Source organism: Streptomyces venezuelae (genome assembly GCF_008642315.1).
In the GTDB taxonomy this organism is placed as follows: Bacteria; Actinomycetota; Actinomycetes; order Streptomycetales; family Streptomycetaceae; genus Streptomyces; species Streptomyces venezuelae_D.
This window is the reverse complement of sequence record NZ_CP029192.1, coordinates 7,046,300-7,102,512: the sequence shown is the minus strand read 5'-3', so window position 1 is coordinate 7,102,512 and position 56,213 is coordinate 7,046,300. Positions and strand designations below refer to the sequence as shown.

The following is a 56,213-nucleotide window of genomic DNA, read 5'->3' as shown; positions in this document are numbered from 1 at the left end:
CATGCCGGCGCGGCCCGCGATGTCCCGGGTCGTCGTCGCGTGGTACCCGCGCTCGGCGAAGGCCTCGACGGCGGCGACCAGCAGCCGCCTGGCCGCGTCGGGGCTGACCTCGCCCCACGGCTGCTCCTCGCCGGGCGTCTCCTCCGCCGTACCCATGTCCACTCCTTCACCGTTCGGGAGGGACACCATACCCCTGACGGTGAGCAAGCGCTTAGCGCGCCGGGCGGCTCAGGGGGCCTCCTGCCGGTCCCTGATCACCTTGGCGAGGGTGAACGCGGAGGTCGTCAGGTAGAGCACGGCGATGGCGAGGAAGCCCCGCACCCACGCCGAGGCGTCCAGGTAGCCGATGCCGACGGCGACGGCGCCGAGGGAGACCGCGAAGGAGGCCACGGCCTGGCCGTAGAAGGCGTTGGTGTTCTGCGGTTTGACGAGGGACTGGGTCATGCCGACAGCTTCGGCGAGGGGCGGCGGGGCCGGTATCCGCTCACGTACTCAGGCGGGTACTCAGAAGGCCGAAACCCCCGTCAGCGCACGGCCGATGACCAGCTTCTGTATCTGGCTGGTGCCTTCGTAGAGGGTCATCACGCGGGCGTCGCGCAGCAGCTTGCCCGCCGGGTACTCGTCGATGTAGCCGTAACCGCCGAAGACCTGAAGGGCGTTGTTCGCGGCGCGCACGGCGGCCTCGGAGGCGAACAGCTTGGCCTTGGAGGACTCCGTGGCGAACGGCTGCCCCCGGTCGATGAGGTCGGCGACCCGCCAGGTCAGCAGGCGCGCGGCGTCCACGTCGACCGCGATGTCGCTGATCAGCTCCTGCACCAGCTGGTGATGGGCGATGGTCTTGCCGAACTGCTCGCGCTCGGTGGCGTACCGCACCGCCGCGTCCAGGGCGGCCCGCGCGATGCCCACGCAGCCCGCCGCCACCGACATGCGCCCCTTCGCGAGGGCCGACATGGCGACGGAGAAGCCCTTGCCCTCGGGCGCCATCATGGCCGACGCGGGGACGCGCACGTCCTCCAGGACGAGTTCGGCGGTGGCCTGGCCGCGCAGGCCGAGCTTGCCGTGGAGGGTACGGCGAGTGAGACCGGGGGTGTCGGTGGGGACCAGGAAGGCGGAGACGCCCTTGTGGCCGGGCGCGTCGCCGGTGCGGGCGAAGAGGAGCACGACGTCGGCCCAGGTGCCGTTCGTGATGAACATCTTGGTGCCGTTGATGACGTACGAGTCGCCGTCGCGCACCGCCCTGGTGGTGAGGCTGCCCGCGTCGGAGCCGGTGCCCGGTTCGGTGAGCCCGAAGCATCCGACGTACTCGCCGGAGGTGAGCCCCGGCAGCCACTGCCGCTTCTGCTCCTCGCTGCCCCAGTGCGCGATGGTCTTGGCGACCAGGCCGAGCGAGACGGAGACGATGCCGCGCACGGAGGAGTCCCCGCGCCCGAGCTCCTCGGTCACCAGGCAGTACGCGAGGTGGTCGCCGCCCGAGCCGCCGTACTCCTCGTCGATGGTGAGCCCCAGGAAGCCGACCTCGCCGAGCTTCTTCACGAGGGCGCGGTCGACGCTCTCCGCGCGGTCCCACTCGATGACGTGCGGTGCGATCTCGCGCGCGACGAAGTCCTCGGCCAGCTCCCGGACGGCGGTCTGCTCGTCGCTGAGCTCCAGGTTCATCGGGGCACCTCTTCGGAGTTTGAAGTCGAGATTTAAATTAGCACTGCTAGTTTGTTCCGGCAGCCCTACTATGTGCCGCATGGCCCGACCGCGCAAGCCCCTCCTCAGCCGAGAACGCATCGTCGACACGGCGCGCGCTCTCGTGGACGCCGAGGGGCTCGCGGCCGTCTCGACGCGCCGCCTCGCCGCCGAACTCGGCGTCAGCGGGCCCTCTCTCTACAACCACTTCCGCACCAAGGACCAGATCCTGGAGGCGGTCGCGGACTCGGTGAGCGCACAGGTCGACTTGTCGATGTTCGACGCCGACGACGCGCGGGACTGGCGCACGGCGCTGCACGACTGGGCGGTCTCCTACCGGGCGGCCCTCACCCTGCACCCGAACATCGTGCCGGTGCTCGCGCGCGGCCCCGGGCGCAGGCCGGCCGGGCTGCGGCTCGCGGACGCGGTGTTCGGGGCGATGGTCGACGCGGGCTGGCCCGCCGCACAGGCCACGTCGATCGGCGCCCTGATGCGGTACTTCGTCATGGGCTCCGCGATCGGCTCGTTCGCCGGGGGCTTCGTCGACGACGAGGCGGCGTACGACCCCGCCGACTACCCCCACCTCGGCCAGGCCCACCTCCTCGCCGACCGCCAGCAGGTCATCGACGAGCGGGCCTTCGATGCGGGCCTGCGGGCCCTGCTCGACGGGCTCGCGCTGCAGTACGAGCAGGTGGCGGCGCGGGCGTGAGCTTTGCGCGGGTGCAGGTGCAGGTGCAGGTGTGAGCTTGACATGGTTCGGTGCGGGCCGAACTGTCCATGGCGCACCCTGGAGGCATGAAGCCGGGCCCCACGAAGAACGCCACCGCCTCCGCCACCACGTCCGCCACGGCCCCCGCCCTCGCCTCCCTCGCCGGGCTGTTCGCGGACGAGACACGGGCGGCCTGTCTGCTCGCGCTGCTCGACGGGCGGGCCTGGACGGCCGGTGAGCTGGCCCGGCACGCGGGCGTCGCGCCCTCGACCGCCAGCGAACACCTGGGCCGGCTCGTCGCCGGGGGCCTGCTCACCGAGGCCCGCCAGGGCAGGCACCGCTACGTACGCCTCGCCGACGCACGGGTCGCCCAGCTCGTCGAGGACCTCGCCGCCCACGCGGCGCCCGGCGCCGACATCCGGCCCCGCACGCTGCGCGAGGCGGGCGCCGCCGGAGCGATGGCGCGGGGCCGCACCTGCTACGACCACCTCGCGGGGCGGCTCGGGATCATCGTCACCGGAGCGATGACGGAGCGCGGGCTGCTGCGACAGGACACCGGGTTCGCCCTGACCGACCGGGGCGTGGCCTGGTTCGGGGAGTTGGGGATCGACCTCGCGCGCGGCGGACGCCGTCCGCTGGCCCGGGCCTGCGTGGACTGGACGGAGCGCAAGCCGCACCTCGCCGGGGTCGCGGGCGCGGCGCTGTGCGGGCACGCGCTGGCCGTGGGCTGGTGCGAGCGGATCGGTTCGGAGCGGGCCGTGCGGGTCACCCCCGCCGGGGCGCGGGCCTTCGCCGCGCACCTCGGCATCGACGACTTCGGGGACCGCGTCACTCCGTGACGACGCGCTCCACGGCGGCCGCGACGAGGGCGTCGCGCTCGGCGTCCGAGAGGAAGTCCGGCAGCGTGAGCTGTTCGACGATGAGCCAGTTGAAGGCCAGGTACAGCAGTTTGACGGCCGTGGCGTCACCGGGGAGCCCCGACGCCTCGTGGTACGAGAGGTTCGCCTCCAGGTCGGCCCGGACGCGCTCGGTCAGCACGGCCCGCAGCTCCGGGCGCCGGGTGGCCTCGAGACGCAGTTCGAGCAGCGCCAGATAGCCCGTACGGAAGCCGCTGACGCGGCCCACGACCTCGCGCATCAACTGGACGTACGTCTCCTTGTCCGGCGTGGCCGTGCGCTGCCGCTCGACCTCCGCCTGGTCCGGCGTCAGCCGTTCGTAGACGCGGGCGCCCGCCTGGGTGAGCAGGTCGTCGCGGTTGCCGAAGTAGTTGGACGCGGTGCCGGTGGGCACGCCCGCCTCGGTGTCCACGGCCCGGAAGGTCAGCCCCCGGGCACCCTCCCTGGCCAGCACCTCGATGGCGGCGTCGACCAGGGCCGCCCGCCGCCCGTCATTCCTGCGCACCATTGACACCACTCCATTCGCAGTACTACGTTCCGACCACTACAACATGAGTACTACAGGGGGAGTGACCATATGCGCAAGCTGGTCTACTACATCGGCGTCTCCATCGACGGGTACATCGCGGGCCCCGAGGGCGAGTTCGACTTCTACCCCGTGGGCGATGTGGACCAGGCCGCCGACTACGCCGCCCGGGTCAACGCCCGCTACCCGGAGACCGTCCCCACGGCCCTGCGCCCGCACGCAGGCCTCACGGACGCCCCCGCCCTCCGCTTCGACACGGTCCTGATGGGCCACGGAACCTACCGGCAGGCGCTGGACCACGGCACCCCGAGCCCGTACGCGCACCTGCGCCAGTTCGTCCTGTCGAACTCGCTCGACACCTCCCCCGGCCCGGCGACGACCGACCCGGCGGTGACCGTCGCCTCCGGTGATCCGCTCACCCTGGTCCGCGACCTCAAGCGGCAACCGGGGCAGGACATCTGGCTGTGCGGCGGCGGCCGGGTCGCGGCCGCGCTGCTCCCCGAGCTCGACGAGCTGATCATCAAGAGCTACCCCGTCGTCGCGGGCGCCGGAATCCCCGTCTTCGGCGGCAAGTTCGACCCCACGCGGTTCCGCGTCACAGCCCGCGAGGCGTTCGACAACGACGTCCTGATGACGTGGTTCGAAGCGGTCCGGTAGATGTAATCTGCACCCGTCTCGTCGGACGGTATGAGTCGGACGGTTGAGGGACGTGGGGGCGGCCGTGGGGCACGCGATGGATGCGGTGGATGCGGGTGGGTCGGTCGGGGGGCCGGAGGACTCGGCCGGCGGGAGCGGGCGGAGGGCCGACGTGTCGGCCCGCGTCAGGGTGTTCGCCGTGCAGGTGCTGCGCGGCCAGGGCCAGGTCACCTTCCTGCCGAACGCCGCGACGGGCGCCCTCTTCACCGTGGCGCTCTTCGCCGCGGGCTGGGAGTACGGGGTGTACGGCCTGGCCGGCACCGCCGTCGGGACGGCCACCGCACGGCTCCTCGGCGTGGACCACGACCGCGTCTCGGCCGGCCTCGAAGGCTTCAACGCCTGCCTGACGGCCCTCTGTTTCGCGGTCTTCCTCGGCGCGGGCCACCTGTCGACGGCGCTGCTCGCGGTCGCGGGCTGCGTGGTCGTCACGGTCGTGACCGCGGCCGTGGTCCGGGTACTCGGCGTCTGGGGCCTGCCCTCGCTCACGCTCCCGTACTGCCTGCTCGCCACCGCGGTCACCATCGCCGCGCCCGGCTTCGGACGGCTCTGGCACACGGGGCAGGGCGTGGCCGCGCTTCCGCTGCCCGCGTCGGGCACGACCGCCGTCGAACCGGGCGAGCTCGCCCGGGGGTTCCTCGCCGGTTTCGCCCAGATCTTCTTCATGCCCCAGTGGTACGTGGGCGCCCTGCTGCTGCTCGGCCTCCTCGTCGCGGGACCCCGCACGGCCGCCGTCGCCTGCCTCGGCAACGCCGTGGGCGTCGCGACGGCGTGGGCACTCGGCGCCCCCGCGGCGCGGATCGCCGACGGCACGATGGGCTACAACGCCGTGCTCGTGGCCCTCGCCCTGTGCGGCGTCTTCCTGCCGTTCCGGGCGGCCACCCTCGCGTACGCTCTCGTGGCGGCCGCCGCCGCGACGGCACTCGGCCCCGCGGTCTCGGCCCTCTTCGCCCCGTCCGGCGGCCACGCCTTCACCTGGCCGTTCGTCCTGACGACGTTCGTGTTCCTGGCGGGCGCCAAGTCCTTCCCGCGGCTTACGGGTTCGGGGGACGAGGACGAGGACGACAACGACAACGACAACGACAACGACAAGTCATGAACGGGCACTGATCAGAACACCACCAGCGCCCGTCCCCCCTTTCCCGCCAGCATGTTCTCGAACGCCGCCGGGATGCCGTCGAGGCCGATCCGGTCGGTCACCAGGACGTCCAGGTCCAGGCGGCCCGCCCTGATGTGTTCCGCGAGGACCGGCAGGTCCACCGTCGGGTCGCAGTTGCCGTACACGCAGCCGGACAGGGTCCTGCCCCAGTGGAAGAGCTCCAGGGCGTTGAAGGTGACCTGCTGGTCCTTGCCGCCGATGCCGACGACCGTCGTGCGTCCGCCGCGCCGCGTCGACTCCCAGGCCGTACGGATCGTCACCGCGCGGCCCACGCACTCCACCGCCACGTCGACGCCCTGGCCGCCGGTGAGCTTGCGGATGTCGCGGGCCGTCGTCTCCGAGGCGACCACGTAGTCCGTGGCGCCGGCCGAGCGGGCCAGCGCCTCCTTCTCCGGTGAGACGTCGACGGCGACGATCCGCCCGGCGCCCGCGATGCGCGCCGCCTGCAGCGTGGCGAGGCCCACCCCGCCGACGCCGAAGACCGCGACGCTCTCGCCCGCGCGGACCCGCGCCGAGTGGTGCACGGCGCCGTATCCGGTCAGGACGGCGCAGCCGAGCAGCGCCGCGTCGGTGAGCGGGACGCCGTCCGGCACCGGCAGGACGGCGTTGGCGGCGACCACCGTCTCCTCGGCGAACGCGGCCACGTTCAGGCCGGGGTGGAGGTCGCTGCCGTCCGGGCGCCGGGCGTAGACGTCCGCGGCGCCCGCGAGGGCGTTGACGCAGAGCCACACCTCGCCGAGGGAACAGGCATGGCAACTCCCGCAGGAAGGAGCCCAGTTCAGGACGACCCCGTCGCCGGGCGCGACGTGCGTGACGCCCTCGCCGACGGAGACGACGGTGCCCGCCCCCTCGTGGCCGAGGACCGCGGGCACCGGCACGCGCATCGTGCCGTTGGACAGGGACAGGTCGGAGTGGCAGACCCCGGCGGCTGCGAGACGCACCCGGACCTGGCCGGGGCCCGGCTCCGGGAGGTCTATCTCCGCGATCTCCAGCGGGGAGCCGACGGCGGGCAGGATGGCGGCGCGGACCACGTTCACGTACTCCTTGGGTCGGAAAGGGTGGGCAGGACGGAAGGGGCAGGAAGGGACGGGTGGGAAGGACGCGTCGAGCGGGTCAGAACTGCAGGGACTTCGTCTGGAGGTACTCGGTCAGGCCGTGCGCGCCCAGTTCGCGGCCGACGCCCGACTGCTTGTACCCACCGAAGGGCGCGAGCGGGTTGAAGCTGCCGCCGTTGATGTCGACCTGGCCGGTGTCCATGCGGCGGGCGAACGCCACGGCCTCCGCGTCGTCGGCCGCCCAGACCGCGCCCGCGAGCCCGTACACGGTGCCGTTGGCGATGCGCAGGGCGTCGTCCTCGTCCTCGTACCGGATGATCGAGACCACCGGCCCGAAGATCTCCTCTTGGGCGATGGTCATCCCGGGCGTGACGTCGGCGAAGACGGTCGGCCGGACGAAGTAGCCCTTGTCCTTGCCCTCGGGCGCTTCGGGGCCGCCCGCGACGATCCGGGCACCCTCCTCGACACCCTTCTCGATGTAACCGCGCACGCGCGCCTGCTGCTTGGCGTTGACGACGGGGCCGATGCGGTCGCCGTACTTGGCGGCCGCGGCCGCGGCGAGCTCCACCGCCTCGTCGTACCGGTCGGTGTGCACCAGCATGCGGGTCCACGCGCTGCACGTCTGGCCGGAGTTGGACATGACGTTGGCGACGCCCACGTTGACGGCCTTGGCGAGGTCGGCGCTCGGCAGGATGACGTTGGCGGACTTGCCGCCGAGCTCCAGGGCCACGCGCTTGACGGCCGCGCCCGCGGTGGCGCCGATCTGCTTGCCGACCGCCGTCGACCCGGTGAACGAGACGAGGTCGACGCCCTCGTGCTCGGCGAGGGCCTGCCCCGCGACCGGGCCGAGGCCGGTGACGAGGTTGAACACGCCCGCGGGCACGCCCGCTTCGTCCACCGCCTCGGCGAAGAGCTGGGCGGTGAGGGGCGTGTCCTCGGCGGGCTTGAGGACGACGGTGCAGCCCGCGGCGAGCGCGGGGGCCACCTTGTTCACGATCTGGTGGAGCGGATAGTTCCACGGGGTGATCGCGCCGACCACGCCGACCGGCTCCAGATAGACGGTGGAGTTGCCGACCCTCTCCTCGAAGGGGTGCGCCGCGGCGAGTTCGGCGTACGAACCGGAGACCAGGATCGGTACGCCCGCGTGCACGGCCTGCGAGAAGGGCAGCGGCGCGCCCAGCTCGGCGGTGACGGTCTCGGCGACCTCGTCCTTGCGGGCGACGAGACGGTCGCGGAGCGCGCCGATCAGGGCGGCGCGCTCGGCGGGCGGGGTGGCGGCCCAGCCGGGCAGGGCGGCGCGGGCGGCCCGGACCGCGGCGTCGACGTCCTCCGCGGTGCCGGCCGGGACCCGGCCGACGGGCTGCTCGTCGGCCGGGTTCAGGACCGTGATGGTGTCGGCGCCGACGGCCGCCCGCCAGGCGCCGTCGATGTACATCCCGTCATGGGCCTTCATGGCATTCCTCCAGGTGGACGACCGGTAGACGACCCATACAAACTAGCGCTGATAGTTTTCGGGCACCAGGGGTGTTCGAGGGCGGCCGGGGGGACGACCAGGGGCGTCCGGTGGCGACCCGAGGAAGGCGTGGAGGAATCACGCTCGGGGCGGTCTACATTGTCACTTGGTCGGTGAACACTTGATCGTCCAGGAGGCCCCGTGCCAGACAGTGACCCCCAGCGCGGCTCAGCCGCCGACATACGCGCGCGCATCGACACCAGTACGCCGCACTCCGCGCGTTTCTGGAACTACTTCGTGGGCGGCAAGGACAACTACGAGAAGGACCGGGAGCTCGGCGACCACATCAAGGAGATCTTCCCCGGCCTGGTCGACGTGGCGCGCACGAGCCGCCTCTTCCTGGGCCGCGCGGTGAGCCACCTGGCCACGGAGCAGGGCGTGCGGCAGTTCCTGGACATCGGCACGGGGCTGCCGACGGCGGACAACACGCATGAGGTGGCGCAGCGGGCCGCTCCGGACTCGCGCATCGTCTACGTCGACAACGACCCGCTGGTCCTCGCCCACGCGCGGGCCCTGCTGAGCAGTACGCCCGAGGGTGAGACGGCGTACATCGACGCGAACCTCTACGAGCCCGAGGCGATCCTGGCCGAGGCGGCCAAGACCCTCGACCTGTCCCGCCCGGTCGCCCTGATCATCCTGAACACGCTCGGCCACGTCGCCGACCTCGACCACGCCCGGGACCTGGTGTCCCGCCTCATGGCGGGCCTGCCGTCCGGGAGTTACCTGGTCATCAGCGACTCCACGGCCACCAGCGAGGGAATGATCGCGGCGTCGAACGAGTACAACAAGAGCGGCGCGATCCCCTACTACGTACGCAGCGTCGGGGAGGTCGGCAGCTTCTTCGAGGGCCTCGACCTGCTGACCCCGGGCGTCACCCAGGTCACCCGCTGGCGCCCGGACACAGAGGACACGACGACCGTCGACGCGTACGGGGCGGTGGGGCGCAAGCCGTAGCGGCCACGAGGTGAAAGGGCGTCAGCGTTCCAGGTCGGCGATCTGGCGGGCATACGCCCCCGGGGCGTTGCGTGTGCGTCCGCATGCTCTTGGGCGTGGGTGTTCCGCTGGTCCTACGTGCCTTGGCCGTTCAGAACCACACAGTACGACTTCATCGTCCCGGGGACCCTGCGCTCAGGAGCGGCCGTCACCGACGAGCGCCTCGTGCCACCTCTCGACCTTGGCAAGATGCGGGCCGCTCACTTCGGCGGCGCCCGCGACGTAGGCGAGCCAGCGCAGTTCGTCACAGGCGAAGAATGACTCGCCCCAGGTGTCGACCCAGATCTGGGCGGTGCCGTCCGCCGAGCGCGTCAGGTCCCACCACGCCCAGCCCCGGGTCTCCGACTCGGGGTCGAATTCGTAAAGCCATCCCTGAAGTCTCCAGGGCCCTCCCTGAATTGCGGCGGCGTACGATTCCCTGCCCCTCCGCGCGAAATCCGGCGCATCCGCGGACAGGGGTTCGCACACGGCGGCGAACCATTCGGGGATGGAGTCCTCGGGCAGCGTGTCGTCGAACTCCTCGGTGAGGGCAAGACCCAGCGCCGCGTCGAGCAGGGACCGCATGCGGTCCGCGTACGCGCCGAGGGGCACCGTGGGTGTGACGTCGAACCAGCACAGCACGGGCGGCGCGTCCTGGGCGGAGGGCCGCCGGGCGACGCGGAGCCTCTCCTGCTCGATGTCCTCGATCTCATGCATCATGTCGCCGGTCTCCTCGTCAGCCCTCCTGCACAACCCGTCCAGGATACTTGGAAACTTCTCTCCTGAACTCGTCGAGCATGCCGCTGGGGATGCCGTAGAGATCCGGCCCCTTGGTCGGATCCGAGATCTCGGGGTAGAACTTCTTGAGCTGTTTCCATTCCGCATCCGTGAAGCCGAGACCCTCCGGCTGTTTCTGCGGAACTGCCAGCTTCCTGATTTTGTCGCGGAATTCCTCCGAGATCTTGAACTGGACGATCTGGCCGCCTTCCCCGCGGAATTCGACGGTGTGCCGGATGTCTCCGCTCAGGTTCACGTAGAGCGATCCCTTGCCGGTGATGGTCACTTGTCCGCCCTCGCCGATGTGGATGCGCCGGCTCAGCGGATGGTCGGTCTGCTTGCGGTAGCCGTCGACCGTGCACTCCGGGGCGAGACCCAGCGGGTCGGCCCAGCGGTGCGGATTGTGGACGTAGGCCGATGGATCGGGGGCGGCGGCGAGCCCCAGGGGGTCCGGGCTCACATAGCGGGCCGCCTCGGGGTCGTAGTACCGCTGGTTGTTGTAGTGGAGGCCGGTCTCCGGGTCGCAGTACTGGCCGGGAAATCGCAGCGGCGTGTAGGCCGTGGCATCGTCTGTCCAGGCGGTGCTGCCCCAGAGCGTGGAGCGGGCGCGCCAGGCGACCGAACCCGTCTCGTCGACGAGTTCCGCCGGGGCGCCGACCAGGTCGGTGACGATGGCGAAGAACCGTGCGTCGACGCTGTCCTGGGGTACGTCGGCCGTCGCCCTGCGCTCGGACTGAGTGAGCGGCCGCAGCCCGTCGTGGTCCCAGGTCAGTGTGACCGGGAGGCGCCCGTCACAAGCGTGGGTGGTCTGTTCGCAGAGAGTCGAACCGTCCCAGGTGAAACGGGTCTCCTCGACGGGGGTCGTGCCGTCCGGGCCCATCCGCTGCTTGGCGATGCGGCGTCCCAGGGCGTCGTACCGATAGCGCCACCGTTGCCCGCCCGGTGTGACGACACAGGAGAGACGGTCCTCGGCGTCCCACGTGTAGTGCCAGGTGTCCGGCTTGTGGGACAGCCTGGTGCGCTGCCGCAGTGTGATGCGGCCCAGGGCATCGTATGCGTAGCGGACACGTCCGGCGCGGGTGAGGCGCGTACCGGTGTAGACGCGCTCCCCGGTTGCCTCTTGGCCGAGGTGGGTGGAGGACCACGAGGCGTCGGTCTGGTTGCCCGCCGTGTCATACGCATAGCGCTCGGTCCAGCCCTGAGCATCGACGGACGTGACACGGCCCGCCCGGTCGAATGTGAAGAGCGCGGCGCCGTTCAACTGATCGTCGAGAGCGGTCAGGTGGCCGTCCGGCCGATACGTGAAATCGCGTCGCTGGACGCTGCGCCCGCTGCCGTCGAGAACGGACTGCGACGTGAGGCGGCCAAGTTGGTCGAAGGTGTGGTGCAGAGTCGTGAAGGCGTCGATGGCACGGGTCAGTTCCTGTCCCGCCGCATCACGTGTGAAGGTGATGGTGTGGCCGCCGCTGTCCAACTGTGCGGCGTGTCCCGCCGCATCATGGCTCCACCTGCTGTGGGCGCCGGACGGGGTGGTGCGGTGCGTGCGCTGCCCGAGCACGTCGTACTGGTAGCGGGTGGTGAGGCCGTTGACCGTCTCGGAAAGGACGCGGCCCAGCGCGTCGTGCTCGAGGCGGAGCGACGCTCCGGGGCTCTCGGCCATGACCAGTCGCCCGGTCGCGGTATGGGTGAAAGTGGTGACTCCGTCGTCGGTCGTCTTCCGGACGGTCTGGCCCGCGGCGTCACGCTCGAAGCGGACGGTCCGGCCGAGCGCGTCGGTGCGGGCGATGAGGCGACCCGCCGCGTCCAGGGTGTAGGAGAGGGTACGGCCGTCGAAGTCCGTCTCGGCGACCAGGCGTCCCGCCGCGTCGTGATGGTATTTCCACGTCAGGTTCCGCGGGTCGACGACTTCAGTCAGACGCAGTTCCGTGTCGTAGCGGAAGGCGTGCCGGGCGCCGTCCGGGTCCGTGCGGGCCGAGATCAGATCGAAGTGCGTGTATTCGTACCGGGTAACGGAACCGTGGGCGTCGCTGTGCGTGAGGCAGTTGCCCTCGCTGTCGTATACCCACATCTCCTCGGTGCCGTCCGGCGCGGTCCGCCGTGTCGGCTTCCCCTCGACGGTCCACTCCAGGCGGGTCGTGTGGTCCAGGGGGTCCGTGATGGTCACGGGGAGCCCGAAGGAGTCACGGACGTACCGCGTGCGCGCACCGAGCGGATCGGTGATGACGAGCGGAAGGCCCGCGGCGTCGCAGCGGATACGCGTGACGTTGCCAAGCGCGTCGACCACGGTGTCCGGGAAGCCCGCTGATGTGTAGGTGAATCGGGTGGTGGCGCCGGCCGGATCGGTCACAGCGACACGGTTCCCGCGTTCGTCGTACTCCTGACTCCAGACATCACCGGCCGGCCCGGTGATGGTGGTGGGCAGTCCCAGTTCGTTGTACTCAGAGGTGAGCTCGTGGCCGTCCGGGCGCGTGACGCCGATGATCCGGCCGTCCCGGTCGTAGCGGTAGCGGGTGACGTGGCCGAGGCCATCGGTCACCGAGCGGATCTGGTGGTCCTCATCCCACTCGCGGTGGCTGACGTGACCCAACGGATCCGTCTCCCTGATCAGCCGGAACGCGTCGTTGTGCTCGTAGACGCGGACATGGCCCAGTGAGTCCGTCACGCGTGTGGTGCGTGTCGCGGTCTCGTAGGTGAGTGTGGAGGCGAGGGCGTTGCCTGTGCCGCCGGTGGCGGTCACACGGCCGTGGGTGTCGTACTCGTACCAGTACGTGGTGTCGTTGCGGTCGGTCCAGGAGGTGATGCGGCCCTCGGGGTCGTAGGTGTAACGCATCGGGAGGCCTGACGAGTTGGTCTCCTCGGTGAGGTGGCCGGACTCGTCGTAGCCGAAGGTGAGGAGGGTCGTGCCGGGGGCGGACGGCTCCGCGGGATCGAGGAGGCGCAGGGACGTGATGCGGGAGTCGCTCTCATCACGGTCGAGGGCGATGCGGTAGCCGCCGGAGTGGGACACCGCCACGGGGATGTCGCCCTCGTCGTACTCGATGGTGATCCGGTTGCCGTTGCGGTCCTGGACGTACTGGAGCGGGACGTCGACCGCTTCGCCCGCGGCGGCGGGGACCGGGCTGTGGAAGACCTGGACGAGGCCGCTGTCGGGATCGGTGACGCATATCGCGCCGTCGAATCCGTCCGCCCAGGACAGGGTCAGGCGTGAGCCCGGCGTCTCGGGGCGCACCGCCTCGCCGGTGTCCGCGTCGGGCACGGGGAAACAGAGTCGGGCGCCGTCGGCGGCGGCATAGACGAAACCGTCCTCATCCGCCTGGATCCGCTGGTCCAGGGTGGAGGCCCAGGACGGGCCGAACCAGCCGCCGTAGCGGTAGGAGGAGACGTGGGTGCGCTCCAGGAGGAGGGGGAGGACACCGGGAAGGCGGACGTCGGTGCGGGTCAGCGCCATGTCGCCGGTCGCCACGTCGATCGGGTCGCGGACGAACTTCTTGAGCGCGTTGCGCACCGAGGCGGGCAGCTTGTCGAAGCCGGGGCGGAGGGAAAGCCGTTCGAAGGAGGCGCAGTTGAGCTTCATGGCACTGCGCAGTTTCGACAGGTCCTTGGGCTTGAGTTTGCCGAGGCCCTTGCCGAGCAGCGTGCCGAGGCTGCCCAGACCGACACCGAGTGCCGCGCCCAGCGCGAGGGTCTCCGCCAGTTTCCCGGGGTCCTTGAAGGTGGACGGATCCTGCAGCAGCGTGTCCAGCGCGGCGAACTTCGCGCCCTCGCCCGCCATCTTGCCGATCCGCGCGATCGTCTTGATCTCCTTGAGGGCCTTCAGGGCCCGGCGCAGGCCGCGGATGACCTCCAGGACCGCGCGGATGGTGCGGGCCATCGCGGTGCCGGCGTGTTCGATACGGCCGATGAGGGCCATGACCTTCGCGAAGCGCGCGCCCGCCGCGAGGCTCCCGACGACCGCGGAGGCGCCTCCGGTGAGGACGGAGAGCGCCAGGCCCGCCATCTCCACTTCGATGATCTCGACGATGATGACGTTGAGTTCGGTGAGCAGTTCGTGTGCTTCGTCGGCGTACTTGTCCAGGGCATCGGCGCCGTCGCGCAGCGAGTCCGCCATCCTCGTCGCTTGCGAACGGGTTTTCCTGGCCCGCTTGTTGAAGGCGGTGGCGGTTTTGCCTTCCCAGGTCACGTCCCGCAGCGCGGCTTCCGCGTCCTTGACGGAGGCGTCCACGGCCTTGGCCAGGGAGCGCCACTTCTTGGCGATCTCCCGGACCCCGTCAGGGTCCACGGCCGGGTCGGAGATCCCGAGGAACTCCATCATGCTGGCCATGTTGTCGCCGGCCATGTGGTTGAACTTGTTGATGTAGTGCAGAGGGTTGAGGTCGACCACGGGCTCAGCCCTGCTTCTTGCCGCGGGCGGCGGCTTCGAGCAGCACGTCGAGGACGTCGAACGCCTCGGAGAGGTCGGTCATCAGCTTCGCCTCGCCGTGCCACTCGTCGACGAGGTCCTCCGCCACCTCGGCGAGTGTCTCCATGCCCTCGCGCACGTCGTCGGTCGCGCTCATGAGCGCGCCGAGCGCGCCCAGCGCCGACAGGTCGTGCGAGGCCGCCTTGAAATCACGCAGCGGCTTTGCGATGTGATGCGGCGCCTTGCGCAGCAGCGGCGCCGCCTTCGCTATCGACTCCGAGTCCTTGCCCAGGTCCCCCACGGTCGCGTGTCCCCCGATACGTCCCGATACTGCGCGTTGCGATGTGCATAAGCCAACGGCAAACAGTAGCCGTCACGGGTAAGCGGAATCCATTCACTCAGTCATGAGCACGCAAAGGGCGTCCTGGTGACCGCGGAACGCTGAAAGCGGCAGCGACCCTCGGCAGGCCGAACTCCCTCAGTACCCCGGTATCGAATACCGACCCAGGGCCGACGCCGTCATCCTCTGCCCGCCCCTGTGAAGACGGCAGGCGCGCAGCCAACTCCTGCCGGTCCCGGGACACCGGTCGCCGCGCTGTGCTGAGGTGTACAGGGTCGACATGCCTGGCCGGTACACCCGAACCGGCGCAGTCGGCCCGGCACAGTCGACCCATCACCGTCGGTCCGGCACCCCCCGGGCCGCCACCTCCAGCCCATCCGGCCCGACCCGCCCCACCCCCGGAGAGTGACCTTGCGCAATCTGACCTTCGTCATCGGCACCGGCCGCAGCGGCTCCACCGCGCTGTCCCGCATCCTCAACAGCCACCCCGACGTGCTCAGCCTCAACGAGTACATGGCCTCCGTCGGCGACGCGGCCTTTCCCGAAGGCGTGCTGTCGGGCGCGGAGTTCTGGGAGACCCTCTTCCGCCCCACCTCGTACTTCGCGGGCATGCTCCGCAGCGGCGTGCCGATGCCGGAGTTCCTCTACACCCGCACGCCCGGCGGCCGGTACGCCCCCGATACCACCGGCATCCCCGCCCTCTCCCTCATGGTGCTGCCCCACCTCACGGACGACCCCGACGGCCTGCTCGACGAGGTCCGCGCGGCGGTCGTCGAGTGGCCGGTCCGCGCCGCCGCCGCGCACCACGAGGCGCTGTTCGACCTCCTCGCCGCCCGGTTCGGCCGCTCCGCCGTCGTGGAGCGCTCCGGGTACTCGACGGGGTGGGCGCCCCGGCTGCGCACCGCCTTCCCGTACGCGAAGTTCGTGCACCTCTTCCGGGACGGGCCGGACTGCGCGCTCTCCATGAGCCGCCACTCCGGGTACCGCGTGATCACCCTGCTGCGGGAGATCGCGGAGCGGACGGGCGTCGAGAGCCTCGGCGACCTCACGGAGGAGCAGGTGCGCTCCCTGCCGCCGGAGCTCGCGCCGCTGCTCGGCGAGCGCTTCGACCCCGCTCTCGTGCGGGACCGCGCCTTCCCCGTGCGTCCGTTCGGCGACCTGTGGTCCGAACTCGTCGTCCAGGGCGTACGTTTCCTCGACGGCGTGCCGCCGGGTCAGCGCATGACGCTCGGCTACGAGGATCTGCTCGACGCCCCGCACGACGAACTCGCCCGGCTAGCCGCGTTCGTCGGGATCGAGCCGGACCCGGGCTGGCTGAAGAGCGCGTGCGACGGACTCGACCACAGCCGCCGCGGCTCCGCACGGACGCAGCTGACGCCCGCGGAGTACGACGCCCTGCGGGAGGCCTGTACGGAGGGCACCCGAGCCCTTCTTCGGACGACGCCCCACCAAGCCGAAGCCGACACCGAAGCCGACTCAACCACGCCGTGCACCACGCCGCGTGAGGCCCCGCACCATTCCGCTTGATCCCCTCCCCCGGCGCCCCGCGCCATTCCGCTTGCCCCGCACCCGCGCCCCCGCCCGACGCCCGCCCCGCGACGCACTCAAGCCCACCCCGACCCCGGCTCCAGTCCGCCTCAAGAACCGCGCAAGGCCTCCCACCAGCGCTTTGTCCGCTCAGCGGACATGACGGGGTGCGTGCGCGGCACACGCACCCCGCGCCGCCGCGATCTGTTTTCCGGACACACCCCACCCATTCAGCCCGTATTCGATTTCAGAAACATGAAAGTGGCATGACAAGGCGTCAACTCTCTTGCTCCGTACGGGTGGAGCGGCCACGCTACTGCTCGCGACGGGAGCGGCACACACCGCTCCCATCTGTGTGTGCGATCCCCGCGCGCACCCCCCACAGTCGCGTAGCCCCACCCCGGGCACGCCGCCTATGAGGAGGACTCCCTCGTAATGGCCATGCTTCGCAGCAAGAAGACCGTGATCGCCGCCGCGATCTCGACCGCCACCGCCGCCGCCGTCCTCGGTGCGGTCACCACCCTGCCCGCCCAGGCCGCGCCCGCCGAGGGCCACGTGATCGCGGCGGGTTCCGCCGACGCGGTCAAGGGCAGCTACCTCGTCACGCTGAAGGAGGGCTCCGGCCTCAAGGCCGCCACGAGCCAGGGCAAGGACCTCATAGCCGAGTACGGCGGCTCGGTGCAGAAGACCTTCAAGTCCGCGCTGAACGGCTACTCCGCGAAGCTGAGCGCGGCGGAGGCGAGGAGACTCGCCGCCGACCCCGCGGTCGCCTCGGTCGAGCAGAACCAGAGACTCCGCGTCGACGCGACCCAGTCCAACGCCCCCTGGGGCCTGGACCGCATCGACCAGGCGAAGCTGCCGCTGTCCGGCACCTACACCTACCCGGACAGCGCCGGGTCCGGCGTCACCGCGTACGTCATCGACACCGGCGTGCGCATCACGCACTCCGAGATCAGCGGCCGCGCGGTGAACGGCTACGACGCCGTCGACGGCGACAACACCGCCCAGGACGGCAACGGTCACGGCACGCACGTCGCCACGACCATCGCGGGCAAGACGTACGGCGTCGCGAAGAAGGCCAAGATCGTGGCCGTCCGCGTCCTCGACAACAACGGCTCGGGCACCACCGCCGGTGTCGTCGCGGGCATCGACTGGGTGACGAGCAACCACGCCGCGGGTGCCCCCGCCGTGGCCAACATGTCGCTCGGCGGCGGCGCGTCCACCACGCTCGACAACGCGGTGCAGAAGTCCATCGCCGACGGCGTCTCCTACGCGGTCGCGGCGGGCAACGCCAACACCAACGCCGCCAACACCTCGCCCGCCCGTGTCCCGGCGGCGATCACGGTCGGCGCCACCAGCAACACGGACGCCCGCGCCAGCTTCTCCAACTACGGCTCGGTCCTGGACATCTTCGCGCCCGGCGTGAACATCAAGGCGGGCTGGAACACCGGCGACACGGCGACCAACACCATCTCCGGTACGTCGATGGCCACCCCGCACGTCGCGGGCGCCGCGGCCGTCTACCTGGCCGGCCACACCTCGGCCACGCCCGCGCAGGTCTCCTCGGCGCTGGTGAACGGTGCCACGCCGAACGTGGTGACCAGCCCCGGCTCGGGTTCGCCGAACAAGCTGCTCAAGATCGTCCAGTAAGTCTGCGCTCAGTACGGTCAGCAGTGCCCCGGGGGCATTCGGCGCCGCCTCCGGGGCGCTTCCGTACGCCCAGCGCCGCCGCCGCGAACAGCAGCCCGCCCAGCATCACGAACGGGGCCGCCACCCCCGCGACCCCCGCGATCAGGCCCGCCGCCGCGGGCGCCGCGACCTGCCCGAGCCGGTTGCCGGTGAGCCGCAGCGCGAGCGCCGTGGAGCGCGCGCCGTCCGGTGCCGCCTGGACGACGGTCGTCATGGAGAGCGGCTGACCGACGCCGAGACAGAAGCCGAGCACCGCGAGCACCAGCGCGAGGCCCCACACCGGCAGGGGCAGCGCGATGCCCGCGCAGAGCAGCCCGGCAAGGAGACAGGTGACGGTCAGCAGGGCCGTCCTGCCCAGGAGCCGGATGAGCGGCGTCATCACCAGGCGGCAGGCGATGGTCGCCGCCGCCCGCAGGGACAGGAGCAGCCCCACCGTGGCGGGCGCGATGCCCCGGTGTTCGCCGACCACCGGCAGGTAGGCCGTGAGGATGTCCGTCGCGGAGAGCACGGCGAGGCTGATGAAGATGCCCGCGGGCACGCCCCGGGTGCGCAGGATGCCGAGGACCGGCACGCGGCCGGCACGTGCCGGGGCGGCGGACCGCGGCCGCTTGTGCTCGATGCGCCACAGCGAGCCGAGGGAGACCGCGGCGACCGCCGCCGAGACGAGGAGGGCGAGCGCGCTGGTGCGGTCCATGTCGCCACCGATCAGCGCTCCGGCGGCGATCGGTCCGATCAGCTGGCCGAGGGAGGCGCCGATGGTGAAGTGTCCGAAGTTGCGGTCCTGTTCGGCGGGCGCGGACTGCCGGGCGACGATCGACTGCGCGCCGATCACGAAGCAGAGATGGCCGAGCCCCATCACGCCGCTCCAGGCCGCCATCGCGGCGAGCGAGTCCGCGACGCCGCTGAGGGCGCAGCCCCCGGAGATGAGCACGACACCGACGGGCAGCAGCGGCGCGCACCGGCCGTGGTCCGTCCTGCGCCCGAGCGGTACGGCCGCGAAGAGCGGCAGCAGGGCGTAGACGCCCGCGATGACGCCGATGGCGCGCTCGTCGGCGCCAAGGGCGAGGGCCCGGTAGGAGACGGCGGGCCGCGCCATCGACACCGCCCCCTGCGCGAAGCTGAAGGCGATGACGAGACGGAGCAGCCAGCCCCTGCCACCGGGCCAGGACCCCGACGATGCGGCATTCGACATCAGATGATGCCGAAGAGGATTCCGGCGCCGAGCACGACCAGCGAGGTGAGCACGGCCCACTTGACGGTGAACTTGGTGTGGTCGCCGAACTCGACCTTGGCCATGCCGACGAGGACGTACACGGCGGGCACGAGCGGGCTCGACATGTGCAGGGCCTGGCCCGCGATGGAGGCGCGGGCGATCTCCAGGGTGCCGACGCCGTGCGCCTGGCCTGCCTCGGCGAGGACCGGCAGGACGCCGAAGTAGAAGCCGTCGTTGGACATGAAGTAGGTGAGCGGGATGGAGAGCAGCCCGGTGACGAGGCCCATCTGCGGTCCCATGCCCTCGGGGATGGCGTCGACGAGCCAGTCGGCCATGTGGTCGACCATGCCGGTGCCCTGGAGCACCCCGGTGAACACGGCGGCGGCGAAGACCATGCCGGTGACGTTGAGGACGTTCTCGGCGTGGGCGCCGATGCGCGCCTTCTGGTCGGGCATGTGCGGGAAGTTGACGGTGAGGGCGAGCGCGGCGCCGAGCAGGAAGAGGACCGGGATCGGCAGCCACTCCATGATCATGGCGGTGAGCAGCAGGATGGTGAGGGCCGCGTTGAACCAGTAGAGCTTGGGGCGCAGGGTGGGCCGGTTCGGGTCGAGCCCCTGGAACCCGTCGTCGTCGCCTCCGGTCGCCCCCTCGCTCTCGGGTGCGTCCGCGTCCGTGCCGTCGCCCGCGCCCCCGGTGGCCTTCTTCGTGAGCGACGTACGGCTGTCGCCGTCGCCCCCGGCGCCGACGAGAACGGTCTCGTCGGCCGTCTCCCTCTCCAGGACCTCGTCCAGCGACAGCACGCCGAGCCGCTTGCGCTCGCGCAGACCCAGTGCGTACGCGAGGACGAAGACGGCGACGAGCCCCATGCCGAGCGCCGGGATCATCGGCACGAAGATGTCGGAGGCGTCGACCTTGAGCGCGGTCGCGGCGCGGGCCGTCGGGCCGCCCCAGGGCAGCGTGTTCATGACGCCGTTGGCGGTCGCGGCGACGCCCGTCATCACGACGAGGCTCATCTTGAGGCGCTTGTACAGCGGATACATCGCCGAGACCGTGATCATGAAGGTCGTCGAGCCGTCGCCGTCGAGCGAGACGATCGCGGCGAGCACGGCGGTGCCGACGACGATGCGCACCGGGTCCGCCTTGCAGAAGCGCAGGATGCCCCGGACGATCGGGTCGAAGAGGCCGACGTCGATCATGACGCCGAAGTACACGATGGCGAACATGAGCATGGCCGCCGTGGGCGCCAGATTGCCGACGCCTTCGAGGACGTAGTCCCCGAGATGGGCTCCCTTTCCTACGAACACGCAGAAGAGCGCGGGGATCAGCACCAGTGCCGCGATCGGCGACATCTTCTTCATCATGATCAGCACCAGGAAGGTGGCGATCATGACGAATCCGAGGATTGTCAGCATGGGGGCTACCTAACGTTCACCATCGAACTCCCACCAGGTCTGGCGGTCCGGACGACGTTAGGACTCGCTATCCAGCGTTAACAAGATGTTGACGCGCGAGCAATAAGCGCAAAACTCCTGGTCACGGGCGTGGGCCGGGACCCCCTCTCAGTCCAGGGACCGCGCGAAGTAGGCGTGCAGCAGGATCCGCGCCTCGTCGACGAGTGCCGGGTCACCCGTCGGGTCGGCGCGGAAGGCCAGTTGGAGGACCGCGTCGACCGCCTCGACGCCGACGAGGATGGTGCGGCGCAGGGCCGCGTCCAGGGGGCGGTTCAGGTGGAGGGCGAGGAGGGCGGCCACCCGGTCGGCGACCTGGGAGTTGGCGTCCGGCATGGCGTCCGGTGCGGAGGGGACGCCGAAGTCGACCAGGCCGAAGCCGGGGACGGTGCGCATCATCACCAGGTACTCGTCGAACGCCGCGTCGACGGCGCCGCGCCAGTCGCCGTGCTCGATGCCGGTGACGCGGGCCGCCACCCGTTCCGCGTACGCGTCCAGGTTGCGGTGGGCCAGCGCGTCCGTGAGCGCTCGCTTGTTGCCGAAGAAGCGGTAGACCGAGCCGATGGGGACGCCGGCGCGCTGGGCGACGGCGCGGGTGGTGAGGCCGTCGTAGCCGGTCTCGTCCAGGACGGCGGCGCAGGCGTCGAGGATCCGTGTCAGGCGCTCCGCGCTGCGCTCCTGCACGGGGAGGCGGCGCATGGAGGACGGGGGGCGGGGGCCGGGGCGCGGGTCCTGGGGCGGGTCCGGGTGGCCTTCGGGCGAGTTCCGGTGGGGCATTCCGGGAGAGTAGAGCATCGCTCACATTCCCGCTTCCTCTTGCGGAAGGAAAAAGCGAATCCTACGGTGTCCCATAGGAATCACTGATGAGGGAGCGGTGTGATGAGTGGGGACCACGCAGGCGACGCGGACCGCGCGGATGCGAACGGAACGGGCGCGTACGACGCACGCAAGACCGCCGAGGGGCTCACCTACCTCTCCGGCTTCGGCAACGAACACAGCTCCGAAGCCGTGCCCGGCGCCCTGCCGCACGGCCGCAACTCCCCGCAGCGCGCTCCCCTCGGCCTCTACGCCGAGCAGCTGAGCGGCAGCGCCTTCACCGAGCCCCGCGCGCACAACCGCCGCTCGTGGCTGTACCGCATCCGCCCCTCGGCCGCGCACCCGCGGTTCACCCGCGCCGACAACGGCGCGCTCCGCACGGCCCCCTTCACCGAGTCGGTGCCCGACCCGAACCGGCTGCGCTGGAACCCGCTCCCCGATCCCGCGCCCGGCACGGACTTCCTGGCGGGCCTGTGGACGCTGGGCGGCAACGGCGACGCGACCCAGCGCACCGGCATGGGCATCCACCTCTACCACGCCAACTCCTCGATGCGGCAGAGGGTGTTCAGCGACGCGGACGGTGAACTGCTCATCGTGCCCGAGCGCGGCGGGCTGCTCCTGCGCACCGAGTTCGGGCTGCTGCACGCCGAGCCCGGCGAGGTCGCGCTGATCCCGCGCGGCGTCCGCTTCCGCGTGGAGCTCCTCGACGAGACCGCCCGCGGGTACGTGTGCGAGAACTACGGCGCCCCGTTCCAGCTCCCCGACCTCGGCCCGATCGGCGCCAACGGCCTCGCCAACGCGCGCGACTTCCGGGCGCCCGTGGCCGCGTACGAGGACGTCGAGGGCCCGGTCGAGGTGGTGAACAAGTTCTGCGGCAACCTGTGGCGCGCCACCTACGACCACTCGCCGCTCGACGTGGTCGCCTGGCACGGCAACCACGTCCCGTACGTCTACGACCTGCACCGCTTCAACGTGATCGGCTCGATCAGCTACGACCACCCGGACCCGTCGATCTTCACCGTGCTCACCTCGCCGTCCGACACCCCGGGCCTCGCGGGCGTCGACTTCGTGGTGTTCGCGCCGCGCTGGCTGGTGGGCGAGGACACCTTCCGTCCGCCCTACTTCCACCGGAACGTGATGAGCGAGTACATGGGCCTGATCGAGGGCGCGTACGACGCGAAGGCGGAAGGTTTCGTCCCCGGCGGCGGCTCGCTGCACAACATGATGTCGGCGCACGGCCCGGACCGCGGGACGTTCGAGAAGGCGTCCGCCGCCGAGCTGAAGCCGCAGAAGATCGACGACGGCCTCGCCTTCATGTTCGAGACGCGGTGGCCGGTGACGGCGACGGAACAGGCGGCCGGGGCGTCCCACCTGCAGCGCGGCTACGACGACGTGTGGCAGGGTCTGGAGCGTCACTTCCGCAACTGACGCGACACCACCTGATTCGGAGAGATTGTGACCGCTTTCGCCCCGGACTCGATCGTCCTGAATCGGAAGCTTCCGCTCTGGTATCAGGTGTCGCAGTCCCTGCGTGCCTCGATACTGGGCCGCTCCCCCGATGCCCCGCTCCGGCTGCCCACCGAGGAGCAGCTGGCGGGGCATTACGGGGTGAGCGTGCTGACCATGCGACAGGCGCTCAAGGAGCTGGAGGACGAGGGGCTGATCACCCGCCACCGGCGGCGCGGCACCTTCATCGAGCCGAGCGCGCGGCGCGGCGCCCCCGTCCGCCTGCTCGGCTCGGTCGACGCGATCGTGGCCCAGCAGTCGGGCATGACCACCCGCCTCCTCGACCACGGTGCCGCCCCGCCCCCCGCCGACCTCGTCGGGCACTTCCCGGATTCCTCGGAGGTCGCGACGTACCATCGGCTGCGCTGCGACGAGAAGACGGGCGAGCCCACCAACCACGCCCGCAACTACGTCCGGCCCGAACTGGCGTCCCGCATCGACCTGGACGACCTCGTGCGCTGGCCCATGACGAAGGTCCTGCGCGACGTGGTGGGCGTCCGCATCAGCCGCATCACGGACACCGTCGAGGCCACGCTCGCCGACCCGGAGACCGCGCGGCTCCTCGAAGTGCCGCTGCTCAGCCCGATCCTGCACTACACCGGCGTCACCTACGACGAGGAGGGCCGCACGCTGGACGTGGCCCGCATCCACTACCGCGGCGACCGCTTCTCGTTCTCGGTCACGCTCGACGCGACGTGACGGGACCGGGCGGCCACGTCGTACGATGCCGGGCGTGACGCACGACGAAGCGCCGCTGCTCGCGGACCTCATGCCGTGGTCCGTCGCACCGCTCCGGCCGGGCCGGGGGTGGCCGATGGGCCCGGATCCGGCTTCCCTGCGGGCCCGTTGGACCGCCTTCGTCCGCGCCGAGGGGCCGGACCGCGAGGCCCTGTTCCGCCCCACCCGTGCCCGCACCCTGCACACCGCGGTCGCCCAGCTGCCCGGCCACGGCGGCGCGACGGGCCGCCTGGCCAGGGAGACAGGGCCCTGCCCCGAACCCGTGCGCGTCCTGCACGGCCCGTTCGACGAGCAGTGGCTGATCCCCGACCACCGCCTCATCGACGTCGCCCGCCCCGAGCTGTGGCGGGTGGCGGGCGAGGGCCAGCTGTTCGCCGTCGAGCAAGGGTACGTTCCCGGGGCCCCGGGACCCGCCGTCCTCGCGTCCGGCGTCCTCCCGGACGGCCGCTCCCCCGCGGGGCGCCCGGGGCGGATACGGCCGCTGTTCCGGCGCCCCGGCGGCCACGAGCCCAACGTGGCGCCGGGCCTGCTCGCCCACCTCTCGGACGTCCTCGGCGGCCAGGAGGTCGGCGCACGCGACCTGCTGGCATGGGTCCTCGCCGTCGGCACCGGTTCCGCTGCGGGCTGCCGGGTGCCGCTCACCCGCGACGCCGACGTCTGGACGCGGGGCGTGGCGCTCGGCAGGCGGCTCCTCCGGCTTCACCTGCGCGGCAACGGCGAGCGTCCGAAGCTGCCCGGCGGCCGCAGGCCGTACGTCCGGGCACCGCTGCCCGCCCGGCCGGCCGCCCTGTCGTACGACGTGGAGGAGGAGATCCTCCACGTCGGTGACGAGGGCGTCATCTCGCCGGTGCCGAGGGAGGCGTGGGAGTACGGGGTGAGCGGGGTGCGCGTCGTCGAGCGCTGGTTCGCGCTGCGCACGGAGGCGGCCGAGGCGGGCACGCTGGAGGCGATCCGCCCCACGACGTGGCCCCAGACGTGGACGTCCGAACTCCTCGAACTCATCACGGTGCTCGCCCTGCTCGCGGAACTCTCCCCCGAGCAGGAGGAGTTGGCGTCGTTCTTGGGGGACGAGGCCATCGGGGCCGCCGCGCTGCACGACGCGGGCATCCTGCCCGTACCCGACGCCGCACGGCGGCCCGCATCCGTCCTCGACCACCACGAAGAGGGCCCGGACGGCCAGTTCGCCCTGCTCTGACCTCCGGGCTCCCGGAGTCAGGCTCCCGGAATCGTTCCCGGAATCAGGCTCCCGGGCGGAAAGAGTCGAGGAGCCTGCGCAGCGCCCGCTCGAAGCTCTCGTCCGCGTCGCCGGGCGGCGGCGCCTGCGCCACCATCCCCGCGAGTCGCGGATACGCGCCGCCCGCGAGCTGCCCGGCCAGGTAGGCGGACCGGACCTGCTGCTCCTGCTCCGGCGACCAGGGCAGACCCCGCGCGCGCTCGGCGGCCGCGATCTCGTTGGCCACGGTCGTCATGGCCGTGCCGTTGACCAGGGCGATGAGCTCCATCTTCGTGCCGTAGGGCGCGTCGAGGCGCTCCAGGACGCCGAGGCAGTGCTCCAGGTAGCGCAGCGCGTTCGGGCTGAGGCCGTAGACCGTCGACATCACGCGCACGAGCCAGGGGTGCCGGTGCAGGATCGCCCGGGTCTGCCGGCCGATGGCGAGCATCCCCGCGTGCCAGTCGCCGCCCACGGCGTCCTCGGCCAGTTCGTACTCCCCGCTGACCGCGTCGACCATCAGCTCGTACAGGTCCTCCTTGCGGGGCACGTAGTTGTACAGCGACATCGTGCCGCAGCCCAGCGCACCCGCCACCCGCCGCATGGACACCGCGTCGATGCCGTCCGCGTCGGCGATGCGGACGGCCGCCGCCGCGATGTCGGCCCTGTTGTACGCGGGCTTGGGGCCGCGGCCCGCACGCTCGGGGCGCGCCCAGATCACTTCGGGAGTGGCCGCTCGGCCCGCCATTGATCATCACCTCGACCACCATGTTAGTTACGTACGGCGTACGTAGTGAGGTACCGTGCGGCACATGACTTCTACGTACGCTGTACTTAGTGAAGGTCTGGAGAAGCGCTTCGGATCCGGCGACACCGCCGTCAGCGCGCTGCGCGGCCTGGACCTGGCCATCCCCGAGGGCTCCGTCTGCGGGCTCCTCGGGCCCAACGGCGCGGGCAAGACCACGGCGGTCCGGGTCCTGACGACCCTGCAGACACCGGATGCCGGGACCGCACGGGTGGCGGGGTACGACGTGGTGCGGGACGCGGCGGCCGTCCGCGGGCACATCGGCGTCATCGGCCAGTACGCGTCGGTCGACGGCGATCTGACGGGCCGCGAGAACCTGCGCCTCTTCGCCCGCCTGCTGCGGGCGCCGCGCGGCCGCGCCGACGAGCTCCTGGAGCGGTTCGGGCTCACCGGGGCGGCGGAGCGGGCCGCCCGCACGTACTCGGGCGGCATGCGGCGCCGCCTGGACCTCGCGGTCGGACTGATCACCCGGCCCGCCGTGCTCTTCCTCGACGAGCCCACCACGGGCCTGGACCCGCACAGCAGGAACGCCATCTGGGAGTCCGTGCGGAAGCTGGCCGGCGAGGGCACGACGGTCCTCCTCACGACCCAGTACCTGGAGGAGGCCGATCGGCTGGCCGACGACATCGTGCTGATCGACGGGGGCCGCGCAGCCCACCGCGGCACGCCCGCGGAGCTCAAGGCGCGCATCGGGAGCTACGCGGAGGTCGTCGTCGCCGAGGACGCGGCGCTGCCCGCGGCGGCGGTGGTCCTCGACCAGTTGACGGGAGCGGAGTCCGTGCTCGACGCGGAGACCCGTACCGCCGGAGTGGTCGCCCTCGATCCCGCGCTCACGCTCCCGCGGCTCGTCCGCGAACTGGACGCGGCAGGGGTGCCCGTCGTCGACGTGAGCCTGCGGCGGCCCTCTCTGGACGACGTCTTCCTGCGCCTCACCGCGTGAACCGGCCTTCCGGCCGCCCCCGAAACCCGGCACGACACCCGGCACGAAACCCGGCTCCCGACCCCCGGAGGCCTCCCCCATGAGCGCCATCCTCCTCGACGGCACCACCATGCTCGGCCGTCACCTGCAACGCGTCCGGCACGCCCCCGCGATCCTCGTCATGACCCAGACCATGCCCATCGTCTTCCTGCTCTTCTTCGGCTACGTCTTCGGCAGCGCCCTCGCGATGCCGGGCTCCGACTACCGGGCCTTCCTGGTGCCCGGGATGCTCGTCGCGACTGCCGCCAACGGCATCATGACCGGCATGTTCACCGCCGCCCAGGACACCCACCGGGGTGTGATGGACCGGCTGCGGACGCTGCCGATGAGCAGGGCGGCCGTGCCGCTCGGGCAGGCGCTCGCCGATCTGGTGACGACAGCGGCGGGGCTCGTGCCGCTGGTGCTCGTCGGGCTCGCCATGGGGTGGCGGATCGAGGGCGGGCCGTTCGCCGCCGCGGGCGCGTTCGGGCTTCTGCTGCTCTTCCGGTGCGCGACCACCTGGGTCGGCATCCTGCTCGGGCTCGCGTCGCGGAGCGAGGAGGCGGCGGGCCAGCTGGGGAGCGCGACGTTCATGCTGCCGCTGCTCTCGAACGCGTACCTCCCGACCGACGGGCTGCCGTCCTGGCTGCGTGTCGTCGCCGAGTGGAATCCGATCAGCGCGGTGGCGACGGCGGTGCGCGACCTGTTCGGCAACGCCCCGGTCCCGGCGGACGCGGCATGGCCGGTCGCACACCCGGTGGCGGGGGCGGTCCTGTGGTCGCTCGCGCTGCTAGCGGTGTGCGTCCCGCTCGCCGTCCGGCGCTACGCGCGCGGCCCACGCTGAACCACCGACAGGGGAGCAAGTACAGCAAAACCGCACCGACCGGGGGAGTTTGGGCGATTCGGCCCGGCGGTCGATGCGGTTCTGGCTGAAACCTTGCGGTGTGACGGGTGCACACGGCACGGGTGATGCGTGCGGGGGGCGATGGGTGACTACGGAGCGGAGCGGAGTGGGGGGAAAGATCCGCCGCGGAGCGGCGGTTCAGTCCCGGGGACCACCCGCGGTCAGCGTCCGCCGAACAGCGAACGCCGCAACCGGCGCAGCGGCGCGAAGAGCGAGACACGGCTCACTCGGGCACCCCTGCTGCTGCGGGCGTGCGCGGCGTCACGTGAGGTCAGCTCACGCATCAGCAACGTCGCCTCGTGCGCCTCACGCTGCGGGACGGCGGGGCCGCCCAGCACCGAGAGGTGACGATCGAGACGCGAGCTGCTCGCGCTGCTGCCACAAGTGATCGCAGGGACACGCGCCCTGCTGCGCACTGTTATCTGTTCCATGTCACTCCCCACCCGTACGAGGGCACCCGGCCCAGGGCAGGTTAACCCTATCGCCCCATCGGTACACGCGTGTATCCCGGTCACAGGATTCACCTACCCCGTAAGGAGGTTGACGATTACTCTCCGAATCCAACTGATTCCAGGGCGAGTTGGACAAAGGGTTCGACAGTGGGTCGGAGGGAGCCCGATCGCCCTGCCGGTGCGGGCCCGGCCCGGCCGTCCCGCGCCTGCGGGAGGACCCGGACGTGGGCTATCTCACGTGCGGTTTCCGCCCCTTGTGGCGCGTCGACGGTGACAGAGACGGGGATAAGGGACCGACTCGGGCACGTACGCCCGACGGCCCCCGCCCGGGGCGTTCGGCGTACGGCAGCCCGCCCCCGTCCCCGCGCGGCGGGCGGCGCCGGGGCGGAGGCCGCGCACGCCAGGCGTACGGCGGGCCTCCCACCCCCTCGGCCCCCACGCCCTCCGTCACGGGGCGGCCTCACAGGACGGCCTCCAGGCAGTCCCGCAGCCGCAGCAGCCCGTCCCGCATGCGGGTCTTGACCGTGCCCAGCGGCACGCAGAGGTGCCGGGCCACCTCGCGGTAGGTGCGGCCGTCGTAATAGGCGAGCACGACCGCCTGGCGCTGGAGCTCGGTGAGGCTGCCGAGACAGCCGCGCACCGACTCGCGCTCAAGACCCGCCTCGACCGCCTCGGCGACCTGGTCGAAGGCGGGGCCCTCGCCGTGCCGCGCCGCACGCGCCTCCCGGTCGGCCGCCGCCCGCACGCTGCGCACCCGGTCCACCGCCCTGCGGTGCGCCAGCGTGAGGATCCACGGCAGGGCGCGGCCGCGCGCCGGGTCGAAGCGGGGAGCGGAGCGCCAGAGTTCGACGAGCACCTCCTGCGCCACCTCCTCGGACTGCGCGTGGTCGCGCAGGACTCTGCGCACCAGGCCGAACACCTGCCCCGACACCAGTCCGTACAGCTCCTCGAACGCCTCCTGGTCTCCCTTCGCCACCCTCGGCAGCAGTTCGTCCGCTTCCATCCGCTCCCCCGTCCCCCGACACCTGACGGCCGCTCGTGCGGCTGCCCGGCATTCGGCGCGGGGGCCCGGGGCGGATGGAAACCCGCGCCAATCCGCCCGTGCGGCGGCCCCGAATGGCCTGTGTCAGTCGACCCGTGCGCACCAGTCGGCCGGGTCGGACCAGGTGCATCGGACACGCAAGGACGGATGCGATGACAGCACATGCCAGGAGCCGGCAGGGGCGTCGCGGCCTCGCCGCGCTGGTCTGCGGCGCACTCGCCGCCGGGGGGCTCGCAGCCGCCGGGGCGAGTGCGCTGGAGCCGGGCTCGGCGCGGGCCTCCAGCCACCGGGAGGCCCCGCTGATCTCGGGTCAGCCCCAGTACGACAACACGGACGTGTACGCGTTCGTCAGCCCCGACAAGCCGGACACCACGACCCTCGTGGCGAACTGGACCCCGTTCGAGGAGCCCGCGGGCGGGCCCAACTTCTACCCCTTCCCTGAGGACGCCCAGTACGACATCCACATCGACAGCGACGGCGACGCACAGGGCGATCTGCTCTATCGCTGGACGTTCGACAGCAAGGTCAAGAACGGCAACACCTTCCTTTACAACACCGGCCAGGTGACGAGCCTCGACGACCCCGACCTCAACTTCACGCAGACGTACGACATCGACCTGCTGAAGCTGAAGGACCAGAAGGTCGTCTCCACCAAGAAGCTCGCGAACGACCTGCCGGTCGCGCCGTCGCGGGTGGGCGACGCCTCGATGCCCGACTACAAGAAGCTCCGCGACCAGGCGGTGCGGAAGGTCGCGGGCGGCGGCACGTCGTACGTGGGGCAGGCCGACGACCCGTTCTTCCTCGACCTGCAGGTGTTCGACTCGCTGTACGGGGGCGACCTCTCGCAGGTCGGCGACGACACCCTCAAGGGGTACAGCGTGAACTCGGTCGCGCTCCAGGTCCCGACCGCCGAGATACGCCAGTCGGAGAAGCAGCCGACGGTCGGCGTCTGGTCGACGACCCAGCGCAAGAACGCCAAGGGCGGCTACACGCAGGTGTCGCGGCTCGGCAACCCGCTGGTCAACGAGCTCGTGGTGCCGCTGAAGGACAAGGACAAGTTCAACGCGTCCTCACCGTGGAACGACGCGGACTTCCTGCCGTACGTGCAGAAGCCCGAGCTGCCGAAGCTGCTGGAGAAGGTCTACGGCATCAAGGCACCGGCCGAGCCCAGGAAGGACCTGGTCTCCGTCTTCCTGACCGGCGTGAAGGACCTCAACCAGCCGCCGAACGTGCGCCCGGCGGAGGCCCTGCGGCTCAACACCTCCATCAAGCCGTCGGCCGACCCCAAGCGGCTCGGCGTCCTCGACGGGGACACCGCGGGATTCCCGAACGGGCGGCGGCTCGCCGACGACGTCGTCGACATCGAGCTGCAGGCCGTCGCGGGTGAACTCGTCGGCGCCAAGAACGACTTGGGCGACGCGGTGGACGCGAACGACCGGGCGTTCGGCAAGGCGTTCCCGTACCTGGCGCTGCCCACGTCACCGACGCACGCTCCGGCGGCCAAGGGCGGCGGCGACAACACCTCGATGCGCGGGGCGCTCGGGGGCGGGTCGGAGGTCCGGGCCCCGTCGTCCGACGGGTCCGGCGGGTCCGACGCGGTGCTGATCGCCTCCGCGGCGGCCGGAGCCGCGGGTGTGCTGCTCGTCGGGCTCGGGCTCGCGTGGTGGCGGGCGCGGAGGCGGGGGGCCGGCGGGGTCCTCTGATCCCCTCGGGCCCGTACCGGGCCTCCTCACGGCTCCTCCCCGAACGGGCGCGGTCCGCACCACATCCCCCTGCGGGCCGCGCCTCTCCCCTCCTGTCCCGCTCTGCTTCCGCTCCTTCGAAGGATTGGCCCTCTCCATGGCACGCATCTCCGTACGGAGCGCGGTGGCCGTCGTCGCGCTGGCCCTCGCGCTCACCTCGGGCGCCCTCGTCGTCGGCGGCGGCCCGGGCGACGACGGGGCGGGGCGCTCGACGCCCGCCGCGGTCGGGCCCGCGGCGCCGCTCGACGGTCTGCGCGGCGGCGACCTCGACCGGGGCGTGGAGGCGCTCCGCACCAGGCTGCGCGAGCAGCCGAAGGACTTCACGTCCTGGGCCACGCTCGGCACGGCCTACGTCGAGCAGGCCCGCACGCGCGGCGACCCCGCCCTCTACCGCGCCGCCGACCGCGCCCTGGACCGCTCGCTGGAGCTGCGCCCCGGCTACGACGCGGCGCTCGCGGGGCGCGCCGCCGTCGCCGCCGCCCGGCACGACTTCCGTGGCGCACTGCGCCACGCCGAGGCCGCCCTAGCCGAGAACCCGTACAGCGAACGGGCCCTGGCCACCCGCATCGACGCCCTCGTCGAACTCGGGCGCTACGGCGCGGCGTCCCGCGCGGCCGACGAGGCGGACGAGCGGCGGCCCGGCGTCCCCGTCTTCACGCGGTACGCGTACGTACGTGAGCTGCGCGGCGACACGGCGTCGGCGCGGCGCGTCCTGGAGCGGGCACTCGACGGGGCGACCGCGCCCGGCGACGTCGCGTACGTGGCGACCTCCCTCGGGCAACTGGCGTGGCGGCAAGGCGAGTACAAGGCCGCGCTGCGCCACTGCGGGGCCGCGCTGCGCGCCGACTCCACGTATCTGCCCGCCCTGGAGTGCCGGGCCCGGGCGCGGGCGGCGCGGGGCGGGACGGCCGCGGCGCTGGCCGGGCTGCGGGACGTCGTCGGACGGCAGCCGCTGCCCGGTCCCCTGGTGGCGCTCGGCGAGCTCTACGAGGCGAAGGGCGACCTGGGGCGGGCCCGTGAGCAGTACCGCCTCGTGGACGTGTGGGCCGCGCTGGCCCGGGCCAACGGGGTCGACCCCGACCTGGACACGGCTCTCGCCGAGGCCGACCACGGGGACAGGGCGGAGGCGCTGCGGGCGGCGCGCGCCGAGTGGGAGCGGCGCAGGACCGTGCACACGGCGGACGCGCTCGGCTGGGCATTGCACGTGAACGGGCGGGACGAGGAGGCGCTCAGGTACGCGCGACGCGCCACCGCCACGGGGTTCAAGGAGGCGGCGTTCCGCTATCACCGCGGGATGATCGAGCGGGCCGTCGGGGACGAGGCGGCGGCGCGCGGGTCGCTGACGTCGGCCCTGCGTCTGAACCCCGGTTTCTCGCCGGTGGGTGCGCGCGAGGCGCGGGAGGCGCTGCGGTCGCTCGGAGGTGACGCGTCGTGAGGCGCCGCAAGCTGTGGGGGTTCTGGGTCTGCCTCGTGCTCGGGGTGGTCGTCGCGCTCGGCGGCCTCGGCGGGACCGCGCACGCGCACCCGCTGGGCAACTTCACCGTCAGCCGGTACGACGGACTCGTCGCCGCGCCGGGGAAGCTGACGGTCGAGCACGTGGAGGACCTCGCCGAGATCCCCGCCGCCCAGGCCGCCCCGCGCATCCGCGAGACCGGCCGCGCCGCCTGGGCGGAGCAGCGCTGCCGGGCCGCCGCCGACGACGCCCGCGTCACCGTCTCCGGACGGGACGCGGAGCTGACGGTGCGCGCCGCGCGGGCCCGCGTCCGTCCCGGCCAGGCGGGGCTCGACACCCTCCGCGTCGAATGCACCCTCACCGCTCCCCTGCCGCGGAAGGACCGGGTGAGCGTCGGGTTCCGGAGCGGCGCGCGGGACGGCACCGGCTGGCGGGAGATCACCGCCCGCGGCGACCGGATGGCCCTCACCCGCTCCGACGTGCCGGAGACCTCCGCGTCGCAGCGCCTCACCCGCTACCCGAAGCGGCTGCTCGCCGCCCCGCCCGACACCGCGTCCGCGTCACTGCGGATCACGCCGGGCGGCCCCGCCCTCGCGGACGACCGCCCCGCGGAACCGGAGAGCGGCGTGGCTTCCGTGCTGCCCCGTGGTGCCGACCGCTGGGCGCGGGCCCTCACCGGCCTCGTCGGCCGGCATCCGCTCACCCCGGCCTTCGCGGCGCTCGCCCTCGGCACCGCCGTGCTCCTCGGCGCCCTGCACGCGCTCGCGCCGGGCCACGGGAAGACCCTCATGGCCGCCACCGCCGCCGCCCGCGGCCGTGCCTCCGTACGCGACGTGCTGCCGCTCGCCGCGTCCGTGACCGTCACGCACACCCTGGGCGTGCTCGCCCTCGGCCTGCTGGTGAGCGGGGGCTCCGCCGCGGGTCCTTCGGTGGTCGCCTGGCTCGGCGTGGTCAGCGGGCTGCTCGTCACGGGGGCGGGCGTGCTGCTCGTACGCAGGGCGTGGCAGCGACGGCGCGGGACGGACCACGACCACGGTCACGCGCACGACCACGACCACACGCACTCCCACAGCCACGGCCACCACCACACGCACGACCACCGCTCCCCCGGAACCAGCCTTCGCGGCACGCTCTTCCTCGGTTTCGCCGGGGGTCTGGTGCCGAGCCCCTCCGCCGTCGTCGTGCTCGTCGGCGCCGCCGCTCTCGGCGAGGCGTGGTTCGGGCTGCTGCTCGTGGTGGCGTACGGGGCGGGGCTCGCCGCCACGCTGACGGCCGCCGGATTCCTCGTCGTGCGCGTGGGGTCGTTCGCGGGGCGGCGCGCGGGGCCGGAGTGGGTGCGCCGGGGCACCCGGCGGTTCCTGCCGCTCGGTTCGGCCTGCGTGGTTCTCGCCCTTGGATGCGGATTGGTGTTCAAGGGGGCTGCAACGGCGCTCGGTTGAGCTACTTTTGTGGAGAATCGCACCGCTGCAGATGGGGGGCGCCCGTGAGCCGGCCAGAGCGCGTGATCGCCGGGCGGTACCGCCTCCTTGCCCCGTTGGGCGAGGGCGGCATGGGCACCGTGTGGCGTGCCAGGGACGAGGTGCTCGGCCGCGAGGTGGCCGTCAAGGAGGTGCGCGCCCCCGCCGGGCTCCCGGCGCCCGAGGTGGACCGGCTGTACGTGCGCCTGGAGCGGGAGGCGTGGGCGGCCGCCCGCATCCCGCACCGGAACGTGGTGACGGTCTACGACGTCGCGAGCGAGCACGGCCGCCCCTGGATCGTCATGGAGCTGGTGCGCGGCCTGTCCCTCTCCGACGTGCTGGAGGCGGAGGGCGCGCTGACCCCGCAGCGGACCGCGGAGATCGGCGCCGAGATTCTCGGCGCCCTGCGCGCCGCCCACGACGCCGGTGTCCTGCACCGCGACGTGAAGCCCGGCAACGTACTGATCGCGAACGACGGCCGTGTCGTCCTGACGGACTTCGGGATCGCGCTGGTCGAGGGGAGTTCCGCGCTGACGATGACCGGCGAGGTCGTCGGGTCGCCCGAATTCCTCGCCCCGGAGCGGGCGTTGGGGCAGCGTCCGGGGCCCGCGTCCGACCTGTGGTCGCTCGGTGTGCTGCTGTACGCCGCGGTGGAGGGCAGCTCGCCCTTCCGTCAGGACACGCCGTTGAGCACGCTGCGCGCGGTGGTGGACGAGGAGTTGCCGCCCGCCCGCCGCGCCGGTCCTCTCACGTCGGTCATCGAGGGGCTGCTCCGCAAGAACCCGGACGAGCGGATGTCCGCCGCCGTGGCCGAGCGCGATCTGCGGATCGTGGCCGGGGGCGGCACGCCGCACACGGAGGCGGCGTTCCCGTACCTGCCGACGACCACGGCCGAGCGGCCGCCCTCCGAGCCGACGCCGCCCGCCTCCTACCCCGTACCGCCGCCGGGACCGGCCACCGTGGTCGGCACCCAGGCGGACGAACCGCGCCGGGACCGTCGCGCGAGGGTCGCCCTGGTGGCGGGGCTCGTCGCGCTGGCGCTGGCCCTGGGCGGCATCACGTACGCCCTGGTGGGCCGGGACGACGACGGCGGGGACGGCGGCTCCAAGGGGAGCCAGAACAACGGAGCGGGGGCCACCGGGTCCACCGGCGACAAGGACGGCGGGTCGGGCGGGTCCACGGGCGGGAAGGACGACGGGGGCTCCACGGGCGGCGGCAGCGGGGGCAACGGCGGGAACGGCGGAGACGGTGGCAACAACGGCGGGAGCACCGGGAACAACGGCAGTGGCGGCGGCAACGGCGGCACCACGAAACCACCTGCCCAGAGCGTGAAGGTGCAGGTCGTGGGCGCCCACACGCAGTACGAGGGGGCGTGCCCGCCGGCGGCAGGTCAGGCGCCGTCGTTCACCGCGACGTTCACGGTGGGGCGCGTCCCCGCCACGGTCGAGTACCGCTGGGTCACGGCGTCGGGCGAGTCCGGCGATCCGGGCTGGAAGACGCTGTCCTTCTCCTCGGGCGGCGGGAAGACCCGGCAGGTGAACCACGTGGAGACCGCGTACGACCAGGGCGGCGGGACGTACGAGAACTCGATCCACGTCCAGGTGCGCAAGCCGGTCTCGGCGACGTCGAACTCGGTCGCGTACACGGTGACGTGTGAGCAGGAGACCCCGACGGGCGGGGCCTCCTACACGCCGAACGGTTGAGCGGGTGAAGCGGGCGGGGGTCAGGCCGCCGCGGTGAACACCGGGAGGTAGCCACCGGACTGGCCGGCGGCGGTGGGGTGGTAGGACTCGCCGATGTTGGTCCAGTTCACGCTGTGCAGCCACGGGCTGCCCGAGCAGATCTCGTGCCCGGAGAAGGCCGACGTGACGCTGCCGAACGCGAAGCCGTGGTCGGCGGCCCGCTTGGCGACGGCGGTGTTGAGGTAGTCGGAGGCGTCGTTGATGGCGGCACGCTCGCGCTCGGAGAGGCCGGCGAGACAGCTGCCGTTCAGCTTGTAGAAGCGGGGGTAGCCGAGCACGACGACGCGGGCGGCGGGGGCCTTCGCGCTGATCGCGTCGTACACCTTGTCGAGGTTGCCCGGGAGCGTGGAGTCCACGTACTGGCGCGCCTTGTTGACGCGGGCGACGCAGTTGCTCTCGGACTGCAGCACGCAGGTCGTCATGACGTCGGCGAAGCCCGCGTCGTTGCCGCCGATGGAGATCGAGACGAGTCCGGTGCCGCTGCCGAGCGGGCCCAGCTGGTTCGCCAGAACATCACCCGTACGAGCGCCCGAGCAAGCCGTGAAGTTGAAGCTGGAGGGTGAATGGGCAGCCGCCCACAGCGCGGGGTAGGCGCGGGTGCTGCGCTTGCAGTCGCCGCTTCCGCCGTCGTAGCTCCCCGCGCCGACACCCGATGAGTAGGAGTCGCCGAGGGCCACATAGCCGGTGGCGGCGGCCCGGTCGGTCGACTGGTCCGCGTGAGCCGCTGCCGCGCCGGTGAGCGCGAAGGCGGCCGCAAGGAGGAGCGAGGACATGTATGCCGTGATTCGGGACAATTTCATGGAACCTCCCTTAGCAGGATTTCTGCCTCGACCGTGGTAGCACCGCTCACCCGGCCGCCGATAGTGTCCATGTCAATGAATTCCTCAACAATTCCCTTTCCCACGTGGGAAGTTCATCTACCGCGAAGGGGTGTGGCGGGGAACATCTGCACACTCCCTCCGCATCTTGACTAGCCGCCGGGGGCTGCGCGACATTGAGGCCCGGCATCCGGTGCGTCGGGGGGCAAAGTCACCAATGCAGACCATCAGGATCAAGGCCGTGTCGGCAGACACGGGCCAACAGACCGGACAGGGCACGGAGAAGGACCTGCTGCCGCTGCTCGCCGGGGCGGCCGTCGCCGTGGGCGCGGTCGGCGCGGTGCTCGCGCTCGTCGACCTGAGCTCGCCGCTGCGCGGCCCGTTCACCCTCTTCTTCCTGCTCGCCGCGCCGGGCGCCGCGATCGGCGCCGCGCTGCGCGCCCTCACCCCGTGGGGCCGGGCCGTGGTCTCCGCGTCCGGGGCGCTGGCCGTCAACCTGCTCGTCGCGCAGGGGATGCTGGCGCTGCACGTGTGGTCGGTGCGCGGAGGTGTCGTCGCGGTCACGGCAGTCAGCTCGCTCGTCCTCCTCCTGACAGCGGGACGGCGGCTGCGCGACCGCGCGGCGAAGAGGTGGGCCTCCTGACGTGAACATCACCGTGCACCGCCCCGGCGAACTCACCGCGGCCGACCGGGCGGCGTGGACCGCACTGCAGTCCAAGGCGCACCTCGACGGCTCGCCCGAGCTCGCCAACCCCTTCCTCTCCCCCGAATTCGCACTCGCGATCGGGCACGAGCGGCGCGGGGTGCGGATCGCCGTCGTGCGCGAGGAGAGCGAGCGGACCGCGTTCCTGCCCTTCCAGCGGTCCGTCGCCGGTGTCGGCCGCGCCGTCGGGCTCGGCGTCTCGGACTGCCAGGGCCTGGTCCACCGGCCGGGCTTCGACTGGGACGCGCGGGACCTGCTGCGGGCCTGCGGTCTGTCGGTGTGGGAGTTCGATCACCTGGTGGGCGGGCAGGCGCCGTTCGAGGCGAGCGCGTCCGGCTCGTTTCCGTCGCCCGTCATGGACGTCGACCGGGGCTATGAGGCGTATCTGGGCCAACTTCGCTCGCGCGCACCGAAGTTCACTCGCACCACACTGGCCAAGGAGCGCAGACTCGGCCGCGATCACGGCCCGGTCCGCTACGTGCACGACGAGCGCGACCCCGCGGTCCTGGCCACGCTGATGGGCTGGAAGTCCGCGCAGTACCGCAGGACCGGCCGCAGCGACCGCTTCGCACACCCGTGGATCACCCATCTGGTGCGCCGGCTCTTCCACACCCGCTCCGACTCGTTCGCCGGCCTCCTCTCGGTCCTCTACGCCGGGGACGCGCCGGTCGCCGCGCACTTCGGGCTGCGCTCCGAACGGGTCCTCGCCTGCTGGTTCCCCGCGTACGACCCGGCGTTCGCCAAGTACTCGCCCGGTCTCGTCCTGCATCTGCGCATGGCCGAGGCCGCGGCGGCCGACGGCATCGCGTACCTCGACCTCGGCCGCGGCCACAAGGCGTACAAGGAATCCCTCAAGACCCGTGATCTCACCGTCTCCGAGGGCTGGGTGGCGCTGCGCCATCCGGTGGCGTTCGGACACCTCGCGCGACGCGCACCGGTCAAGGCGCTGCGGAACACTGTGCAATCACGACCGGAATTCTTCGAACCGGCCGACAAAATGCTCAAGCAGCTGGGTCGAATGCGATCCAGGGGCGGGAAATTTCGATCTACGGGCAAGGAATAAGGCAGTCCGAATGTGATCGCACAGATTACTCAAATCATGTGAAACGTGGGACCACGTTCCAGGTCTTGCCATACAGTCTCAATCATCAATACCGTCGTACATCCACCCGCAACGGTCCATCACGCAATGCGATCCGGGGGAGGGCTCAGGATCGCGGTGGCACCCGAGCGGGGCGCGGTAGGGGGGTGCCGTGCTCGGTGACCGCTCTTCGGCCGAGTCACGTCCCGCGCTATGCCAGCTCACTCGGCATGCACGGAGATCCATTTCGTCATGCTCAAGTGTGAACCCCCCTTTCGAACCGGATCAATTGCCGGACCGCCCGGGGGCGGGCGATCCACCGGACGAGAGGGACCACCGGACTCATGAGTTCGTTTGTGCGCCCGGCAGATGCCGGACAAGACCCGTTGAAAGAGATCTCCGTAAACTACCGTCCGATCTCCACGCACTTGGCGATCACACCGCCCGTCAGTGTGGTCATACCCGCCATGAACGAAGCGGAGAACCTTCCGTACGTCTTCAAGACACTGCCCGACTGGATCCATGAGGTCGTCCTCGTGGACGGCAACTCCACCGACGACACGGTGGCCGTGGCCCGGGACCTGTGGCCGGACGTGAAGGTCGTCCGCCAGCTCGGCAAGGGCAAGGGCGACGCGCTGATCACCGGCTTCGCCGCGTGCACGGGCGACATCATCGTGATGGTCGACGCCGACGGCTCGGCCGACGGCCAGGAGATCGTCTCCTACGTCTCCGCCCTCGTCTCGGGCGCGGACTTCGCCAAGGGCTCCCGCTTCGCCAACGGCGGCGGCACGGACGACATGACGCCGATCCGCAAGCTCGGCAACCACGTCCTGTGCTCCGTCGTGAACACCAAGTTCGGGGCCCGCTACACCGACCTGTGCTACGGCTACAACGCCTTCTGGCGGCACTGCCTCGACAAGATCGAGCTCGACTGCACCGGCTTCGAGGTCGAGACCCTGATGAACATCCGGGTCGTCAAGGCGGGGCTCAAGGTCCAGGAGATCCCGAGCCACGAGTACCTGCGCATCCACGGCACCAGCAACCTCAGGGCCGTCCGCGACGGCATCCGCGTACTGAAGGTGATCCTCTCGGAGCGCTCCAACCGCGACAGACGCGGCGGGCGGCGCAAGGCAGCCCGCGCCCTGCCCGTCCCCGCGGGACGGGGAGAGGCGTCTTGAGCACGGAGATCTCCGTCGTCGTCTGCGTGTACACGGAGGACCGCTGGGAGGACATCCTCGCGGCGGTCTCCTCCGTCCGCGCACAGTCGCTGATGGCCCGGGAGACGCTCCTCGTGGTCGACCACAACCCCACGCTCCTGGAACGGCTCACCAAGGAGTACGGCGCGTACGAGGCCACCGGGGATGCCGGGGACGTGCGGGTGCTCGCCAACGCGGGCCCCCGCGGCCTCTCGGCGGGCCGCAACACCGGGATCGCCGCGGCCCGCGGCGACGTCATCGCCTTCCTCGACGACGACGCCGTCGCCGAACGGGACTGGCTGCGGTACTTCGCCGAGGGGTTCGAGGACCCGCGGGTCCTCGCCGTCGGCGGCCGCACCCTGCCCGCCTGGGAGTCCGGCAGGCGGCCCGTCTGGTTCCCCGAGGAGTTCGACTGGGTCGTCGGCTGTACGTACCGGGGACTCCCCCGCGGCCGGGTGCGGGTGCGCAACGTCCTCGGCGGCAACGCCTCGTTCCGGCGCACCGCGTTCGACGCGGCGGGCGGCTTCGCCACGGGCATCGGGCGCGACGGCGACAAGCGCCCGCTGGGCTGCGAGGAGACGGAGTTCTGCATCCGTCTCGCCCGCGCGGTCCCGGACGCGGTCCTGCTCATCGACGACCGCTCGGTGATCCACCACCGGGTGCCGGCCGCGCGGGAACGGTTCGGCTACTTCCGTACGAGGACGTACGCGGAAGGCCTCTCCAAGGCGCTCGTCGCCCGCAGCGTCGGCGCGTCGAAGGGCCTCGAATCCGAACGCCGGTACACCACGCGCGTGCTGCCCTCCGGCGTCGGCCGCGCGCTGCGCGACGCGGTGCTCGGACGGCCGGGCGGCGCGGGGCGCGCGGGCGCCATCGTGGCGGGAGTGTTCGCCGCGACGGGAGGGTACGTACTCGGGAGCGTCCGTGCGCGCAGGGGAGGCGCCGCGTTCTCGGCAGGACCGATCGGCGCCGTCGACGGGCGTGCCGGGGACGTGCGGAGCACGGGTGGCGAGGGGGCTGCCGCATGAGCACGGAGGCCGTGCCGATCCTGATGTACCACTCCGTGGCGCGCGTGCCGAGCGCCGCGACCCACGCGCTGTCGGTGTCCCCCGACGCCTTCGCACGCCAGATGGAGGTGCTCGGCGAGCAGGGCTTCACGCCGCTCACGACCGCCCGGCTGGCCGCCGCCTGGCGGTCACCGGGAAGACCGCTGCCCGAGCGGCCCGTCCTGATCACCTTCGACGACGGCTACGAGGGCGTGCACCGGTACGCGCTGCCCGTGCTCGCCAAGCACGGCTTCGCGTCGACGCTGTTCGTCTCCACCGGCTGGCTGCGCGGCGAGTACGACACCGGGGGCGGCCTGGACCGCATGCTCGACTGGGACCAGGTGCGCGAACTCGCCGCCGACGGAGCGGAGATCGGCGGGCACAGCCACACGCACCCGGAGCTCGACCAGCTCGACGAGGGCACGCTCCGGTACGAGCTGCGGCGCTGCCGCGACATCGTCTCCGACCAGCTGGGCACCCGGCCCGTGTCGTTCGCGTACCCCTACGGCTACTCCAGCCGGCGGGTCCGTGAGCGGGTGCGCGAGACCGGGTTCCGGCAGGCGCTCGCCGTCGGCAACGGCCTGGCCCGCCGCGCCCAGGGGCCGTACGCCCTGCGGCGCGTCACCGTGCGCCGCACCACCGGGGCCGAGGAGTTCGAGCGCCTGGTGGCGGGCCGCGCGATCGGCCGCGCCTTCGCCGGGGACCGCGCCATGACCAAGGGGTACGCCCTGGTCCGCAGAGCCCGACAAGTCCGCCGGAGGGCGATCGGTTCCCGTGTCTGACACGACCACGGCCCACACCGGCGTCTCCGGTTCCGGGGACTCCGGCAAGCGGGCGCCGGCCGGTACGTCCGGCGGGCCCCGCAGAATGCGCCTGCCGGGCCGGGGCGGCGGCAGCAGCCCGCTGTTCCGCAACGCGTACGCGCTGATGCTCAACACCGGCATCTCCGGCGTGCTCGGCGTCGGCTTCTGGCTCGCGGCCGCCCGCTACTACTCGGAGTCGGCGGTCGGCCAGGGATCGGCGGCGATCGCGGCGATGAAGCTCCTCGCGGGGCTCACCGCCGTGACGCTGACGGGCGCCCTCGCACGGTTCATCCCCATCGCGGGACGCGCCACGGGCAAGCTCATCTTCCGTACGTACGCGGGCAGTTCGGTGGCGGTGGCGCTCGCCGCCGCCCTCTTCCTGCTCACGCTCGACCTGTGGGGACCCTCGTACCGCTTCCTGCACGGGCCCGTCCACGGCATCGGCTTCATACTCGCCGTCGTGGCCTGGTCGGTGCTGACGCTGCAGGACGGCGTCCTGACCGGGCTGCGCAGCGCGCTCTGGGTGCCCGTCGGCAACACCGTCTTCTCGGTCGCCAAGCTGGGCCTGCTCATCGCGATGGCCGCGGCGATCCCCACCGCCGGAGTCTTCGTCTCCTGGGTCGCCTCGATCCTCGTGTCGGTCGTCCCGCTCGGCTGGCTGGTCTTCCGGCGCCTGGTGCCGCGGCACGTGAAGGCCACCGACGGAAAGGCGCACCCGCCGACGCTGCGCGAGATCGGCCACTTCCTGGCCGGCGACTACACCGGCTCGCTCTTCTCGCTCGCCGTGGTCTACCTCGTCCCGGTCATCGTCGCCTCGCAGGTCAGCTCCGTCGACAACGCGTACTTCTACATCACCACCACCATCGGCGGCACCGTCAACCTCCTCGCCATCAACATGGGCGCCTCACTGACCGTGGAGGGCGCGCACGACCCCGCGCTGCTCGCCGCCAACACCCGCGCCGCGCTGCGGCGGATGGCGACGATCATGCTGCCGGTGTGCGGGGTCCTGTTCCTCGCGGCGCCGCTGATCCTGAGCATGTTCGGGCAGGGGTACGCGGACGCGGCCACTCCCCTGCTGCGCTGGTTCGCGGTGGGGGCGCTGCTGCGGGTCGTCATGGAGACGTACTTCGCGGTGCAGCGCGCGCAGAGCAAGACCTCGGGCATCGCCTGGCTCCAGGGCCTGCTCTGCGTCCTGGTGCTCGGGCTCACGCTGCTCCTGCTGCCGCGCATGGGGCTGACCGGCGCGGGCATCGCGGAGATCTCCAGCCTGGCCGTGATCGTGGCCGTCGCGGCGCCGAAGCTGTACCGCGTGGTGCGGGCGGCGCCCTCGGCCGGTGCCGAACGCGCGGCTCCGGACGGGGACCTGGCCGACCTGGGGACGCCGGACGCGCCCACCTTGCAGGTCCGGGCCGTGGCGGCGGGGGGCGAAACCGGCGCCGGGGGCAGGGCGCACAAGGAGCGGCACGGGCCCGCGTGGGCGTTGCGCGAGTCGCTCGACTCGCCCACCCTCCAGCTCGCCGTGCAACTGGACTTCGACCACCAGGAGCGGCGGCCGGACGTGCGGCCGGGTCCTGGCACGCCTGCCGCGGGCACGCCCGTCTTCACGGCGTCCGCGGCGCGGAGCGAGGGGGACGACATGGAGCACCGGCCGACCTGGGCGCTGAGATCCCCCGCCGGCCCGGTGGCGGACGAGGCACCGCACGAGGCACCGCACGAGGCACCGCAAGAGCCCTCGTACGCGCCGACGCCCGCGGAGCCCGTAGAGGCTGCGGAACCCGTGGAGCCCCTGGAGCCCGCGGAACACGTGGAGCCCCAGGAGCCCGCGGAACACGTGGAGCCCCAGGAGCCCGCGGAACCCGCGGCGCTCAAGGAACCCCCGCCGTCCGAAGCGCGCGCCCCCCGCCGCCACGTGCTCGTCATGGCGCTGCTCCTCGCCGCCGCGCTCGCCCTCTACTGGCTGCCCGCCCTCCGCCTCGGCGAGCAGGACCTGGACGACATGGGCGGGCTCGGGCTGATCTCCGTGCTGCCGACGCCGACGCTGGTCGGCGCCGCGCTCCTGGTCGTCGTGTTCGCCGCGCTGCTCTGGATGGACCGGCCGATCAAGAGCCTCCTCCTGCTCACCCTGCTGGCGACCGTGGTGTCGCTGCACGCGCTGCCCGCCGTCATCGAGAGCGAGCCGCGGTTCGCCACGGCCTGGCAGCACCTGGGCTTCCTGGAGTACATCGACAGGACGGGCACCGCGGTGCCGGATCTGGACGCGCGCTGGAGCTGGCCCGGGTTCTTCGCCGCGGCCGCGTTCGTCGCGAAGGCGTGCGGCGTCTCGGACCTGACCGAGGTGATCCGCTGGTGGCCGACGGTCATCCAACTGCTCTGCCTGGCACCGATGTTCCTGCTCGTGCGCTCCCTGCGCGCATCCTGGCGCGCCAAGTGGACGGGCCTGTGGATCTTCGTCCTGAGCGGCTGGGTGGGGCAGGACTACTTCTCGCCGCAGGGCTTCACGTTCCTGCTCTACCTCGCGTTCGTCGCCGTGCTGCTGGTGTGGTTCCGTGCGCCGCGCGTGCTGTGGGCCAAGCGGCGGCCCGGCGAGACCGAGGTCGAGCCAGCGGGCCGCAGGGAGCGCGCCGTGCTGCTCCTGGTCCTCATGGGCCTCTTCGCCGCGACGGTCCCCACCCACCAGCTCACGCCGTTCGTGATGCTCGGCGTCCTGGCGGCGCTCGTCCTGGTCGGCCGCTCCGAGCTGCGCGGGCTGCCGATCCTGTTCGGCGTGCTCGTCGTCGTCTGGCTCGGCTTCCTCGCCGAACCGTACTGGTCGGGCCATTTCGACGAGCTGTTCGGCGGGGTCGGCGGCGTCGGCGGCAACGTGTCGTCGTCGGTGTCCGGGCGCATCGAGGGCGGCAGTTCGTCGCACCAGCTGGTGCTGTACGTGCGCGTCGCGATGGCGGGCGCCGTGCTGGCGTTCGCGTGCTGGGGCTGGTGGCGGCGGCACTTCAACAAGTACAGCGAGCGCTCGCTGCTCGTCCTGACCTTCGTGCCGTTCCTGGGCTTCGGCATGCAGTCGTACGGCGGCGAGATGGCCCTGCGCGTCTTCATGTTCGCGCTGCCGGGCGCCGCCCTGCTCGCCGGTCTCGCGCTGTTCCCGCGCGCGGGGATCACCCCGGACGAGCGCGACCGCGACCGGGTGAGCCTCGCGCCGCTGGCCGCGCTGATGGCCGGGCTCGTCCTGATGGGCGGGTTCCTGGTGGCCCGCTGGGGCAACGAGCCCTTCGAACGGATCCGGCCCGGCGAGGTCGCGGCGATGGAGTACATGTACGAGCACGACGACCCGACGGCGCGGCTCCTCTGGATGAGCGACGACACGGTCGAGAACGTCACCCCGTCGATGCCGTGGGGCGCCCGCGACATGGAGCGGATGGAGTACGTTCCCACGCTCGCGCCCGCCGACCCGGTCCTGGTGTCGGGCCTGGTGAAGGCACTCAAGGACGCGGGCCCCAACTCGTATCTGATGATCAACCGCAGCCAGACGACCTATCTGCAACTGGACGCCGGCTACTCGACGTCGTGGGAGCCGCGACTCCTCCACCACCTGGACGGCCGCAAGGACCTCAAGAAGGTCTTCTCCAACGCCGACGCCACCCTCTACACCCTGAGCGAGCAGCCGGACGGCAGGGCCGCGAAGCCCGACCCCGGCCCTGCGGGGCCGAAGGTGACATGGACACCGTGGTCGGTCGTGGGCGGGCTCGCCGCGGTGGCGCTCGTCCTGCTGCTCGGGGCGCGCGAGCTGGTGCGGGTCGCGGCGGCGCCGAGCGTACGGCAGCAGCGGTGGCTGCAGGGGAGCTTCTGGTTCTCGCTGCCGCTGCTCGCGGTGCTCCTCGCCTCGCTGATCCAGCGGTTCGTGACGATGGCGTAAGAGTTACCTCTTCAGCCACCTCACCTCGTACCCAGCCATGTCGAGGCGCCGCCCGTCGACCTTCGCGCTGATCCGCCGGTCGAGGGTGTTGACCACGAGGACGGCCTCGTCGTCCGCGAGGACGCGGACGTGCGGCCGGTCGTCGGCGGCGACGGACACCTTCTCGTACGTCGTGCCGGGGCCGAACTCCTTGCCGAACCGCTCGATCAGCTCCAGCATCGGCAACTTCGCTCCCCCGTCGGGCAGTTCCGTCGAGGTCCAGAGGCAGCCCGCGCATTTCTTGCCGCGCTTCTGCGGGTTCCAGTAGAAGCCGCTGGTGGCGCCGCCGCGGACCATCGCCATCAGGCCGGACGCGTGGACGGCGACGCGGTGCGCCTCGGACCAGTCGTCGCGGTTGTCCTGGCTGTCGCCCGGCTCCACGTAGTACTCGGCCCACCACAGCGGCAGGTCGCCGGTCCGCTCCCGCACCCACTTGCCGACGTCCGTGAACTTCTCGGTGGCCTTGAACTCGTCGGGGATCAGCTCGTCGTCGGCGGTGTAGCTGGAGCCGTCGACGACCACGAAGTCGGCGCCCGCCTTGTGCTTGTTCCAGTGGTCGAAGGCGTCGAGGACCCGCTGGTCCATGCGGCCCCAGGGGCCCTTCGGCTCCTTCGCGACACCCTCGGTCTGGCGCGGGTCGACGCTGTTCATGACCAGGTAGGGGCCGCCGACCATGATGTCCTCGTCGACCTTCTTGAGCTCCTTGTAGACGAGGTTGTAGAGCTCGGTGTACCCCTCGTAGTCCCAGCGGCCCTGCTCGTCGTTCCAGAAGCCCTTGAACTCGTTCCAGACGACGAAGTGGCGCACGTCCGGGTAGCGCTTCGCCACGGTGGCGGCGAGCTTCGCGAAGTCCTTGTAGTGCGCGCGCTCGGGAGCGGTCTCCAGCGACTGCTGGCTCCAGTCCGTGTTGTCCGCGCCGGGCTCGCCGCCCTTCATCCAGTCGGGCGCGCAGCACAGCGTGACGACGGGGGTCCCTTTGCTCGCCCGGACGAAGTCCATCCGGCGGTCCATCGCCGAGAAGTCGTAACGCCCCTTCACCGGCTCCGGGTTGCCCGCCCCCCAGCCCATGATGTGCTGGATCTGCGGCACCGGCCCGCCCTGGTCCGCGAGTTCGGCGCGGACGCGCTCGACGGCCTTGTCGCCGCCCTCGTCCGCGCTGTACTGGGTGTGGGTGAAGCCCCAGCCCACCTGCGGCTCGGGGGCGCCGGGCGGGACGACGGGCGTGCCGTGCACCTTGTCCCCGTCCGGGGTGGTGCCAGCGGTGCTTCCCCGGTCGCCGGGCAGTGTGCTGACCAACGTGATCACCAGGGCGAGCACGGTCAGACCGACGCCGAGCAGAGCGGTGAGACGCCACCGTCGCGCGGTCGAATTCCACTCATGTCGTCCCATCGTCGGCCAGGCTAGCGGGACCGGTCGGCGGCGGAACAGGTCCCGGACTCCGGCGCACGGCGGAAAACGGGTGCACAACGGCGCACACGTGCCGGATCATGTCGGCATGTCTGCGAACCCTCAGGACGCCCTGCCGATCCGGCTCAACGTCGACGACAGCGACTCCCCCACGGATGTCGTGGACGCCCTTTTCCTCGGCCGCTTCGCCACGGGCGAGCAGCCGTTCTCGCACAGCGCCAACATCGACCGTGTCAAGCCAGGTTCCACGCTGCTGCCGTCCGGCGCGAAGGTGCTCCGCGCGGCCCGCGACGACGACCGCAGCGCCACGCTCGCCGAGGGCGACGGCTGGACGCTGCTGGTCTCGCGCTGGAACCGCGGCGCGGACGTCACGGTGACCGCGACCAGCGCCGAACTCGCCGAGACGGTCCTCGGCCGGGCCACGGACGGCGCGCAGGACGAACCGGAACCCCAGCCGGAGAACGTGACGATGGGCTTCTGGTACGTATCCCCGCGGCGCGGCCCGCACCGCACCACCCGCCAGATCTCGGCCGGCACCTGGGACGAGGTCCGGGCCAACTACACGGCGCCGGTCGCCGACGCCATGGACACCCTGATGAAGACGACGCCCGAGGACATCTCGGGGCGTCTGCTGCTGCTCCACGGCCCGCCGGGCACCGGCAAGACGTCGGCGCTGCGGACCCTCGCGCGCTCGTGGCGGGACTGGTGCCAGGTGGACTGCGTGCTTGATCCGGAGCGGCTGTTCAGCGACGTCGGCTATCTGATGGACATCGCGATCGGCGAGGACGACGGGACGGCGAAGGGCCGCTGGCGGCTGCTGCTCCTGGAGGACTGCGACGAACTGATCCGCGGCGAGGCCAAGCACACAGCGGGCCAGGCCCTCTCGCGGCTGCTCAACCTGACGGACGGCCTGCTCGGACAGGGTAGGAACGTGCTGGTGGGGGTCACGACCAACGAGGACCTGGAGCGCCTGCACCCCGCGGTGGTCCGCCCCGGCCGCTGCCTGGCCCGCGTCGAGGTGGGCCCGCTGACCCGCCCCGAGGCGGTGGAGTGGCTCGGCACGGAGGAGGGGGTGCCACGCGAGGGCGCGACCCTCGCGGAACTGTTCGCCCTGCGCAGGGGCACGTCGCCGACGTCGGTGCCGGAGCAGCGGGAGGGGGCGGATTCGGGGCTGTATCTGTAGGCGCGGGGCGGCCGGGTGATCCCTACCCGGAGTTCCCGTACGCCGCGCGCAGCGCGTCCCGCACCGCCGCCAGCGCGGCGTCCTGCGTGAGGCCGAGCCTGCGGGCCCGCTCGGCGTACGCCTGCGCCTCCGTCGACGCGGCCCGGGCGGCCGCGTCGCCCGCCGCCGCGACGAACGTCCCGTTCCGCCCCCGGGTCTCGATGACCCCGTCGGCCTCCAGCGCCCGGTAGGCCTTCGCCACCGTGTTGGCGGCGAGTCCGAGGGACTCGGCGAGCCCCCGCACGGTGGGCAGCTTGTAGCCGGCGGGCAGCGCCCCGGACCTCGCCTGCTCGGCGATCCGGGCGCGCACCTGCTCGTACGGCGCGTCGCTCGCGCCCGCGTCGATGTCGATCTTCAGCGTCACGGGGTGATTGTCCCGCACGGGCGCGGAAAACGAGGGGTGGAGCACCCCGCGAAAAATGGGGAGCGGTGCGGCGCGTCCCGCCCGTACCGTGCCGCGCATGACAGTGATCGTCCGAGCCCTCGACCGCGACGGGCCGACCGCCGCCGCGGACGACGCGGGTTTCGCCGCCGTACGCCGGGCCTGCGTGCCCGCCATGCTCGCCACGCCCGCCTCGGTCGCCTTCGACCGCGCCCACGCCCATCCGGACGCCGGCTACCGGCAGTTGGTCGCGGAGACCGACGGCGAGGTCATCGGCACGGCGCAGGTCGGCGTCGCCCATGACAGCCCCGAGCCGGGCCAGGGCTTCGCCAACATCTACGTACATCCCGCGCGGCTCGGCCGGGGCGCCGGGACGCTGCTCCTGCGCACGGCGGAGGAGTACCTCGCCGACGCGGGCGTGCGGGACGTCTACTCGTGGGTGCTCGACGAGCCCGCGCACCTCGCTTTCGCCGCCCGCCGCGGCTACCGGGCGCGGCGCAGCGCGCACTTCCTCCGCCTCGACCTGGCGCACGGCACGCTGCCGCCCCGCCGCGAGCCGCCGGCCGGGGTCGAGCTGGTGGCGGGGTCGGTGTTCGCGGACGACGCGCGCCCGCTGTTCGCGCTGGACGCGGAGACGGTGGCGGACGAACCGGGCGATGTGGCCGCCGAGTTCTCGGACTACGAGCACTGGCTCGCCGAGACCTGGCGTCACCCGCTGGTCAGCCAGGAGCTCACCACGGTGGCGCTCGTGGACGGGTCTCCGGCCGCGTTCAGCCTGGCCCGCGCGGACGGCGCGGGCCGCTACTCCTCCAACATGACCGGCACCGCGCGCGCCCACCGCGGCCGCGGCCTGGCCAAGCTCGCCAAGAACGACTCCCTGCACCGGGCCCGCGCGGCGGGCTGCACGGAGGCGTTCACGGGCAACGACGCCGGGAACGAGCCGATGCTGGCGATCAACAGGTGGTTCGGCTACGAGATCTGCGCGACGGAGGTCCGCCATGTCCGCACTCTCGGCTGACGACGTGGAGGTCGCACTCGTCAAGGCGGGCCGCACGAAGATCCGGTACCCCGCGGAGCTGCTGGACGACGACGGCAACCACCTCACCGTCCGGGCACCCTGGGCGGCACCCGGGGTCCGTGACTTCGGCTTCGTGCGCTTCGAGCCGGGCGACGTCTTCGTGGAGCACTACTGGCGCGACCGCTGGTACGCGATCAAGGAGGTGTACGCCGCGGACGGGACCCTCAAGGGCTGGTACTGCGACGTGACCCGCCCCGCCGTCCACGACGGCGCCGTCCTGACGGTGGAGGACCTGGACCTGGACCTGTGGGTCTCCCCCGACCGCGGCACCGTACTGCGCCTGGACGAGGACGAGTTCGCGCAGAGCGGGCTCGCCGCAGCGGACCCGGAGGCGGCCGCCGCGGCAACCCGCGCCCTGGACGAGCTGGAGGCGCTGGCGCTGGGCGAGGGGTTCGATCTGCGCTGAGGGGCGGGGCACTGTTCGGAGTCGGGCCGGGGGTTGGGCTACTCGGCCACCAGTTCCACTTCGTACCCCCACGCGTCCTCCAGGTACGCCGCGTACCGCCCGTCGCCGCCCGCGTGGGGGTGGCGGTCCGCGAAGAGGAGGGACCAGCCGTGGTCGGGTGCGGCGGTCACGAGCGCGTCGAGCCCGGCCCGGTCGGCGACGTGGAACGCCAGGTGGTTGAGGCCGGGGCGGTGCCGGTCGTGGCCGCCGGGGCGCAGGTCCGGGGACTGTTCCAGGACGATATACGTCTCGTCGCGCCGCCAGCTCATGCCGTGGCCCCAGCGCTGGAACGGCACATGGCCCAGCGCGCCGAGCAGCCACCCCCACGGGCCCTTGGCCGCCGCCAGGTCGGGCACCCACAGCTCCACGTGGTGGACCCCGCCCGTCCGCACCGCGGGGGCGAGGGATTCCGGCGCCGTGGCACGGTCGCCCTCGTAGGCCACGGCTTCCCCGTCGGACTGCCAGTGCACGAGGAACCGCTCCCCCGCGCGCCAGGCGGCCAGGCCCGCCCTGCAGTACGCCACCATGTCGTGCGGCAGCGCGGACAGCGGGTGCCAGACGAGCTCGGAACACTTGTCCGGCTCGGCGTTGACCGGCTCGCCGCCCGCGCCGTGCTCCGCCGAGAAGAACCATCCGGTGCGCGGCGCCTGCCCGGGGCCGCGGTGCTGGACGACCGCCTCCACGCGCAGGTCGGCGGGGTCGAGGTCGAGGCCGATCTCTTCGCGGGCCTCCCTGATGACGGCCGCGCGGACGTCCTCGCCGTCCTCCACGTGGCCCGAGGGGAGGTGCAGGAGGCCGTCCCCGTACCCCGTGCCGGACCGGCGGGCGAGCAGGACCTCGTCGCCGCGGCGCAGGATCAGGTGGACGTCGACGATCTCGGAGTGCCGGGCCGGGGCGTCCGGCGCCACGCCCACCACCGCGTACCGCTCGTCGTCGACGCGTCTGCCCCACAGCCGCGCGTCCCCCGAGAGCCGCTCGGAGTGGATGCGGGCGACGAGCGGGGTGAGGGCCGCCACCAGGCGGGACATGGGGAGCCCGGACGGGCTCACCGTGCCCCACACGCCCTCGACGAGGATCAGTCTTCCGCCGGGGCGCAGCAGGCCGCACCAGTGCCGCAGGGTCGCCTCCGGGTCCGGGAAGGTCCACAGGACGTGGCGGGCGAGGACGACGTCGAACCGCCGCCCCTGGACCGGCGGCAGGCCCGCGTCGCCGACCAGCACCTCGGCGTCCCGGCCCGCCAGCTTCTCGCGGGCCAGCTCCACCATGTCCGGCGAGAGGTCGACCCCGGTGACCCGGTGCCCGAGCCCGGCGGCGAGCAGCGCGAGGCTGCCGGTGCCGCAGCCGAGGTCGAGGACGTCACCGGGGGTGTCCGGCAGCCAGTCCCGCATCCGGTCCGCCCAGGCCGCGCGCACCGTCCTGTCGCGCAGACCGTGATCCGGCTCGTCGTCGAAGGTGGCCGCCGCGGCGTCCCAATCGATGGGCTCCGGCGCCTCGTTGCTCGTCATGTCCCGATGGTCGCAGCCGCCACTGACATTCGGCCCTCGATCAGAAAGCGGGCCGCAAGAGGTCTACGACGGGCCTTGAATGGACATCGGTAAGGCAGGAAGCAGAAGGCAGGAGGCCGCGATGCGCCGAGTGACCACGCACAAACCCGCCGCCAAGACCGTCAGCCGTCAGGTGCGGGAGCGTCAGGAGGCGGAGTCCCGGCCGCAGGAGAGGCCCGAGGTCCGCAAGGACATCCAGCGGACGTGGTGGCCGGACGGCTGAGGTGCCGCGGGTGCGACCACGCCGTCAGCCGTCCGTGAGCCGCTTGCGGTAGTGGATCCGGTCGTACGGCCCGTCCACCCGCCGCTCGACGACCTCGTATCCGTACCGTGCGTAGATCTTCTGGTTCTCCCACATGAGGGCGTTGGTGTGGAGCCGGATCTCGGGAAGCCCCAGCTCGCGCGCGTGGGCTTCCGCGAAGGAGAGCAGACGGCGGCCCACCCCCTGCCCCGCGGCGTCGGGGTGGACCGCGATCGACTCCAGGAGGAGCCGTCCTTCGTAGGGGCGAGGGACGAGCACGAGGAGACCCACCACGGGGTCCCCGGTGACGTACACGAAGCCCGCCGCCACATCGGCCGCGTGATCGGCCTCCATCGGGCGGGGGACGAGCCCGATGCGTGCGATGTAGGGGTGGTACGCCGCGTCGGTGACCGCCCGCACGGCGGGCACGTCGGCGGCGGTGGCGAGGCGGATGTCCGTGGGGCCCTCGGTGGTGGTCATGCCTCTACGTCTACGTCACGGCGTCGCGCCCGCACCACCGCCTTCCTCAACAAGGGCCAGGCCACGATCAGGACGATGAGGCCATAGACCGTCACGGAGAACGGCGTGAGGAGCCCGCCCGCGTCGCCGTCGCTGATCTGCAGGGCGCGGCGCAGCTGTTGCTCGGCGTTCGGGCCGAGGATGACGCCGATGACGGCGGGCAGGACCGGCAGTCCGTAGCGCCGCATGCCGAAGCCGATCAGGCCGATGACGAGCAGGACGACGAGGTCGAGGGCTTCGCCGCCGACCGCGTAGGCGCCGACGGCCGCGAAGAACAGGATGCCCGCGTAGAGGTAGGGCCGCGGGATGCGCAGGAGCTTCGCCCAGACCGGGGCGAGGGGCAGGTTGAGTGCCAGCAGGAGCACCATCCCGACGAACAGGGAGGCGATGAGGCCCCAGACGAGGTCCGCCTCGCGTTCGAAGAGGAGCGGGCCCGGCTGGATGCCGTACTGCTGGAAGGCGGCGAGCATCACGGCGGCGACGGCGGTCGTGGGCAGGCCGAGCGTGAGCATGGAGACGAGGGTGCCCGCCGCCGACGCGGAGGCCGCCGACTCCGGGCCCGCGACGCCCTCGATGGCGCCCTTGCCCCACTCGTCCTTGTGCTTCGACAACCGCTTCTCCGTCACGTACGACAGGAACGTCGGGATCTCCGCGCCGCCCGCCGGGATGGCGCCGAAGGGGAAGCCGATGAGGGGGCCGCGCAGCCAGGACTTCCAGGTGCGCCTCACGTCGTCCCCGCCCAGCCAGGGGCGGCCCACGGGGATCGCCTGTCCGCTGGTGCGGCGCAGGTGGGCGGCTACCCACAGGGCCTCGCCGATGGCGAAGAGGCCCACCGCGACGATGACCACGTCGACGCCGTCGGCGAGTTGGAGCGAGCCGAAGGTGAGCCGCTGCTGGCCCGTCATCTGGTCGAGGCCGACCAGGCCGATGGTCAGGCCGATGAGGAGCGAGGCGAGGCCGCGGACGCGGGACGAGCCGAGCACGGAGGTGACGGCGATGAACGCGAGCACCATGATGGCGAAGTAGTCGGGCGCGCCGATGTCGACGGCGAGGTCGGCGACGGTGGGGGCGAGCGCGACCAGGAGCAGCGTGCCGATCATGCCGCCCGCGAAGTGCCCGATGGCCGCGGCGGCGAGTGCCTGTGCGCCCCGCCCGGCCTTGGCCATCGGATGGCCTTCCATGGCCGCGACGACGGCGGCGCTCTCGCCGGGTGTGTTGAGCAGGATGGAGGTCGTCGAGCCGCCGAACATCGCGCCGTAGTAGATGCCGGCGAACATGATGAAGGCGCCGGTCGGTTCGAGTCCGTAGGTCACGGGGAGCAGCAGCGCGACGGCCATCGCGGGCCCGATGCCGGGGAGCACGCCGATCGCGGTGCCGAGCAGCACGCCGACGGCGGCCCACAGCAGGTTGATCGGGGTCAGGGCCGTGCCGAAGCCGTCCATGAGGGAGGTGAAGGCGTCCATGTCACAGCACTCCCATCAGGGGGCCGCCCGGCAGGGGCACGCCGAGCAGGTTGTTGAAGACTTCGTACGTGACGACGGAGAGCCCGGCGGCGATGAGCGGGTCGCGGTCGAGGTGGCGGCTGCCGAGCGCGTAGGCGGCGCCCCAGAAGAGCAGCGCCCCCGCGACGGGGAAGCCGACCGGTTCGATGAGGACGGCGGTGGCGAGGAAGACGCCGGCGAGCAGCAGCACGGTGCGCCAGTCTGCGGGTTCGGAGAGGTCGATGTCCTCGCCGCCCTCGGCCTCGCCGCGCCCGCCGCGCAGCACGTCGACGGCGAGCAGGAGCGCGACGACGAGCAGCCCGGCCCCGACCACGATCGGCACGGTCTTCGGGCCGATGGGGCCGCGCTGGGCGATCTCGACGTCCATGGTGAGGGCGTCGGTGAGGACTAGGGTGCCGAGCGCGAGGAGCAGGACGCACACGCCGAGTTCGGAGTGCTCGCGCAGCCAGGCGCGGCGGCCGCGCGGCGCGTCGGTGGCAGCGGGGTTGCCGGGCCGGTCGGGGAGGCCGTCGGTGCTCACAGTCCCAGCTCCTTCAGTACCGAGACGACGCGCTTGTCCTGGGCGTCCAGGAAGTCGCCGAACTTCTCTCCGGTGAGGAAGGCGTCGTCCCACCCGTTCTTCTTGAGCGACTCCCGCCACTCGGCGGACCCGTGCAGCTTCTTGACGAGCCCGGTGAGCTTCTCGCGCTCCGCGTCGCTGAGTCCTGGCGGGGCGACGATGCCGCGCCAGTTGGTGAAGTCCACGTCGTAGCCGGACTCCTTGAGGGTGGGTCCGTCCAGGCCCTTGACCCGCTCGGGGCCGGTGACGGCGAGCAGGCGCAGCTCGCCCGACGTGATCTGGTCGAGGTACTCGCCGACTCCGGAGACCCCGAAGGCGACCTTGCTCCCGAGGATGGAGGCAAGAAGCTCACCGCCCCCGTCGAAGGGCACGTAGTTGACCTTCTTCGGGTCGATGCCGGCGGCGCGGGCCATGAGCATCGGGGCGAGGTGATCGGGCCCGCCGGGCGACGAACCCCCACCCACAGGCACCTTCCCGGGGTCCGCCTTCCAGGCGTCGACGAGCTGCCCGATGGTCTTGTACGGGGAGTTCTTGGCGACCACGACGACGTCCTGCTCCTCGGTGAGCCGGGCGATGGGGGTCGTGTCGGCGAGGGTCTTGGGCGAGTCGTTGGATCGGGCGGCGCCGACGACGCCGAGCCCCATCGACATGGCGAGCTTGCCGTTGCCGTGCTCGCCGACGAGCCGGGTCAGGCCGACGGTGCCGCCGGCTCCGGGCAGGTTGAACACCTCGATGTTGTGGGTGAGTCCGGCGTCCTCGGCGTTCTTGGCGGCGGTGCGTGCGGTGATGTCGTAGCCGCCGCCGGGCGTGTTGGGGACCATGAAGCGCAGGCCGGGGATCTGTGTGCCGGTGTCGGCGCCGCTGCCCGTGGTGAGCAGCGGCGGCGCCACGAGCACGAGGAGCGCGGCCCCGAACAGGGCGAGGGGGGTGCGCAGGCGCACGTGTGCCACCACCTGTCGGCGTGTAGTTGGTTGTGAGGCGGTTGTGAGGTGGCCCACATGTTGCCCGGGCGTTAACAAGCTGTCTCTCTTCCGGAACCAACGGACGTTGTGGTCCTTGTGGTCGCGCCCATAGCCTGCGGCGATGACTCGGGTGCTGGTCGTGGACGACGACTTCATGGTCGCCAAGCTGCACAGTCGGTACGTCGCGGCGGTGCCGGGCTTCACCGTGGTCGGGGTCGCCCACAGCGGCGCGGAGGCGGTGCGCCTCGCCGGGGATTTGCGCCCCGATCTCGTCCTCCTCGACGTGTACCTGCCCGACATGGACGGCATCGCGGTCCTGCGCGAGCTGCGGGCGGCCGAGGAGCGGGAGCCGGGGCGCGAGCCGGTGGACGCCCTGTTCATCACGGCGGCGCGGGACGCCGAGGTGGTGCGGGCTGCGCTGCGGGCCGGTGCGCTGCACTACCTCATCAAGCCGTTCAACCAGGCGGCCCTGCAGGAGCAGTTGCGCCACGTCGCCGCGTTGCGGGCCCGCCTGGACGGCCTGGCGGAGGCCCGCCAGGAGGACGTCGACCAGATCTTCGGCACCCGCCCGCCCGGCTCCCGCGAACTCCCCAAGGGCCTGGCGGCCCACACCGCGGACCTGGTGGAACAGACCCTGCGTGACCACCCGTCCGGCCTCTCGGCGTCGGAGTGCGCGCGGGCAGGCTCCCTGTCCCGCGTGAGCGCCCGCCGCTACCTGGAATTCTTCGCGACCACGCGCCGCGCGGAGGTGACGCTTCGGTACGGGGGGACGGGGCGGCCCGAGAGGCGGTACCGGTGGCTGGGTGAGGGCAATTCGGGCACGACCTGAGCGGAGTCCGAAGGCTCCAACTTGCTCGGCAGTCGTGACTGGTGCACTGCTGGCCGCGGTTGCCCCTGCGGCGTCCGCCTCGACTTCCGGGCAGAGCGAGATAAAGCCCGCCGCCGGTAGCGGCAGTTGACGAAGGTGGCGCTTACCTGAGGGCTGTCCCGTAAATGATCTTCGAGGTGGCGGTGTGCTACCCCATGACCGCGCGAGCCGCGTCCAGAAATGCCAGTCGGTTGTCCTCCAAGTAGTCGCGCACGCTCTCGCCGTCGGGCAAGCCTTCCCACACCGTCCGGTTGAGGTCGAGGAAGTACGAGCGTGCCGCGTCGTGCACGGGCAGGGGGAACTGGATACGGATGAGACGCTCCGCAACCCACAGCCTGTTCATGATGTCCCGGGTCGTGAGGAACCAGGCGTCGGTGTCCTCCCACTCGGAAGGCCGACTGAAGGCGGAGCGTTCGGCCTCGGCCCCCACCTCTATGAACCGCTCCAGCAGCTCCAACCGTTCCCCGCGCCGGGCCTCC

Annotated in this window: 49 protein-coding genes and 2 pseudogenes (2 of these 51 running past the window's edge); 27 read left to right on the top strand and 24 right to left on the bottom strand. The window is 72.0% G+C overall.

Going from position 1 to position 56,213, the window contains the following annotated elements:
* The 3 genes and pseudogenes from DEJ48_RS31345 to DEJ48_RS31335 all read right to left on the bottom strand — a co-directional run.
* Positions 1-156, bottom strand: partial view of a TetR/AcrR family transcriptional regulator gene (locus tag DEJ48_RS31345; protein WP_150219541.1) — the 5' portion only. Its footprint begins 483 nt before the window's first position; the window shows 156 of its 639 coding nt (coding positions 1-156); the start codon lies at positions 154-156; the stop codon falls past the left edge of the window.
* Between the two features lie 78 nt (positions 157-234).
* Positions 235-444 (bottom strand): annotated as a pseudogene (locus DEJ48_RS31340) (YiaA/YiaB family inner membrane protein); the annotation flags it as partial.
* Positions 445-504: 60 nt separating this feature from the next.
* The gene (locus tag DEJ48_RS31335; RefSeq protein ID WP_150219539.1) at positions 505-1,656 is read right to left on the bottom strand and encodes an acyl-CoA dehydrogenase family protein; all 1,152 of its coding nucleotides are present in this window, start codon (positions 1,654-1,656) and stop codon (positions 505-507) included.
* Between the two features lie 79 nt (positions 1,657-1,735).
* Between DEJ48_RS31335 and DEJ48_RS31330 the strand changes: the two genes are divergently transcribed.
* Together DEJ48_RS31330 and DEJ48_RS31325 are read left to right on the top strand one after the other, a co-directional pair.
* Entirely contained in the window at positions 1,736-2,383 is a 648-nt protein-coding gene (locus DEJ48_RS31330; RefSeq protein WP_150219538.1) for a TetR/AcrR family transcriptional regulator, read from the top strand.
* Between the two features lie 86 nt (positions 2,384-2,469).
* The gene (locus DEJ48_RS31325; protein WP_150219537.1) at positions 2,470-3,222 is read left to right on the top strand and encodes an ArsR/SmtB family transcription factor; all 753 of its coding nucleotides are present in this window, start codon (positions 2,470-2,472) and stop codon (positions 3,220-3,222) included.
* On the opposite strand, the gene DEJ48_RS31320 is transcribed toward DEJ48_RS31325, so the two are convergent.
* Positions 3,212-3,787: a TetR/AcrR family transcriptional regulator gene (locus DEJ48_RS31320; RefSeq protein WP_150219536.1), complete on the bottom strand. Its 576-nt coding sequence runs from the start codon at positions 3,785-3,787 to the stop codon at positions 3,212-3,214. The two genes, DEJ48_RS31325 and DEJ48_RS31320, sit on opposite strands and share 11 nt — an antisense overlap.
* 69 nt (positions 3,788-3,856) lie before the next feature.
* On the opposite strand from DEJ48_RS31320, the gene DEJ48_RS31315 reads away from it, so the two are divergent.
* Together DEJ48_RS31315 and DEJ48_RS31310 are read left to right on the top strand one after the other, a co-directional pair.
* On the top strand, positions 3,857-4,462 hold the full coding sequence (locus tag DEJ48_RS31315) for a dihydrofolate reductase family protein (protein ID WP_150219535.1): 606 nt from the start codon (positions 3,857-3,859) through the stop codon (positions 4,460-4,462).
* Between the two features lie 151 nt (positions 4,463-4,613).
* Positions 4,614-5,597 (top strand): urea transporter, encoded by a 984-nt coding sequence (locus DEJ48_RS31310; RefSeq protein WP_223832265.1) that lies wholly within the window; start codon positions 4,614-4,616, stop codon positions 5,595-5,597.
* 11 nt (positions 5,598-5,608) lie between these two features.
* Here the strand turns inward: DEJ48_RS31310 and DEJ48_RS31305 are convergent, their stop codons facing one another.
* A complete protein-coding gene (locus DEJ48_RS31305; protein WP_150221510.1) occupies positions 5,609-6,688 on the bottom strand; it encodes a Zn-dependent alcohol dehydrogenase in 1,080 nt (359 codons plus the stop codon).
* Positions 6,689-6,770: 82 nt separating this feature from the next.
* Positions 6,771-8,165: an aldehyde dehydrogenase family protein gene (locus DEJ48_RS31300; RefSeq protein WP_150219533.1), complete on the bottom strand. Its 1,395-nt coding sequence runs from the start codon at positions 8,163-8,165 to the stop codon at positions 6,771-6,773.
* 201 nt (positions 8,166-8,366) lie between these two features.
* Here DEJ48_RS31300 and DEJ48_RS31295 point away from each other — a divergent pair, with 201 nt between their 5' ends.
* On the top strand, positions 8,367-9,179 hold the full coding sequence (locus DEJ48_RS31295) for an SAM-dependent methyltransferase (RefSeq protein WP_150219532.1): 813 nt from the start codon (positions 8,367-8,369) through the stop codon (positions 9,177-9,179).
* 174 nt (positions 9,180-9,353) lie between these two features.
* Here the strand turns inward: DEJ48_RS31295 and DEJ48_RS31290 are convergent, their stop codons facing one another.
* The 3 genes from DEJ48_RS31290 to DEJ48_RS31280 are packed head-to-tail and all read right to left on the bottom strand — an operon-like array spanning position 9,354 to position 14,674.
* On the bottom strand, positions 9,354-9,917 hold the full coding sequence (locus DEJ48_RS31290) for a hypothetical protein (protein WP_150219531.1): 564 nt from the start codon (positions 9,915-9,917) through the stop codon (positions 9,354-9,356).
* Between the two features lie 16 nt (positions 9,918-9,933).
* Positions 9,934-14,355, bottom strand: coding sequence for a DUF6531 domain-containing protein (locus tag DEJ48_RS31285; protein WP_150219530.1), 4,422 nt, complete (start codon positions 14,353-14,355; stop codon positions 9,934-9,936).
* 4 nt (positions 14,356-14,359) lie between these two features.
* On the bottom strand, positions 14,360-14,674 hold the full coding sequence (locus tag DEJ48_RS31280; protein WP_150219529.1) for a hypothetical protein: 315 nt from the start codon (positions 14,672-14,674) through the stop codon (positions 14,360-14,362).
* Between the two features lie 444 nt (positions 14,675-15,118).
* Here DEJ48_RS31280 and DEJ48_RS31275 point away from each other — a divergent pair, with 444 nt between their 5' ends.
* The gene (locus DEJ48_RS31275) at positions 15,119-16,240 is read left to right on the top strand and encodes a sulfotransferase family protein (protein ID WP_223832264.1); all 1,122 of its coding nucleotides are present in this window, start codon (positions 15,119-15,121) and stop codon (positions 16,238-16,240) included.
* 435 nt (positions 16,241-16,675) lie between these two features.
* Entirely contained in the window at positions 16,676-17,890 is a 1,215-nt protein-coding gene (locus DEJ48_RS31270) for a S8 family peptidase (protein ID WP_150219527.1), read from the top strand.
* On the opposite strand, the gene DEJ48_RS31265 is transcribed toward DEJ48_RS31270, so the two are convergent.
* The 3 genes from DEJ48_RS31265 to DEJ48_RS31255 form a co-directional block, all read right to left on the bottom strand.
* Complete coding sequence (locus tag DEJ48_RS31265) at positions 17,874-19,121, bottom strand: MFS transporter (protein ID WP_150219526.1); 1,248 nt, start codon at positions 19,119-19,121, stop codon at positions 17,874-17,876. The genes DEJ48_RS31270 and DEJ48_RS31265 overlap by 17 nt on opposite strands.
* Positions 19,121-20,554, bottom strand: coding sequence for a CitMHS family transporter (locus DEJ48_RS31260; protein WP_150219525.1), 1,434 nt, complete (start codon positions 20,552-20,554; stop codon positions 19,121-19,123). Before DEJ48_RS31260 ends, DEJ48_RS31265 begins: the two co-directional genes overlap by 1 nt.
* A gap of 147 nt (positions 20,555-20,701) precedes the next feature.
* Positions 20,702-21,289 carry a TetR/AcrR family transcriptional regulator gene (locus tag DEJ48_RS31255; RefSeq protein WP_223832533.1) on the bottom strand — a complete coding sequence of 196 codons (588 nt, stop codon included), beginning with the start codon at positions 21,287-21,289 and terminating at the stop codon, positions 20,702-20,704.
* A 180-nt stretch (positions 21,290-21,469) separates the two neighbouring features.
* On the opposite strand from DEJ48_RS31255, the gene hmgA reads away from it, so the two are divergent.
* The 3 genes from hmgA to DEJ48_RS31240 are packed head-to-tail and all read left to right on the top strand — an operon-like array spanning position 21,470 to position 24,845.
* Positions 21,470-22,834 carry a homogentisate 1,2-dioxygenase gene (hmgA, locus tag DEJ48_RS31250; protein ID WP_150219523.1) on the top strand — a complete coding sequence of 455 codons (1,365 nt, stop codon included), beginning with the start codon at positions 21,470-21,472 and terminating at the stop codon, positions 22,832-22,834.
* 27 nt (positions 22,835-22,861) lie between these two features.
* Complete coding sequence (locus DEJ48_RS31245) at positions 22,862-23,611, top strand: GntR family transcriptional regulator (RefSeq protein WP_150219522.1); 750 nt, start codon at positions 22,862-22,864, stop codon at positions 23,609-23,611.
* A 25-nt stretch (positions 23,612-23,636) separates the two neighbouring features.
* A complete protein-coding gene (locus tag DEJ48_RS31240; RefSeq protein WP_190537703.1) occupies positions 23,637-24,845 on the top strand; it encodes a type ISP restriction/modification enzyme in 1,209 nt (402 codons plus the stop codon).
* A gap of 43 nt (positions 24,846-24,888) precedes the next feature.
* On the opposite strand, the gene DEJ48_RS31235 is transcribed toward DEJ48_RS31240, so the two are convergent.
* A complete protein-coding gene (locus tag DEJ48_RS31235) occupies positions 24,889-25,608 on the bottom strand; it encodes a TetR/AcrR family transcriptional regulator C-terminal domain-containing protein (protein WP_150219520.1) in 720 nt (239 codons plus the stop codon).
* A 64-nt stretch (positions 25,609-25,672) separates the two neighbouring features.
* Here DEJ48_RS31235 and DEJ48_RS31230 point away from each other — a divergent pair, with 64 nt between their 5' ends.
* On the top strand, positions 25,673-26,605 hold the full coding sequence (locus DEJ48_RS31230) for an ATP-binding cassette domain-containing protein (protein ID WP_150219519.1): 933 nt from the start codon (positions 25,673-25,675) through the stop codon (positions 26,603-26,605).
* A 79-nt stretch (positions 26,606-26,684) separates the two neighbouring features.
* Positions 26,685-27,467, top strand: a complete 783-nt coding sequence (locus DEJ48_RS31225) for an ABC transporter permease (protein WP_150219518.1) — start codon at positions 26,685-26,687, stop codon at positions 27,465-27,467.
* A gap of 221 nt (positions 27,468-27,688) precedes the next feature.
* On the opposite strand, the gene DEJ48_RS31220 is transcribed toward DEJ48_RS31225, so the two are convergent.
* A complete protein-coding gene (locus tag DEJ48_RS31220; RefSeq protein ID WP_150166078.1) occupies positions 27,689-27,958 on the bottom strand; it encodes a hypothetical protein in 270 nt (89 codons plus the stop codon).
* Between the two features lie 481 nt (positions 27,959-28,439).
* Positions 28,440-28,991 (bottom strand): annotated as a pseudogene (gene sigK, locus DEJ48_RS31215) (ECF RNA polymerase sigma factor SigK); the annotation flags it as partial.
* 182 nt (positions 28,992-29,173) lie between these two features.
* Here sigK and DEJ48_RS31210 point away from each other — a divergent pair.
* The 4 genes from DEJ48_RS31210 (at position 29,174) to DEJ48_RS31195 (ending at position 35,376) form a co-directional block, all read left to right on the top strand.
* Positions 29,174-30,724, top strand: a complete 1,551-nt coding sequence (locus DEJ48_RS31210; protein WP_150219516.1) for a DUF4331 domain-containing protein — start codon at positions 29,174-29,176, stop codon at positions 30,722-30,724.
* Between the two features lie 136 nt (positions 30,725-30,860).
* Complete coding sequence (locus tag DEJ48_RS31205) at positions 30,861-32,198, top strand: tetratricopeptide repeat protein (protein WP_150219515.1); 1,338 nt, start codon at positions 30,861-30,863, stop codon at positions 32,196-32,198.
* Between the two features lie 35 nt (positions 32,199-32,233).
* Entirely contained in the window at positions 32,234-33,655 is a 1,422-nt protein-coding gene (locus tag DEJ48_RS31200) for a nickel transporter (protein ID WP_223832532.1), read from the top strand.
* A 110-nt stretch (positions 33,656-33,765) separates the two neighbouring features.
* Positions 33,766-35,376, top strand: a complete 1,611-nt coding sequence (locus DEJ48_RS31195) for a serine/threonine-protein kinase (protein ID WP_411757557.1) — start codon at positions 33,766-33,768, stop codon at positions 35,374-35,376.
* Positions 35,377-35,396: 20 nt separating this feature from the next.
* Here DEJ48_RS31195 and DEJ48_RS31190 read toward each other — a convergent pair whose 3' ends face one another.
* Entirely contained in the window at positions 35,397-36,215 is an 819-nt protein-coding gene (locus DEJ48_RS31190) for an SGNH/GDSL hydrolase family protein (RefSeq protein ID WP_150219513.1), read from the bottom strand.
* A 259-nt stretch (positions 36,216-36,474) separates the two neighbouring features.
* On the opposite strand from DEJ48_RS31190, the gene DEJ48_RS31185 reads away from it, so the two are divergent.
* The 6 genes from DEJ48_RS31185 (at position 36,475) to DEJ48_RS31160 (ending at position 44,966) form a co-directional block, all read left to right on the top strand.
* On the top strand, positions 36,475-36,876 hold the full coding sequence (locus tag DEJ48_RS31185) for a hypothetical protein (RefSeq protein WP_317850940.1): 402 nt from the start codon (positions 36,475-36,477) through the stop codon (positions 36,874-36,876).
* Between the two features lies 1 nt (position 36,877).
* Positions 36,878-37,999 carry a GNAT family N-acetyltransferase gene (locus DEJ48_RS31180; protein WP_150219512.1) on the top strand — a complete coding sequence of 374 codons (1,122 nt, stop codon included), beginning with the start codon at positions 36,878-36,880 and terminating at the stop codon, positions 37,997-37,999.
* A 362-nt stretch (positions 38,000-38,361) separates the two neighbouring features.
* Entirely contained in the window at positions 38,362-39,195 is an 834-nt protein-coding gene (locus DEJ48_RS31175; RefSeq protein ID WP_150219511.1) for a glycosyltransferase family 2 protein, read from the top strand.
* The gene (locus tag DEJ48_RS31170; RefSeq protein WP_150219510.1) at positions 39,192-40,238 is read left to right on the top strand and encodes a glycosyltransferase family 2 protein; all 1,047 of its coding nucleotides are present in this window, start codon (positions 39,192-39,194) and stop codon (positions 40,236-40,238) included. Before DEJ48_RS31175 ends, DEJ48_RS31170 begins: the two co-directional genes overlap by 4 nt.
* Positions 40,235-41,038 carry a polysaccharide deacetylase family protein gene (locus DEJ48_RS31165; protein ID WP_190537699.1) on the top strand — a complete coding sequence of 268 codons (804 nt, stop codon included), beginning with the start codon at positions 40,235-40,237 and terminating at the stop codon, positions 41,036-41,038. The genes DEJ48_RS31170 and DEJ48_RS31165 overlap by 4 nt, the downstream gene beginning before the upstream one ends.
* Positions 41,031-44,966 (top strand): lipopolysaccharide biosynthesis protein, encoded by a 3,936-nt coding sequence (locus tag DEJ48_RS31160; protein WP_411757501.1) that lies wholly within the window; start codon positions 41,031-41,033, stop codon positions 44,964-44,966. The genes DEJ48_RS31165 and DEJ48_RS31160 overlap by 8 nt, the downstream gene beginning before the upstream one ends.
* 3 nt (positions 44,967-44,969) lie before the next feature.
* Here DEJ48_RS31160 and DEJ48_RS31155 read toward each other — a convergent pair whose 3' ends face one another.
* The gene (locus tag DEJ48_RS31155) at positions 44,970-46,394 is read right to left on the bottom strand and encodes a GH39 family glycosyl hydrolase (RefSeq protein ID WP_150219509.1); all 1,425 of its coding nucleotides are present in this window, start codon (positions 46,392-46,394) and stop codon (positions 44,970-44,972) included.
* Between the two features lie 106 nt (positions 46,395-46,500).
* On the opposite strand from DEJ48_RS31155, the gene DEJ48_RS31150 reads away from it, so the two are divergent.
* Complete coding sequence (locus tag DEJ48_RS31150) at positions 46,501-47,595, top strand: DUF5925 domain-containing protein (protein WP_150219508.1); 1,095 nt, start codon at positions 46,501-46,503, stop codon at positions 47,593-47,595.
* 22 nt (positions 47,596-47,617) lie between these two features.
* Here the strand turns inward: DEJ48_RS31150 and DEJ48_RS31145 are convergent, their stop codons facing one another.
* Positions 47,618-47,998 (bottom strand): GntR family transcriptional regulator, encoded by a 381-nt coding sequence (locus tag DEJ48_RS31145; RefSeq protein ID WP_190537698.1) that lies wholly within the window; start codon positions 47,996-47,998, stop codon positions 47,618-47,620.
* 97 nt (positions 47,999-48,095) lie between these two features.
* On the opposite strand from DEJ48_RS31145, the gene DEJ48_RS31140 reads away from it, so the two are divergent.
* Positions 48,096-49,034 (top strand): GNAT family N-acetyltransferase, encoded by a 939-nt coding sequence (locus tag DEJ48_RS31140; RefSeq protein WP_150219506.1) that lies wholly within the window; start codon positions 48,096-48,098, stop codon positions 49,032-49,034.
* The gene (locus DEJ48_RS31135) at positions 49,015-49,500 is read left to right on the top strand and encodes a DUF402 domain-containing protein (RefSeq protein WP_150219505.1); all 486 of its coding nucleotides are present in this window, start codon (positions 49,015-49,017) and stop codon (positions 49,498-49,500) included. Before DEJ48_RS31140 ends, DEJ48_RS31135 begins: the two co-directional genes overlap by 20 nt.
* A 38-nt stretch (positions 49,501-49,538) precedes the next feature.
* Here DEJ48_RS31135 and DEJ48_RS31130 read toward each other — a convergent pair whose 3' ends face one another.
* Entirely contained in the window at positions 49,539-51,044 is a 1,506-nt protein-coding gene (locus tag DEJ48_RS31130) for a trifunctional class I SAM-dependent methyltransferase/NUDIX hydrolase/VOC family protein (RefSeq protein ID WP_150219504.1), read from the bottom strand.
* A 121-nt stretch (positions 51,045-51,165) separates the two neighbouring features.
* Here DEJ48_RS31130 and DEJ48_RS39885 point away from each other — a divergent pair, with 121 nt between their 5' ends.
* Positions 51,166-51,306 carry a hypothetical protein gene (locus DEJ48_RS39885; protein WP_190537696.1) on the top strand — a complete coding sequence of 47 codons (141 nt, stop codon included), beginning with the start codon at positions 51,166-51,168 and terminating at the stop codon, positions 51,304-51,306.
* Positions 51,307-51,330: 24 nt separating this feature from the next.
* Here the strand turns inward: DEJ48_RS39885 and DEJ48_RS31125 are convergent, their stop codons facing one another.
* The 4 genes from DEJ48_RS31125 to DEJ48_RS31110 are packed head-to-tail and all read right to left on the bottom strand — an operon-like array spanning position 51,331 to position 54,845.
* Positions 51,331-51,804 (bottom strand): GNAT family N-acetyltransferase, encoded by a 474-nt coding sequence (locus DEJ48_RS31125; RefSeq protein ID WP_150219503.1) that lies wholly within the window; start codon positions 51,802-51,804, stop codon positions 51,331-51,333.
* Complete coding sequence (locus tag DEJ48_RS31120; protein WP_150219502.1) at positions 51,801-53,306, bottom strand: tripartite tricarboxylate transporter permease; 1,506 nt, start codon at positions 53,304-53,306, stop codon at positions 51,801-51,803. Before DEJ48_RS31120 ends, DEJ48_RS31125 begins: the two co-directional genes overlap by 4 nt.
* A 1-nt stretch (position 53,307) precedes the next feature.
* Positions 53,308-53,865 (bottom strand): tripartite tricarboxylate transporter TctB family protein, encoded by a 558-nt coding sequence (locus DEJ48_RS31115; protein WP_150219501.1) that lies wholly within the window; start codon positions 53,863-53,865, stop codon positions 53,308-53,310.
* On the bottom strand, positions 53,862-54,845 hold the full coding sequence (locus tag DEJ48_RS31110; RefSeq protein ID WP_190537694.1) for a Bug family tripartite tricarboxylate transporter substrate binding protein: 984 nt from the start codon (positions 54,843-54,845) through the stop codon (positions 53,862-53,864). Before DEJ48_RS31110 ends, DEJ48_RS31115 begins: the two co-directional genes overlap by 4 nt.
* 142 nt (positions 54,846-54,987) lie before the next feature.
* On the opposite strand from DEJ48_RS31110, the gene DEJ48_RS31105 reads away from it, so the two are divergent.
* Entirely contained in the window at positions 54,988-55,695 is a 708-nt protein-coding gene (locus tag DEJ48_RS31105; RefSeq protein WP_150219499.1) for a response regulator, read from the top strand.
* 187 nt (positions 55,696-55,882) lie between these two features.
* Here DEJ48_RS31105 and DEJ48_RS31100 read toward each other — a convergent pair whose 3' ends face one another.
* Positions 55,883-56,213: the 3' portion of a hypothetical protein gene (locus DEJ48_RS31100; RefSeq protein WP_150219498.1), read on the bottom strand. 146 nt of this gene lie beyond the right edge of the window; 331 of the gene's 477 nt are visible here — the last part of the coding sequence; the start codon falls outside the window, past its right edge; it ends in the stop codon at positions 55,883-55,885.

Bases quoted from the DNA above. Each gene is read 5' to 3' on its own strand.
- DEJ48_RS31335 (WP_150219539.1), bottom strand. From the start codon at position 1,656: ATGAACCTGGAGCTCAGCGACGAGCAGACCGCCGTCCGGGAGCTGGCC.
- DEJ48_RS31330 (WP_150219538.1), top strand. From the start codon at position 1,736: ATGGCCCGACCGCGCAAGCCCCTCCTCAGCCGAGAACGCATCGTCGAC.
- DEJ48_RS31325 (WP_150219537.1), top strand. From the start codon at position 2,470: ATGAAGCCGGGCCCCACGAAGAACGCCACCGCCTCCGCCACCACGTCC.
- DEJ48_RS31320 (WP_150219536.1), bottom strand. From the start codon at position 3,787: ATGGTGCGCAGGAATGACGGGCGGCGGGCGGCCCTGGTCGACGCCGCC.
- DEJ48_RS31315 (WP_150219535.1), top strand. From the start codon at position 3,857: ATGCGCAAGCTGGTCTACTACATCGGCGTCTCCATCGACGGGTACATC.
- DEJ48_RS31300 (WP_150219533.1), bottom strand. From the start codon at position 8,165: ATGAAGGCCCATGACGGGATGTACATCGACGGCGCCTGGCGGGCGGCC.
- DEJ48_RS31290 (WP_150219531.1), bottom strand. From the start codon at position 9,917: ATGATGCATGAGATCGAGGACATCGAGCAGGAGAGGCTCCGCGTCGCC.
- DEJ48_RS31270 (WP_150219527.1), top strand. From the start codon at position 16,676: ATGGCCATGCTTCGCAGCAAGAAGACCGTGATCGCCGCCGCGATCTCG.
- DEJ48_RS31265 (WP_150219526.1), bottom strand. From the start codon at position 19,121: ATGTCGAATGCCGCATCGTCGGGGTCCTGGCCCGGTGGCAGGGGCTGG.
- DEJ48_RS31260 (WP_150219525.1), bottom strand. From the start codon at position 20,554: ATGCTGACAATCCTCGGATTCGTCATGATCGCCACCTTCCTGGTGCTG.
- DEJ48_RS31255 (WP_223832533.1), bottom strand. From the start codon at position 21,289: ATGCGCCGCCTCCCCGTGCAGGAGCGCAGCGCGGAGCGCCTGACACGG.
- hmgA (WP_150219523.1), top strand. From the start codon at position 21,470: ATGAGTGGGGACCACGCAGGCGACGCGGACCGCGCGGATGCGAACGGA.
- DEJ48_RS31240 (WP_190537703.1), top strand. From the start codon at position 23,637: ATGCCGGGCGTGACGCACGACGAAGCGCCGCTGCTCGCGGACCTCATG.
- DEJ48_RS31235 (WP_150219520.1), bottom strand. From the start codon at position 25,608: ATGGCGGGCCGAGCGGCCACTCCCGAAGTGATCTGGGCGCGCCCCGAG.
- DEJ48_RS31230 (WP_150219519.1), top strand. From the start codon at position 25,673: ATGACTTCTACGTACGCTGTACTTAGTGAAGGTCTGGAGAAGCGCTTC.
- DEJ48_RS31225 (WP_150219518.1), top strand. From the start codon at position 26,685: ATGAGCGCCATCCTCCTCGACGGCACCACCATGCTCGGCCGTCACCTG.
- DEJ48_RS31220 (WP_150166078.1), bottom strand. From the start codon at position 27,958: ATGGAACAGATAACAGTGCGCAGCAGGGCGCGTGTCCCTGCGATCACT.
- DEJ48_RS31210 (WP_150219516.1), top strand. From the start codon at position 29,174: ATGACAGCACATGCCAGGAGCCGGCAGGGGCGTCGCGGCCTCGCCGCG.
- DEJ48_RS31205 (WP_150219515.1), top strand. From the start codon at position 30,861: ATGGCACGCATCTCCGTACGGAGCGCGGTGGCCGTCGTCGCGCTGGCC.
- DEJ48_RS31195 (WP_411757557.1), top strand. From the start codon at position 33,766: ATGGGCACCGTGTGGCGTGCCAGGGACGAGGTGCTCGGCCGCGAGGTG.
- DEJ48_RS31190 (WP_150219513.1), bottom strand. From the start codon at position 36,215: ATGAAATTGTCCCGAATCACGGCATACATGTCCTCGCTCCTCCTTGCG.
- DEJ48_RS31175 (WP_150219511.1), top strand. From the start codon at position 38,362: ATGAGTTCGTTTGTGCGCCCGGCAGATGCCGGACAAGACCCGTTGAAA.
- DEJ48_RS31165 (WP_190537699.1), top strand. From the start codon at position 40,235: ATGAGCACGGAGGCCGTGCCGATCCTGATGTACCACTCCGTGGCGCGC.
- DEJ48_RS31155 (WP_150219509.1), bottom strand. From the start codon at position 46,394: ATGGGACGACATGAGTGGAATTCGACCGCGCGACGGTGGCGTCTCACC.
- DEJ48_RS31150 (WP_150219508.1), top strand. From the start codon at position 46,501: ATGTCTGCGAACCCTCAGGACGCCCTGCCGATCCGGCTCAACGTCGAC.
- DEJ48_RS31140 (WP_150219506.1), top strand. From the start codon at position 48,096: ATGACAGTGATCGTCCGAGCCCTCGACCGCGACGGGCCGACCGCCGCC.
- DEJ48_RS31135 (WP_150219505.1), top strand. From the start codon at position 49,015: ATGTCCGCACTCTCGGCTGACGACGTGGAGGTCGCACTCGTCAAGGCG.
- DEJ48_RS31130 (WP_150219504.1), bottom strand. From the start codon at position 51,044: ATGACGAGCAACGAGGCGCCGGAGCCCATCGATTGGGACGCCGCGGCG.
- DEJ48_RS39885 (WP_190537696.1), top strand. From the start codon at position 51,166: ATGCGCCGAGTGACCACGCACAAACCCGCCGCCAAGACCGTCAGCCGT.
- DEJ48_RS31125 (WP_150219503.1), bottom strand. From the start codon at position 51,804: ATGACCACCACCGAGGGCCCCACGGACATCCGCCTCGCCACCGCCGCC.
- DEJ48_RS31120 (WP_150219502.1), bottom strand. From the start codon at position 53,306: ATGGACGCCTTCACCTCCCTCATGGACGGCTTCGGCACGGCCCTGACC.
- DEJ48_RS31105 (WP_150219499.1), top strand. From the start codon at position 54,988: ATGACTCGGGTGCTGGTCGTGGACGACGACTTCATGGTCGCCAAGCTG.